The sequence below is a fragment of the Beijerinckia indica subsp. indica ATCC 9039 genome (assembly GCF_000019845.1).
Classification (GTDB): domain Bacteria; phylum Pseudomonadota; class Alphaproteobacteria; order Rhizobiales; family Beijerinckiaceae; genus Beijerinckia; species Beijerinckia indica.
This window is the reverse complement of the sequence record NC_010581.1, coordinates 3761230-3817622: the sequence shown is the minus strand read 5'-3', so window position 1 is coordinate 3817622 and position 56393 is coordinate 3761230. Positions and strand designations below refer to the sequence as shown.

59 protein-coding genes are annotated in these 56393 nt (G+C 57.8%); 22 read left to right on the top strand and 37 right to left on the bottom strand.

Annotation, left to right across the window (positions count from 1 at the left end):
* Positions 1 to 399: 399 nt before the first annotated feature.
* The 7 genes from BIND_RS17060 to BIND_RS17030 form a co-directional block, all read right to left on the bottom strand.
* The gene (locus BIND_RS17060; protein WP_012386268.1) at positions 400 to 801 is read right to left on the bottom strand and encodes a response regulator; all 402 of its coding nucleotides are present in this window, start codon (positions 799 to 801) and stop codon (positions 400 to 402) included.
* A gap of 173 nt (positions 802 to 974) precedes the next feature.
* Positions 975 to 1355, bottom strand: coding sequence for a DUF423 domain-containing protein (locus BIND_RS17055; protein ID WP_041778985.1), 381 nt, complete (start codon positions 1353 to 1355; stop codon positions 975 to 977).
* 90 nt (positions 1356 to 1445) lie between these two features.
* The gene (locus BIND_RS17050; protein ID WP_148210678.1) at positions 1446 to 3086 is read right to left on the bottom strand and encodes an ABC transporter ATP-binding protein; all 1641 of its coding nucleotides are present in this window, start codon (positions 3084 to 3086) and stop codon (positions 1446 to 1448) included.
* A gap of 17 nt (positions 3087 to 3103) precedes the next feature.
* A complete protein-coding gene (locus tag BIND_RS17045) occupies positions 3104 to 4300 on the bottom strand; it encodes an ABC transporter permease (RefSeq protein WP_012386265.1) in 1197 nt (398 codons plus the stop codon).
* A 1-nt stretch (position 4301) separates the two neighbouring features.
* Complete coding sequence (locus BIND_RS17040) at positions 4302 to 5393, bottom strand: microcin C ABC transporter permease YejB (RefSeq protein WP_012386264.1); 1092 nt, start codon at positions 5391 to 5393, stop codon at positions 4302 to 4304.
* A gap of 3 nt (positions 5394 to 5396) precedes the next feature.
* Positions 5397 to 7229 carry an extracellular solute-binding protein gene (locus tag BIND_RS17035; protein ID WP_081433834.1) on the bottom strand — a complete coding sequence of 611 codons (1833 nt, stop codon included), beginning with the start codon at positions 7227 to 7229 and terminating at the stop codon, positions 5397 to 5399.
* Positions 7230 to 7495: 266 nt separating this feature from the next.
* On the bottom strand, positions 7496 to 8035 hold the full coding sequence (locus BIND_RS17030) for a c-type cytochrome (protein ID WP_012386262.1): 540 nt from the start codon (positions 8033 to 8035) through the stop codon (positions 7496 to 7498).
* A 442-nt stretch (positions 8036 to 8477) separates the two neighbouring features.
* On the opposite strand from BIND_RS17030, the gene BIND_RS17025 reads away from it, so the two are divergent.
* Together BIND_RS17025 and BIND_RS17020 are read left to right on the top strand one after the other, a co-directional pair.
* Positions 8478 to 9344 carry a prephenate dehydratase gene (locus BIND_RS17025; RefSeq protein ID WP_012386261.1) on the top strand — a complete coding sequence of 289 codons (867 nt, stop codon included), beginning with the start codon at positions 8478 to 8480 and terminating at the stop codon, positions 9342 to 9344.
* Positions 9345 to 9353: 9 nt separating this feature from the next.
* The gene (locus BIND_RS17020) at positions 9354 to 9590 is read left to right on the top strand and encodes a hypothetical protein (RefSeq protein WP_012386260.1); all 237 of its coding nucleotides are present in this window, start codon (positions 9354 to 9356) and stop codon (positions 9588 to 9590) included.
* 5 nt (positions 9591 to 9595) lie between these two features.
* Here BIND_RS17020 and trmD read toward each other — a convergent pair whose 3' ends face one another.
* The 6 genes from trmD to BIND_RS21695 form a co-directional block, all read right to left on the bottom strand.
* The gene (gene trmD, locus BIND_RS17015) at positions 9596 to 10312 is read right to left on the bottom strand and encodes a tRNA (guanosine(37)-N1)-methyltransferase TrmD (protein ID WP_012386259.1); all 717 of its coding nucleotides are present in this window, start codon (positions 10310 to 10312) and stop codon (positions 9596 to 9598) included.
* Complete coding sequence (gene rimM / locus BIND_RS17010; protein WP_041778202.1) at positions 10309 to 10887, bottom strand: ribosome maturation factor RimM; 579 nt, start codon at positions 10885 to 10887, stop codon at positions 10309 to 10311. Before rimM ends, trmD begins: the two co-directional genes overlap by 4 nt.
* Complete coding sequence (gene rpsP, locus BIND_RS17005; RefSeq protein WP_012386257.1) at positions 10884 to 11246, bottom strand: 30S ribosomal protein S16; 363 nt, start codon at positions 11244 to 11246, stop codon at positions 10884 to 10886. The genes rimM and rpsP overlap by 4 nt, the downstream gene beginning before the upstream one ends.
* A 60-nt stretch (positions 11247 to 11306) precedes the next feature.
* Positions 11307 to 12962, bottom strand: a complete 1656-nt coding sequence (gene ffh, locus BIND_RS17000; RefSeq protein WP_012386256.1) for a signal recognition particle protein — start codon at positions 12960 to 12962, stop codon at positions 11307 to 11309.
* Positions 12963 to 13310: 348 nt separating this feature from the next.
* On the bottom strand, positions 13311 to 13535 hold the full coding sequence (locus BIND_RS16995) for a hypothetical protein (protein WP_244395913.1): 225 nt from the start codon (positions 13533 to 13535) through the stop codon (positions 13311 to 13313).
* 327 nt (positions 13536 to 13862) lie between these two features.
* Positions 13863 to 14144 carry a dihydrodipicolinate synthase family protein gene (locus tag BIND_RS21695; protein ID WP_158304401.1) on the bottom strand — a complete coding sequence of 94 codons (282 nt, stop codon included), beginning with the start codon at positions 14142 to 14144 and terminating at the stop codon, positions 13863 to 13865.
* 216 nt (positions 14145 to 14360) lie between these two features.
* Here BIND_RS21695 and BIND_RS16985 point away from each other — a divergent pair, with 216 nt between their 5' ends.
* Positions 14361 to 15014 carry a MarC family NAAT transporter gene (locus tag BIND_RS16985; RefSeq protein ID WP_012386253.1) on the top strand — a complete coding sequence of 218 codons (654 nt, stop codon included), beginning with the start codon at positions 14361 to 14363 and terminating at the stop codon, positions 15012 to 15014.
* Between the two features lie 127 nt (positions 15015 to 15141).
* The gene (locus BIND_RS16980; RefSeq protein WP_012386252.1) at positions 15142 to 16131 is read left to right on the top strand and encodes an MBL fold metallo-hydrolase; all 990 of its coding nucleotides are present in this window, start codon (positions 15142 to 15144) and stop codon (positions 16129 to 16131) included.
* A 21-nt stretch (positions 16132 to 16152) separates the two neighbouring features.
* Here the strand turns inward: BIND_RS16980 and BIND_RS16975 are convergent, their stop codons facing one another.
* The 3 genes from BIND_RS16975 to BIND_RS16965 all read right to left on the bottom strand — a co-directional run bounded on the left by BIND_RS16975 (position 16153) and on the right by BIND_RS16965 (position 18694).
* Positions 16153 to 16482: a hypothetical protein gene (locus BIND_RS16975; protein WP_012386251.1), complete on the bottom strand. Its 330-nt coding sequence runs from the start codon at positions 16480 to 16482 to the stop codon at positions 16153 to 16155.
* A 113-nt stretch (positions 16483 to 16595) separates the two neighbouring features.
* Positions 16596 to 17636 (bottom strand): peptidoglycan -binding protein, encoded by a 1041-nt coding sequence (locus BIND_RS16970; RefSeq protein WP_041778200.1) that lies wholly within the window; start codon positions 17634 to 17636, stop codon positions 16596 to 16598.
* Complete coding sequence (locus BIND_RS16965) at positions 17633 to 18694, bottom strand: hypothetical protein (RefSeq protein ID WP_012386249.1); 1062 nt, start codon at positions 18692 to 18694, stop codon at positions 17633 to 17635. Before BIND_RS16965 ends, BIND_RS16970 begins: the two co-directional genes overlap by 4 nt.
* 226 nt (positions 18695 to 18920) lie before the next feature.
* Between BIND_RS16965 and BIND_RS16960 the strand changes: the two genes are divergently transcribed.
* The 3 genes from BIND_RS16960 to BIND_RS16950 all read left to right on the top strand — a co-directional run bounded on the left by BIND_RS16960 (position 18921) and on the right by BIND_RS16950 (position 22394).
* Complete coding sequence (locus BIND_RS16960; protein WP_012386248.1) at positions 18921 to 20399, top strand: NAD-dependent succinate-semialdehyde dehydrogenase; 1479 nt, start codon at positions 18921 to 18923, stop codon at positions 20397 to 20399.
* A 52-nt stretch (positions 20400 to 20451) separates the two neighbouring features.
* Positions 20452 to 21204, top strand: coding sequence for a cyclase family protein (locus BIND_RS16955; RefSeq protein ID WP_244395912.1), 753 nt, complete (start codon positions 20452 to 20454; stop codon positions 21202 to 21204).
* Positions 21205 to 21362: 158 nt separating this feature from the next.
* Positions 21363 to 22394, top strand: a complete 1032-nt coding sequence (locus BIND_RS16950; RefSeq protein WP_012386246.1) for an aldo/keto reductase — start codon at positions 21363 to 21365, stop codon at positions 22392 to 22394.
* Between the two features lie 93 nt (positions 22395 to 22487).
* Here the strand turns inward: BIND_RS16950 and BIND_RS16945 are convergent, their stop codons facing one another.
* The 4 genes from BIND_RS16945 to dapE all read right to left on the bottom strand — a co-directional run bounded on the left by BIND_RS16945 (position 22488) and on the right by dapE (position 25265).
* The gene (locus BIND_RS16945) at positions 22488 to 23129 is read right to left on the bottom strand and encodes a peroxiredoxin (protein WP_012386245.1); all 642 of its coding nucleotides are present in this window, start codon (positions 23127 to 23129) and stop codon (positions 22488 to 22490) included.
* Between the two features lie 254 nt (positions 23130 to 23383).
* Positions 23384 to 23677 (bottom strand): type II toxin-antitoxin system death-on-curing family toxin, encoded by a 294-nt coding sequence (locus tag BIND_RS16940; RefSeq protein WP_244395911.1) that lies wholly within the window; start codon positions 23675 to 23677, stop codon positions 23384 to 23386.
* Positions 23678 to 23753: 76 nt separating this feature from the next.
* A complete protein-coding gene (locus BIND_RS16935; protein WP_012386244.1) occupies positions 23754 to 23984 on the bottom strand; it encodes a hypothetical protein in 231 nt (76 codons plus the stop codon).
* Positions 23985 to 24113: 129 nt separating this feature from the next.
* Complete coding sequence (dapE, locus tag BIND_RS16930; RefSeq protein ID WP_012386243.1) at positions 24114 to 25265, bottom strand: succinyl-diaminopimelate desuccinylase; 1152 nt, start codon at positions 25263 to 25265, stop codon at positions 24114 to 24116.
* A 107-nt stretch (positions 25266 to 25372) separates the two neighbouring features.
* On the opposite strand from dapE, the gene BIND_RS16925 reads away from it, so the two are divergent.
* Both BIND_RS16925 and BIND_RS16920 read left to right on the top strand, forming a co-directional pair.
* The gene (locus tag BIND_RS16925; protein WP_012386242.1) at positions 25373 to 26008 is read left to right on the top strand and encodes a UdgX family uracil-DNA binding protein; all 636 of its coding nucleotides are present in this window, start codon (positions 25373 to 25375) and stop codon (positions 26006 to 26008) included.
* Positions 26009 to 26065: 57 nt separating this feature from the next.
* Positions 26066 to 26821: a GNAT family N-acetyltransferase gene (locus BIND_RS16920; RefSeq protein WP_012386241.1), complete on the top strand. Its 756-nt coding sequence runs from the start codon at positions 26066 to 26068 to the stop codon at positions 26819 to 26821.
* 3 nt (positions 26822 to 26824) lie between these two features.
* On the opposite strand, the gene BIND_RS16915 is transcribed toward BIND_RS16920, so the two are convergent.
* The 10 genes from BIND_RS16915 to BIND_RS16870 all read right to left on the bottom strand — a co-directional run bounded on the left by BIND_RS16915 (position 26825) and on the right by BIND_RS16870 (position 36013).
* A complete protein-coding gene (locus BIND_RS16915) occupies positions 26825 to 27307 on the bottom strand; it encodes a hypothetical protein (RefSeq protein WP_012386240.1) in 483 nt (160 codons plus the stop codon).
* Positions 27307 to 28164, bottom strand: coding sequence for a 2,3,4,5-tetrahydropyridine-2,6-dicarboxylate N-succinyltransferase (dapD, locus tag BIND_RS16910; protein ID WP_012386239.1), 858 nt, complete (start codon positions 28162 to 28164; stop codon positions 27307 to 27309). Before dapD ends, BIND_RS16915 begins: the two co-directional genes overlap by 1 nt.
* A gap of 70 nt (positions 28165 to 28234) precedes the next feature.
* Positions 28235 to 28951, bottom strand: coding sequence for a pyrimidine 5'-nucleotidase (locus tag BIND_RS16905; RefSeq protein WP_041778981.1), 717 nt, complete (start codon positions 28949 to 28951; stop codon positions 28235 to 28237).
* Positions 28952 to 29037: 86 nt separating this feature from the next.
* Entirely contained in the window at positions 29038 to 29892 is an 855-nt protein-coding gene (gene argB / locus BIND_RS16900) for an acetylglutamate kinase (RefSeq protein WP_041778980.1), read from the bottom strand.
* Between the two features lie 172 nt (positions 29893 to 30064).
* On the bottom strand, positions 30065 to 30799 hold the full coding sequence (yihA, locus tag BIND_RS16895) for a ribosome biogenesis GTP-binding protein YihA/YsxC (protein ID WP_012386236.1): 735 nt from the start codon (positions 30797 to 30799) through the stop codon (positions 30065 to 30067).
* A gap of 2 nt (positions 30800 to 30801) precedes the next feature.
* Complete coding sequence (gene yidC, locus BIND_RS16890; RefSeq protein ID WP_012386235.1) at positions 30802 to 32616, bottom strand: membrane protein insertase YidC; 1815 nt, start codon at positions 32614 to 32616, stop codon at positions 30802 to 30804.
* Positions 32613 to 33296, bottom strand: coding sequence for a ribonuclease P protein component (locus tag BIND_RS16885; RefSeq protein WP_012386234.1), 684 nt, complete (start codon positions 33294 to 33296; stop codon positions 32613 to 32615). Before BIND_RS16885 ends, yidC begins: the two co-directional genes overlap by 4 nt.
* Before the next feature lie 59 nt (positions 33297 to 33355).
* Positions 33356 to 33490 (bottom strand): 50S ribosomal protein L34, encoded by a 135-nt coding sequence (gene rpmH / locus BIND_RS16880; RefSeq protein ID WP_012386233.1) that lies wholly within the window; start codon positions 33488 to 33490, stop codon positions 33356 to 33358.
* A gap of 263 nt (positions 33491 to 33753) precedes the next feature.
* Positions 33754 to 34320, bottom strand: coding sequence for an ActR/PrrA/RegA family redox response regulator transcription factor (locus BIND_RS16875; protein WP_050764204.1), 567 nt, complete (start codon positions 34318 to 34320; stop codon positions 33754 to 33756).
* 346 nt (positions 34321 to 34666) lie between these two features.
* On the bottom strand, positions 34667 to 36013 hold the full coding sequence (locus BIND_RS16870; RefSeq protein WP_012386231.1) for an ActS/PrrB/RegB family redox-sensitive histidine kinase: 1347 nt from the start codon (positions 36011 to 36013) through the stop codon (positions 34667 to 34669).
* A 975-nt stretch (positions 36014 to 36988) separates the two neighbouring features.
* On the opposite strand from BIND_RS16870, the gene BIND_RS16865 reads away from it, so the two are divergent.
* The 8 genes from BIND_RS16865 to BIND_RS16835 all read left to right on the top strand — a co-directional run bounded on the left by BIND_RS16865 (position 36989) and on the right by BIND_RS16835 (position 43624).
* Entirely contained in the window at positions 36989 to 38272 is a 1284-nt protein-coding gene (locus BIND_RS16865; protein WP_012386230.1) for a polyhydroxyalkanoate depolymerase, read from the top strand.
* Between the two features lie 136 nt (positions 38273 to 38408).
* Positions 38409 to 38486 (top strand): pyrroloquinoline quinone precursor peptide PqqA, encoded by a 78-nt coding sequence (gene pqqA / locus BIND_RS22385; RefSeq protein ID WP_081433833.1) that lies wholly within the window; start codon positions 38409 to 38411, stop codon positions 38484 to 38486.
* 31 nt (positions 38487 to 38517) lie between these two features.
* Positions 38518 to 39417: a pyrroloquinoline quinone biosynthesis protein PqqB gene (pqqB, locus tag BIND_RS16860; protein WP_012386229.1), complete on the top strand. Its 900-nt coding sequence runs from the start codon at positions 38518 to 38520 to the stop codon at positions 39415 to 39417.
* Positions 39414 to 40178: a pyrroloquinoline-quinone synthase PqqC gene (gene pqqC / locus BIND_RS16855; protein ID WP_012386228.1), complete on the top strand. Its 765-nt coding sequence runs from the start codon at positions 39414 to 39416 to the stop codon at positions 40176 to 40178. The genes pqqB and pqqC overlap by 4 nt, the downstream gene beginning before the upstream one ends.
* Before the next feature lie 33 nt (positions 40179 to 40211).
* Positions 40212 to 40499, top strand: a complete 288-nt coding sequence (pqqD, locus tag BIND_RS22060; RefSeq protein ID WP_012386227.1) for a pyrroloquinoline quinone biosynthesis peptide chaperone PqqD — start codon at positions 40212 to 40214, stop codon at positions 40497 to 40499.
* Positions 40496 to 41641 (top strand): pyrroloquinoline quinone biosynthesis protein PqqE, encoded by a 1146-nt coding sequence (pqqE, locus tag BIND_RS16845; RefSeq protein WP_012386226.1) that lies wholly within the window; start codon positions 40496 to 40498, stop codon positions 41639 to 41641. Before pqqD ends, pqqE begins: the two co-directional genes overlap by 4 nt.
* Before the next feature lie 298 nt (positions 41642 to 41939).
* The gene (pdxA, locus tag BIND_RS16840; RefSeq protein ID WP_012386225.1) at positions 41940 to 42953 is read left to right on the top strand and encodes a 4-hydroxythreonine-4-phosphate dehydrogenase PdxA; all 1014 of its coding nucleotides are present in this window, start codon (positions 41940 to 41942) and stop codon (positions 42951 to 42953) included.
* Complete coding sequence (locus BIND_RS16835) at positions 42950 to 43624, top strand: beta/alpha barrel domain-containing protein (RefSeq protein ID WP_012386224.1); 675 nt, start codon at positions 42950 to 42952, stop codon at positions 43622 to 43624. Before pdxA ends, BIND_RS16835 begins: the two co-directional genes overlap by 4 nt.
* 103 nt (positions 43625 to 43727) lie before the next feature.
* On the opposite strand, the gene BIND_RS16830 is transcribed toward BIND_RS16835, so the two are convergent.
* The 6 genes from BIND_RS16830 to BIND_RS16805 form a co-directional block, all read right to left on the bottom strand.
* Complete coding sequence (locus BIND_RS16830; protein WP_012386223.1) at positions 43728 to 45143, bottom strand: sulfotransferase family protein; 1416 nt, start codon at positions 45141 to 45143, stop codon at positions 43728 to 43730.
* Between the two features lie 230 nt (positions 45144 to 45373).
* Entirely contained in the window at positions 45374 to 46249 is an 876-nt protein-coding gene (locus tag BIND_RS16825; protein ID WP_012386222.1) for an SDR family oxidoreductase, read from the bottom strand.
* Complete coding sequence (gene queG, locus BIND_RS16820; protein WP_012386221.1) at positions 46246 to 47424, bottom strand: tRNA epoxyqueuosine(34) reductase QueG; 1179 nt, start codon at positions 47422 to 47424, stop codon at positions 46246 to 46248. The genes BIND_RS16825 and queG overlap by 4 nt, the downstream gene beginning before the upstream one ends.
* Positions 47425 to 47693: 269 nt before the next feature.
* Positions 47694 to 48383 carry a glutathione S-transferase family protein gene (locus BIND_RS16815; protein ID WP_012386220.1) on the bottom strand — a complete coding sequence of 230 codons (690 nt, stop codon included), beginning with the start codon at positions 48381 to 48383 and terminating at the stop codon, positions 47694 to 47696.
* Positions 48384 to 48538: 155 nt separating this feature from the next.
* Positions 48539 to 49471 carry an extensin-like domain-containing protein gene (locus BIND_RS16810; RefSeq protein WP_244395910.1) on the bottom strand — a complete coding sequence of 311 codons (933 nt, stop codon included), beginning with the start codon at positions 49469 to 49471 and terminating at the stop codon, positions 48539 to 48541.
* A gap of 244 nt (positions 49472 to 49715) precedes the next feature.
* Positions 49716 to 50282 (bottom strand): DUF2852 domain-containing protein, encoded by a 567-nt coding sequence (locus BIND_RS16805; protein WP_012386218.1) that lies wholly within the window; start codon positions 50280 to 50282, stop codon positions 49716 to 49718.
* A gap of 356 nt (positions 50283 to 50638) precedes the next feature.
* Between BIND_RS16805 and grxC the strand changes: the two genes are divergently transcribed.
* The 4 genes from grxC to BIND_RS16785 all read left to right on the top strand — a co-directional run bounded on the left by grxC (position 50639) and on the right by BIND_RS16785 (position 53156).
* The gene (gene grxC / locus BIND_RS16800; RefSeq protein WP_012386217.1) at positions 50639 to 50926 is read left to right on the top strand and encodes a glutaredoxin 3; all 288 of its coding nucleotides are present in this window, start codon (positions 50639 to 50641) and stop codon (positions 50924 to 50926) included.
* Between the two features lie 5 nt (positions 50927 to 50931).
* On the top strand, positions 50932 to 51450 hold the full coding sequence (locus BIND_RS16795; protein ID WP_012386216.1) for a DUF1178 family protein: 519 nt from the start codon (positions 50932 to 50934) through the stop codon (positions 51448 to 51450).
* A gap of 76 nt (positions 51451 to 51526) precedes the next feature.
* Entirely contained in the window at positions 51527 to 52339 is an 813-nt protein-coding gene (locus tag BIND_RS16790) for an urease accessory protein UreD (RefSeq protein WP_012386215.1), read from the top strand.
* A 196-nt stretch (positions 52340 to 52535) separates the two neighbouring features.
* Entirely contained in the window at positions 52536 to 53156 is a 621-nt protein-coding gene (locus BIND_RS16785; protein WP_012386214.1) for an urease subunit gamma, read from the top strand.
* A gap of 84 nt (positions 53157 to 53240) precedes the next feature.
* On the opposite strand, the gene BIND_RS16780 is transcribed toward BIND_RS16785, so the two are convergent.
* On the bottom strand, positions 53241 to 53855 hold the full coding sequence (locus tag BIND_RS16780) for a hypothetical protein (RefSeq protein ID WP_012386213.1): 615 nt from the start codon (positions 53853 to 53855) through the stop codon (positions 53241 to 53243).
* Between the two features lie 332 nt (positions 53856 to 54187).
* On the opposite strand from BIND_RS16780, the gene BIND_RS16775 reads away from it, so the two are divergent.
* Positions 54188 to 56251: a TonB-dependent receptor gene (locus BIND_RS16775; RefSeq protein WP_244395909.1), complete on the top strand. Its 2064-nt coding sequence runs from the start codon at positions 54188 to 54190 to the stop codon at positions 56249 to 56251.
* The last annotated feature ends 142 nt before the right edge of the window (positions 56252 to 56393 follow it).

Below are 56393 nucleotides of genomic sequence, written 5' to 3'. Positions count from 1 at the left end.
TGAGAACAATTGGGGCGGATGTGTCTTTGGTCGTCGTGGCGACCTTGTAGCATCGGTCATCAAGAATGACCGCTGAGCCATTCTTGAATGTTCGCTAACGGTCTGAAAAAGCGAACATTCAAAAAGAAACCAAGGGTCACTATCCGGGATCTTGGCATTAAAATGCCAAATCACAGTTGAAAAGTGTAGCACAAAACCGAGGCCTCGTCCCTCAGGCCGGGGACAAGCTGGCAAGGAACAAGCGGGAATAATGATGGCGAGTTCGTCGAACCAGATTTCCTGAATGCGGGCATCCTGGAAGGACTTACCGACAGCACTACCGTTAGCGAGTCCGAAAGTGGCTGACGACTTTGTCGCCATCAAGGCACTTTCAGCTCTCATCGATCCCGGAAAAATCCATCAAGAATCAAGGGTGATGAGGTCGAGTTTGAACTCGGCGCGCAGGATTTTCGCGAGATCGTCCATGCGGAAGGGCTTTTGCAGCACGGGACGCTGATTATGGGTCGGCGGGACACCAGACGGTCCATAACCGGTTGTAAAAATGAAAGGCTGGCCGAGGGCAGCGAGACGATCAGCCACCGGGTCGATCTTTTGATGCCCCAGATTGACGTCGAGCAGGGCCCCGTCGATCGACTCGCGTTCGATAAAATCCAGGGCTTCGCTGACCCGCGTCACCGAGCCGGCGACGGTGCAGCCGAGATCGGACAGCATATCCTCAAGGGTCAGAAGGATGAAAGGCTCATCCTCGACGATTAAAAGACGCGGCTTTTGGATGTTCTGAACAGCGAGGGCGGATGCCATGAGCTTGAACCTGCCGGATCGAGTAAATTTAACTGTGCCTGTCTGATCGTCTCTTGTCCAGCGTGGGACATGACAGAAAACTACGCTGACGAAAGAGTGATGAACAGCAGATGCATCCGCCTGCCCTGAATGGGCTGGAAAGTGGTCCCCGGAGCAGGGGCCATGGCATCATTTTATTTTGTTTGCGGCCGTATCAGCCGCACTAATGCCGCCAAGGCCACGCCAATCCAGCCGATGATCATCAGACTGCCGCCGAGCGGTGCGGCCATGGGGAAGAGCCGCTCGCCGCGCCAGGCGTGGAAGAGGAGATCGCCGGCAAAAAGGTAACAGCCGCCAAGGAGCAGCGAGGCGGCGGCCTTGAGAAACCAATGGCCACGTTCAGGCCCTGCGAACGCGAGAATAGCGATGGTTGCGGCAGCCTGCACCTGCAGGATCGACGCGGCGGTGTTCAGGAACGGGTCCTGGGTGACATGGGCGGCGGACGCGGCGGTGATGAGGCCCGCAGCGCCAGCGAGCCCGGCGAAGAACAGGATCGAAAGGGACCATCTGGACATGATCGACGTGTCTTTCATGGATGGCTAAGCAAGCATTTTCCAGCGAGGAAACGCCACCTGCCTCAAGCCAGCTTAGTGGAATGGATTGCCTTATAAGGTGTTGTTGTTGTGTGACGCCTCGATATCGAAAGCAGCGGCAAACAGCGCTTGCGTATAGGCATCTTTCGGCTGCGTCAGCACTGTATGTGCCGGGCCTTGTTCGACGACCCTGCCCTGGCGCATCACGATGATGTCGTTGGCGAGGGCACGCACCACTTTCAGATCATGACTGATAAACAGATAGGCGAGGCCGCGTTTGGCCTGGAGGTCGCGCAGAAGATCGACGATTTGTGCCTGAACCGACATGTCGAGCGCCGAGGTCGGCTCATCCAGCATCACGAATTTCGGCGCGAGGACCATGGCCCGCGCGATGGCGATGCGCTGGCGTTGGCCGCCGGAAAATTCATGCGGGTAACGATCCATGGTTGCCGGATCAAGGCCCGTATCGGCCAGAGCCCGGGCGACCGTCTCGCGTCGTTCTGTGATTGAAAGACGGTGGTTCTTGAGGCCCAATCCCTCGGCGACAATGTCACCGACCGAAAGACGTGGTGACAAGGAACCATAAGGGTCCTGAAACACGATCTGCATCTCGGCCCGTAAGGGCCGCATGGCAATATTGCGCAAACCATCGATCCGCTGGCCGAGAAAGACGATCGGGCCTTGCGAGGAAATGAGCCGCAAAAGCGCAAGGCCGAGCGTCGTCTTGCCCGAGCCTGATTCCCCGACGACACCGACGGTCTGGCCCTCGCGCAATGTCAGGCTGACGCCATCGACTGCCTTGACATGGCCGATCGTCCGCCGCAGCAGGCCGCGCTTGATGGGAAACCAGACGCGGAGATTGTCGGTCTTAACGAGAACCGGTTTGGATGAATCGTCGGGCGGCGCCGTGCCCTTCGGCTCGGCGGCGAGCAAAGCGCGTGTATAGGAATGGCGCGGCGCCGCGAATAATGCGGCCGCGGGCTTCGCCTCGACGATTTCGCCCTTGCACATCACCGCCACATCATCGGCGATCTTGCGCACGATCCCAAGATCATGGGTGATGAACAGCATGGCCATGCCATGCTTGCGCTGCAGGTTTTGGAGAAGGGTAAGGATTTGGGCCTGGACGGTGACGTCGAGAGCGGTCGTCGGCTCATCGGCGATCAGAAGATCCGGGCGGTTGGCGAGCGCCATCGCGATCATGACACGCTGACGTTGGCCGCCGGAAAGCTGATGCGGATAGGAAGACAATCGGCTTTCCGCGTCGCGAATGCCGACTTCCTCCAAAAGTTCGATCACATGGGCGCGGATCGCTTTCTCTCCACGCATGCCGTGCAAGGAGAGAATTTCGCCGATCTGATGCTCGACCTTATGGAGCGGGTTAAGCGAGGTCATCGGCTCCTGGAACACCATGGTGATCGCGCCGCCGCGTAACTTTCGCAGCTCCGATTCCGTGCAGGCGAAGAGATCTCTGTCCTTGAACAAGGCGCGGCCCTGGATATGGGCATTCGCGCCGAGGAGCCGCACCAGGGAGAGCGCCGTCACCGATTTGCCGGAACCCGATTCCCCGACGAGCGCCAAAGTGCGCCCTGGCGCGAGGGTAAAGGAGACATCCGAAACGACACGCGTCTCGCGCGCCCCTTTTTCGAGGCTCCCTTGGCGAAAAGCGATCGACAGGTTTTCGACGGTGAGCAGCGGAGTCGAGGCACTCATTGGTGTGTTCATAGGCTTCAATCCGAAATCTTGCGCGGATCGAAGGCGTCGCGCACGGCCTCACCGATGAAGACGAGCAGCGAGAGCATGATCGCCATTACGAGAAAGCCGGTCAGGCCCAGCCATGGCGCTTGCAGATTGGATTTGCCTTGCAACAAAAGCTCACCGAGCGAGGGCGAGCCGGGCGGCAGGCCGAACCCTAAAAAATCGAGCGCCGTTAGCGTCGTGATCGAGCTGTTGAGAACGAAGGGCAGGAAGGTGAGCGTCGCGACCGTGGCATTGGGCAGGACATGTTTGACCATAATCGCAGCATCGGTCAGTCCCAGCGCGCGGGCGGCCTTAACATATTCGAGATTGCGGGCGCGCAAAAATTCGGCGCGCACGAGGTGGACCAGCGCGACCCAGGAAAACAAGAGAAGAATGCCGAGCAGGACGAAAAAACCTGGTGTGATGATCGAAGAGACGATGATCAACAGATAAAGATGCGGCAGAGATGACCAGATCTCGATGATCCTTTGCGAGACGAGATCGATCCATCCGCCGAAATAGCCCTGGATCGCGCCCGCCGCTATGCCGACGGCGGAGGAAATCGCCGACAGAATCAGGCCGAACAGAATCGACAGGCGAAAGCCATAGATGAGCCTGGCCAGCACATCGCGGCCCTGATCATCAGTGCCGAGCCAGTTCCATTCGATCGATTGGCAGCCTTGATCCTTCTGCGTGCCACCGAAACGCGCCGCGGCGCTCGCGCATTGCTCTTTGCTCAGCATCCAGGTCGGCGGCGAGGGGGCGGGCGTCGGCAATTGCCGGTTGATGGTCTGGTAGGAATAGCGGATCGGTGGCCAGATCATCCACCCATTGGCCTCGATCTCCTGAGCGATGACCGCATCGCGATAATCGGTCTCGGCCAGAAAGCCGCCGAATTTTTCTTCCGGATAATTGTGGAAGAGCGGCAACAGGATCTCGCCCTTATAGGAAATCACGAGCGGCCGGTCATTGGCGATGACTTCCGCAAAGAGCGAGAGCGTGAAGAGGATGAGAAAGAGGATCAGGGACCAAAAGCCGCGTTTGTTGGCCGTGAAATTGGAAAGGCGCCGCCGCCCGATCGGCCCCAGCCGCAACAGGCCGCGCGGGGGCAGGGGAGGGGCCAGCGGCCGTTGCAGGATGTCTGTTCCTCGATCTTGACCTTGGCCTTGCGCGAGACTCTGATCCATTTCAGACCTCCCGCGTCTCGAAATCGATGCGCGGATCGATCCACATATAAGTGAGATCCGAGAGGAGATTCACCACGAGCCCGAGCAGCGCCATTATATAGAGATTGGCGAAGACGATCGGATAATCGCGGTTGACGATCGATTCGAAGGAGAGAAGGCCGAGGCCATCGAGCGAGAAAATCGTCTCGATGAGCAGGGAGCCGGTAAAGAAGGCCGAGAGGAAGGCGCCGGGAAAGCCAGCGACCACGATCATCATTGCATTGCGAAAGACATGACCATACAGCACCTGGGTCTCGGTCAGGCCCTTCATGCGGGCGGTCTGGACATATTGCTTGCGAATTTCATCAAGGAAGGAATTTTTGGTGAGGAAGGTCGAGGTGGCGAAAGCTCCCAGGCTGAGCGAAAGAACCGGCAAAGTGATGTGCCAGAAATAATCAGCGATGCGAGCCGGCCAGGAGAGATCCGCCCAGTTTTCAGATGTCAGGCCGCGCAGCGGAAAGATCTGCCAGAACGAGCCGCCGCAAAATAAAACGATGAGCAGGATGGCGAAGAGAAAGCTCGGAATCGCATAGCCGATGATGATGACGGCCGAGGTCCACATATCGAAGCGCGAACCATCCGCCACGGCCTTTTTGATGCCAAGCGGAATCGAGATCGCGTAGGAGATCAGCGTCATCCATACGCCGAGCGAGATGGAGACCGGCAATTTTTCGCCGATCAGCTTGATCACCGGCTCGTCGCGGAAATAGGAACGGCCAAAATCGAAGCGCAGATAATTGCGCAGCATCAGGTAGAACCGTTCATAGGCCGGCTTGTCGAAACCGAATTGCTTTTCGAGTTCGGCGATGAATTTCGGATCAAGCCCCTGCGCGCCGCGATATTTCGACGAAAAATCGGCGCTATTGGCGGTGCCCATTGCCGCCCCACCGCCGCCGATATTGGCCGTGGCGCCGGCATCCGTCCCCTGCAATTGCGCAAGGACGCGCTCGACCGGGCCGCCCGGCGCGAATTGCACAATGACGAAGGAAATCAGCAAAATACCGAAGATCGTCGGAATCATGAATAAGAGGCGGCGGAGGATATAGGCGAACATGGGCTAGGGTTTCCGCCAACCGATGCGCTGGGCCTTTTGAGGATCGAACCACCAGGTCGAGGGCACGCCGACATCATAATGGGGCATGCGCTCCGGACGGCCGAACAGATCCCAGAAGGCCAGCAGATGGTTAGGATTGTTCCACATCGGCACCCAGAAATAATGGGCGCGCAAGATGCGGTCGATCGCCCGGCAGATCGTGGTCAGGTTCTCGCGCGTGTCGACGACCAGAGCTTTTGCGATGAGGGCATCGACGCTCGGCAAGGCAATGCCCGCCACATTGCGGGAGCCGGAAAGATTCGCCGTTTCGGAACCGAAAATGAGCCGCATATCCTCGCCTGGCGTCAGGCCGAAACTAAATCGTTCCGTGACAATATCATAGTCGAACTCATCGACCCGGCGTTTATATTGGGCCGCATCGACGACACGATAATCGGCATCGATCCCGAGCAATTTGAGATTTTTGATGAAAGCCGCCGTATGGGGCTGGAACGAGGTTTCAAAGCCAAGAAATTCGATTTCGAAGGGCTTGCCGTCGGGGAGCAGGAGTGTATTGCCCTTGCGGGTGCAGCCGGCCTGCCGCAATTGCTCACTGGCCTCGCGCAGGAGCTTGCGATCCTGGCCGGAGCCGTCTGAGACGGGGGGCACGACAGCCTCGCCAAAAACCTCGGGAGGCAATTGATCTTCGAAAGGCGTGAGCAGAGCGCGTTCCTCGGCCGAGGGCAGGCCTTCGGCGGCCATGGGCGAGTTCTGGAAATAGGAAACCGTACGCTTGTAGAGATTGTACATGATATTGGCGTCGGTCCATTCGAAATCGAAGGCATAGCCGAGCGCCCGGCGGATGCGCGCATCCTTGAATTTGGTTCTCCGCGTATTCAGGAACCAGCCTTGCGTACCGCGCGGATAGGCGTCTGGAACAGTTTCGCGTTTGACCTTGCCTTCCTTGAGCGCGGCGAAATCATAGCCTGTCGCCCAGATGAGTGAGGTATATTCCTCGCGATAGGTGAAGACGCCGGCTTTGAACGCCTCGAAAGCCACTTTGCGATCGTTGAAATATTCGTAGCGCACCACATCGAAATTGCTGCGCCCGCGATTGATCGGGAGGTCCTTGCCCCAATAATTCTCGACCCGCGTGAAAGAGATATAGCGCCCTTGCTCGAACGGGCCGACCTTGTAGGCCGCGGAACCAAGGGGCGGTTCAAGCGTGGTCTCCTCAAAATTATGGGTCGTGTAATAGGCCTGCGAAAAAATCGGCTGACTGGCGACGGTCAGCGGAGATTCGCGGCTATGGCCCGGGCGCATGCGGACGCGTACGATATCCTCGGCCTCGGCTTCGGCGCTTTCGAGATCGCGCAGGCCCTGGCGCAAGACTGGATGGCCCTTGGTTTTGATCAGATTCAAGGAAAACACCACGTCCGACGCCTTGATCTTCGAGCCGTCGTGGAAACGCGCTTCCTTGCGGAGAAAAAATCGATAGAGGGTGCGGTCGGCTGAAACTTCTACCTTGTGAGCGACGAGGCCATAAAGCGCATCGGGTTCATCATTGCTTCCCGTCATCAGGCTGTCGAAGATCAGCCCCATGCCAGCCGCGCCATCCCCCTTGAGGATGAAGACATTCAGCGTGTTGAACGTATTGAAGCCGGCCTGTTCGATGAAGATGCCGCCCTTGGGCGCATCCGGATTCACGTAAGGCAGATGCTTGAAATCAGGCGGTAAGGCGAGATCGCCGAAGATCGAGAGGCCGTGCGCCTCATAAGCTTCGCCTTCAACGGGCTTTTCCGTTGGCTTTTGTTCCTGAGCCTTCGCGCGCTTTGCAAAGAAAAAAGCGGGCGGCATGGCGAGACCGCCAAGGCCGCCGAGGGCGAGCCCCAATGCTTGACGGCGAGTCGAGAAGAGCGGGAATCGTCCAGTCAAGGCGCGCTCCAAGAAAAGGGGATGACAGCAGAGAGATAGGACAAAGAGAGGCGGCGAGTCGAGCCGGTCTACAAGGAGCTTGGGGTCAAAAAACGACTTTGAATCTCAATGCGGAAGAATCCAAGACAAAAACAAAACAAAAAAGCCGGGCCTTGAGCCCGGCTTTTTCAAAAATGAGAGGATGCGCCTTACTTTGTCGGCAGGGGCTTCGGCTCATCCGAGAGCGTATGCAGATAATCGATGAGGTCCGCGCGCTTTTGCGGATCTTTCTCACCGCCGAAGGCCATTTTGGTGCCGCTCACGAAGCTTTTCGGCGAGGTGATGAAGGCATCGAGGTCGTCATAGGTCCATTCGCCACCCTTGGCCTTCAGAGCATCCGAATAAGAGAAGCCCGCGATGGAACCCTTGGCACGGTCAACAATGCCCCAAAGAGGCGGGCCCACTTTGGCGGCGCCACCCTTTTCGAACGTATGGCAGGCCTGGCAGGGCTTGGTATCAGCTTCGCCCTTCTTGACATCGGCCTTGGCCAAGCGCTCCGGCAGCGGCGCGACGGCAGCCTCGGCACCACCACCCGATTCGCCGCCCTCGGCGGCCGCTGGCAGATCATAGCCGGGCTTGGCCAGTGGCGGATGCGCAAAAATAAAATTGGAAATGGTGACGAGCACCATAGCGAAGAGCAGGGCGCCAAAAAAACCGCCAGACAACTTATTGAACTCGAAGGATGACATCCCTTGGTCCCTTTGTTCAGCCCTTCTGCAAGGCCCTATCCATTTCGGTCCAGGTCGAAAGGAGCGACATTCCCGCCCGAATCCGCTCCTTTCCGAATCCTGCCCGTCCGAATACTCGAAACGTCATGAGCAGGAAATGATTCGGGCAGGGCAACAGTCATTTTCATGACCGAAGACTCGTTCCGGGGCTTGCGCCGGCGCGCTCCATGCCGCATCTGGCATAGGCCTGGACAATACGCGCGTTGATTACCTGCTTTGCGGCGATCTTGGCAACTCGGATGAAAGCAGGAGCCTTGCTACCTTTTGCCGCCTTTCCGGGGCGCGGGTTCCACGCTCCCATGACGAAGAGCCTGATGAACGGGGCGGCTCGCCCGGCCGATGAACAAAGACGTGATTGAAACGGATCCCAGCGCCTGACGCCTGGTCCGCAATGGAAAAACAGATGCAGCCTCTCAAAATCGCCTATCAAGGCGAGCCCGGAGCCAATTCTCATATCGCTTGCCAGAGCGTCTATCCCGACTACGAGGCGCTGCCCTGCGCGACCTTCGAGGATGCGCTCGGCGCGATCAGCGATGGCACGGCGGCTTTGGGCATGATCCCGATTGAAAATTCGCTCGCCGGACGTGTCGCCGATATCCACCACCTGCTGCCGACCGCGGGGCTCTATATTGTCGGCGAATATTTTCTGCCGATTCATTTCCAGCTTTTGGGCCTCAAGGGGACAAAGATCGAGGATCTGCGATCAGTCTACAGCCATGTCCATGCGCTCGGCCAATGCCGCAAAATCATCCGGCGGCTGGGGCTAACCTCGCATGTCACGGGCGATACGGCAGGCTCGGCGCGTGAAATCGCCGAATGGGGCGACAAGACCCGCGCCTCGCTCGCGCCACGACTCGCTGCTGAAATCTACGGGCTCGATATCCTGGCCGAGAATGTCGAGGACGCGGCCCATAATACCACGCGTTTCGTCGTGCTCTCAAAGGAACCGGGATGGGCCCCGCTCGGCACTCCCGATCCCATCACGAGTTTCGTGTTTCGGGTCCGCAACGTGCCGGCGGCGCTTTACAAGGCCCTCGGCGGTTTCGCCACCAATGGCGTCAATATGACCAAGCTTGAAAGCTATATGGTGGAAGGTACATTTACCGCGACGCAATTTCTCGCTGATGTCGATGGCCATCCACAAGAGCGGGGCCTTGCGCTGGCGCTGGAGGAACTGGCCTTTTTCTGCAAGGAATTGAAGATTCTCGGCGTCTATCCCGGTCATCCGTTCCGGCGCGAGAATCAGCCCTCGCCGGAGGGTATGTCATAGGGTGAGGATATGGACGAAGAAGAAATCATTTTGTTTCCGCTGATCGGTTTTTCCACCCATACTTTGCCGGGCTCCCTGGTCATGCTAACGCTCGAATTGCCGGTCAATTCCGAGGAGCCCGAGGGTGAAAAAACCTATGTGCGGATTGGCCTGCGCGCCGAGGGCACGCGGCAGCTCGCCGACAGCCTGCGTCGTGCGGCCGATGCGGCGGAAATGGGCCAATCGCCAAGCCGTACGCCGAGTTGAAGAGTTTATTCTTTTACGAGCAGATCCGGGCGCCGCTCTCGCGTAATGCGTTCCGCCTCCGCCTCGCGCCAGGCGCGGATGCGGGCGTGATCGCCGGACAGAAGCACGTCCGGAATGATCCGGCCCTCCCATTCGCGCGGACGCGTGTAATGCGGATATTCCAAGCGATTATTCTCGAAGCTTTCTTCCTCGCCGGAAACCGCCTTGCCCATGATGCCGGGAAGCAGGCGCACGCAGGCATCGAGCACCACCATGGCCGCTAATTCGCCGCCTGAGAGCACATAATCGCCGATCGATATTTCCTCGAGGCCGCGCCCTTCGATCACCCGCTCATCATAGCCTTCGAAACGGCCGCAGATCAGGACGAGCCCTTCGCCCTGGGCCAGGGCACGCGCGCGACTTTGCGTCAGGGGTTTTCCGCGCGGGCTCATGAGAAGGCGCGGACGCGCATCGCCGGGGGGCAGGTTTGCATCGATGCAGGCGCCAAGGACATCAGCGCGCATCACCATGCCGGCACCGCCTCCCGCCGGTGTATCATCGACTGCGCGGTGGCGACCGAGCCCATGCAGACGAATATCATGAACGTCGAGCGACCAACGATCGGCCCGCAAGCCCTCACCCGCCAGAGAGAGCCCGAGAGGACCCGGAAACATGTCCGGAAAAAGCGTGAAGACGGAAGCCGACCATGGTTTTGTCTCGTTGGGCCTTGGCTCTTCGCTCATGGCGATGGCTCGTCTCCGCCTGCATCTTTTTCAGGTGGTTCTTGTGCCTCGACTTCCTCGGGCGGAACCACGAGTACCCGACGGGCGGTGAGATCGATGCGAGGTACGACTTGCCGTGTGAAGGGCAGGAGTCTTGTCTCGCCACCGTCCGAAGGAGCGATTTCCAGAATGTCACCACCGCCGAAATTCAAGACATCAGCAATCCGGCCGAAAAGCACTTCCTTGCCGTCCGCATCCGCGACGAAAGCGTCGAGTCCGATCAGATCGGCGAGATAGAACTCTTCTTCCTCGGGGGGAGGCAGGGCCTCGCGTGAGACATAGAGGGAGAGATTGGTCAAAGCCTCCGCCGCCTCGCGCGTCGTCACCCCCTCGATGCGGGCGACAAATACGGCATTCTTCACCAAACGGAGAGAGGCGATGGAAAAGCTTTTCTTGCCCGAGGCATCGGACAAGGGACCGTAAGCGCTGATCGCTTGCGGCACCTCAGTGAAGGATTGTAGCCGCACCTCGCCGCGCACGCCGTGGGGAGCTCCAAAACGGCCGACGAGAATGCGGTTTTCAACCGGCGCCGTCAGGCGGCGGCCTCAGAGGCTGCTTTTTCAGCCGCAGCGGCGGCAGCGGCCGCGCGCTCCTGCGCCTTCTTCTTCGGCTGACCCTGTTGCGGATTGTTCCTCGACTCGCGCTTGATGATTTCGAGACCATCGAGCAGACGCGCGACGCGATCGGTCGGCTGCGCGCCCTTGGCGAGCCAGTCCTTCGCCTTTTCCGCGTCAAGCACAATGCGGTCGGGGGCGTTCTTCGCCTTCAAGGGATCGAATGTGCCAATACGCTCGATGAAACGGCCATCACGCGGAGCGCGCGCATCAGCGACGACGATACGATAGAAAGGCCGCTTTTTGGCGCCACCGCGCGCCAGCCGGATTTTCAGGGACATTGTTACTTTTTTCCTATGGTTGAGAGGGAGTGTGTTGAAAAGCAAGAAGAAAGGCTGAGTCTATTTCTTCTTGGCGAAAGGATTGAAGCCGCCGAGGCCGGGAAGCTTCATGCCACCCAGACCCGGCAAGCCACCGGATTTTCCACCGGGCTGGGTGGGAGGAGCGCCAAACAGGCTTGAAGGATCGGCGGGCAGTTTCGGCAAACCGGCCGGTGGCGCCGGGGGCAATCCGGGAGCCGGGCCGGGATTTGCGCCCGGCTGCGGAAGCTGGCCAAATTGTTTCTGCAGGGCCGCGAGGTCTTCTGCCGAGGGCATGCCGCCCCCCAAACCTCCGAGCCCGCCTCCAAGAGCGCCAAGTCCGCCTCCAAGGCCCTTGCCGCCGAGCATGGAGGCCATCTTGCCCATTTTCCCCATTTTGCCGCCGCCAAAGGCCTTCATCAGATCGGCCATTTGGCGATGCTGCTTCAAAAGCTTGTTGACATCCTCGACCTTCATGCCTGAGCCCGCCGCGATGCGTTTCTTGCGTGAGGCTTTGATGAGATCGGGATTACGCCGCTCCTGCGGGGTCATGGACAGAATGATCGAACGCTGGCGCTTGATCACCTTGTCGTCGATATTGGCGCTGGCCAATTGATCCTTCAATTTGCCCATGCCGGGCAGCATGCCCATGATCCCGCTGATGCCGCCGAGCTTTTCCGCCTGGGCCAATTGGTCGGATAAATCCTCGAGATCGAATTTGCCCTTACGCAGCTTGGCGGCCATCTTCTCCGCCTTTTCGGCGTCGATGGTTTGTGCCGCCTTTTCGACGAGCGAGACAATATCGCCCATGCCGAGAATGCGATTGGCGATGCGGTCCGGATAAAAATCCTCGAGTGCGTCGATTTTTTCGCCGGTACCGATGAGTTTGATCGGCTTGCCGGTGACGGCGCGCATGGAAAGCGCCGCGCCGCCACGTCCATCGCCGTCGATGCGGGTGAGGACGATGCCGGTAATGCCAACGCGGTCATCGAAATTTTTGGCGAGATTGACCGCGTCCTGGCCCGTGAGGCTATCAACGACCAGCAGGATTTCATGCGGGCTGGAGGCGGCCTTGATCTCGGCCATTTCCGCCATGAGGGCTTCGTCGATATGGGTGCGCCCGGCCGTGTCGAGCAGCACGACGTCGAAACCTTGTAACCGCGCGGCCTGTTCCGCCCGTTGTGCGATCTGCACCGGCGTCTGGCCGGCGATGATCGGCAGCGTCGCCACATTGATCTGCTTGCCAAGCACGGCGAGTTGTTCCTGGGCGGCTGGCCTTTTGACGTCGAGCGAGGCCATCAGCACCTTGCGCTTGAAACGGTCGGTGAGGCGCTTGGCGATCTTGGCCGTCGTGGTGGTCTTGCCGGCGCCCTGCAGGCCGACCATCATGATGCCGACGGGCGGCGCGGCGTCGAGATCGATCGGCTCGACAGTCTTGCCGAGCGTTTCGATCATCACGTCATTGACGATCTTGACGACCATCTGACCGGGCGTGACCGATCGGACGACATTGGAGCCGAGTGCCCGGTTGCGGACCTTGTCGACGAAGGAGCGCACGACATCAAGCGAGACATCGGCTTCGAGCAAGGCGCGGCGGACCTCGCGAAGCGCGATATCCACATCCTCTTCATTCAGGGCGCCGCGCTGGGTCAAGGCATCGAAAATGCCTGAAAGCCTTTCAGAAAGCCCTTCGAACATATGCCTCTCCCGCATGCGCCGGCCGCGAGCGACCGGCATGACCCTGGACCAAATCCCCTTCAAGGGCATTTGATCAATGAAAACCGCTTTTTGCAACGCAAAACGCGCCCGGGGGCGCAACGCGCTGCCGGGCGTGGCCGGGGTTTTCGAAAACCTCCGGCTTGTCGGACGAATGAGATCCTTGACCGAGGGTAAGGGATCTCAAGAAAAAGCATCCTTAAAGAGCGGGATGGCTTCCGTCAAGGATCGGATGCGATCGGTCGCGTGGTCTCATTGCGCTTTTCAGGCGGGGGAAAGACACGAATCGCGCTCTAATACCGAAAACAGGACGATCATAGCCTGATTAAACTACATGCGTTTGGGAATGACAGACGGCGCAGCCGATCGGTTCATTTTGAACAGGGGCTCCAAGCTGATGATTATCGTGTCCGGGACATAAAGCACGGCACCTGGAACATGGTCACTTTCGAACATGGCGAAATGAATCGCTGCGTCCCGGCTGATGAAGAGGCCACCAATCAGTCCTTTCTCATCGCATACGGCCCATTGACCATGCTTATCACGTCCGACCATGAATCGACGCCCCCGCGAGGGAGGTTGGCTGATCTGCCTTGCCTTGCCCATGAGGGATGTCTTTCTGCTGTTGAAACGATGCGTTTTCGTCAGTTGGTCAACCACGTCACGTAAGCCGCTGCGGCATAGACGAGGGCCAGTATTGCGCCGAGCCGCAAGAACATCCTGAAATCTTCTGGATTGGAAGCGACATTCCCTACTTTTACACGAGTGCCCTGTTTGGAGGAGGAAACGCGTAGCGAATGTCGCATAGGCTGAATGCGGTACATACGAGGATGCATCGATCTTGATCCTTCTGTTGTAGGCAGGCCGAGGTTGGTTTCCTTTTTAAGGACTGATGCGGTCTGTACGCGACTCAGATAGGAAAAAGCGCATATGTTTTCGATTAAGGCGAAAATACAAAGGAATAAACGTGAAATAAAATTGGTTGCCAACCTGCTGGGTAAGAGCCGTTGGTCGTGACAAGTCGCTAGTCGCATCCTTGATCTTGATGATCGTAGGGGTGGTTACAAAACGCTCCATCGTCGCAAGGGTTAAATCGACACCCGTTTGTGACGGGACATTGTAAACGATAATGGAAATATCAATACTGTTGGCGATGGCATTCAAAATGCCGGAAGATTCCCTCCTGTATCGGAGGATTGTCATAAGGCGATCGTCGAATGCGTGTCGTTGGTCCCGATCCTGGCAATCACGTGAACCCGGTCGGCAGAGGCAAAGCCCCTTGCCAGATACGCGGGCTTGGCGGACAAAGGAGGGCGCTTTGACCCGTGGGTTCTCGCGCCGCCGATTTCCTTGTGTCATGCCAGCTTGGCCGAGACCTTCATGGACCTGTTCTTTCTCTCCGTAAGATATGTGTTCGTCGTTGCCATCGGCCTCTTGCCGATCATGAATCCGCTCAGCACCATTCCACTCTTTCTCGCCTTGACCCGACGGATGGAGCCGGAGCGCCAGCGGCGGCAGGCTGCCCGTGCATCAATCTATGCCTTTGCAATTCTTGCGGCTTTTCTGCTCGTCGGCAATGGGATCATCGCGCTCTTCGGCATTTCCATGCCGGGCATCCGCGTGGCTGGCGGCCTGATCATCCTCGTCCTTGCCTTTCGCATGCTCTTCGCCGGAGAAACGCCCGCAAAGACGCAGGGCGATGAGGAAGGCTTCGAACAGCACGAGGCTGATTATTCGTTTTCACCTCTTGCCATGCCGAGCCTCGCCGGTCCCGGCTCGATCGCCGTGGTGATGAGCTATGGATCGGAAATCCCAGAAAAATATGAGGTTCTTGGCCATTTCGTCGTGCTGTGCGGGATCGGTATTGTGGTGGCCTGCGCCTATGTGGCACTTGCTGGTGCTGTGAGGATCGCCAAATTCCTTGGCGAGGCGGGCATCCAGTCCGTCACCAAGATCATGGGTTTTCTCCTAGCCTGCGTCGCCGTCCAATTCATCGCCTCCGGCATCAGAGATTTCATCATCTCTTTCAGTTGAATGGGAGTGAGGGCAAATCCTTGCCCTTACAACCTTGGCCTTGCCTTCCTATCTTCATAGATTGCCGCGACCTTTTGGAGGTGACGAGCCCCCTCTTTCAGCCGCCTGGATGTCAAACGGATAAGGCATGCCCCGTAACCCCTATTATGCCGGCCCTCTGTCGGATCATTTCGATGGCACGCGTTTTTTTGTGCCGGGCGAAAGGCCGAAGACGAATCGTTTCTCCGATTTCCTCAAATGGAGATTCGCCAGCCGGCACGGTCCCAAATGGCCGGTGACCTTTCCAAGCCCGGCGCGTGATAAGCCGCCGGCGCGGGTCGAAGGCGCGGATCTGCGTGTATCCTTTATCGGCCATGCGAGTTTTCTACTTCAGACCCAGGGGCTCAACCTTCTTCTGGATCCGGTCTTTTCAGAACGCGTGAGCCCGTTCCGGTCCGTCGGACCGAAACGTGTCAATCCGCCGGGTATCGCTCTTGAGGATCTGCCGGAGATCGATGCGATTCTCGTCACCCATAATCATTATGATCATCTCGATCTGCCGACGCTGTCGCAACTCGCCGGCTGTCGGGTCCTGTCGCCGCTCGGCAATGAAACGATCATGCGCACTCATGATGCACGCATCAGAGCCGAGGCCCATGATTGGGGCGCGCGGATTTCGATTGGCAATGAGGTCTTCATTCATTTCGAGCCCTGCTATCATTGGTCAGCGCGTGGCCTGTCCGATCGCCGCATGGCTCTCTGGGCGGCTTTCGTCATCGAGACGCCGGCCGGCAAAATCTACCATATCGGCGATACAGCCTATGGCAGGGGAGAGATTTTCCGGGCGATGCGGGTGAAGCATGGGCCTTTCCGGCTGGCCCTGGTTCCGATCGGTGCTTATGAGCCGCGCTGGTTCATGCGCGAACATCATGTTGATCCAGAGGAGGCCGTCCGCATCTTTCAGGATTGCGGCGCGGCTTACGGTCTCGCGCATCATTGGGGCACGTTCCACCTGACCGATGAGGCGATCGATGAGCCACCCAAAAGGCTCGCTGTCGCGCTCGAACGAGCAGGCGTTGCGCCGGGGCATTTTCAGGTGAAGCGTCCGGGCGAGGTTTTCAAAGTGCCCCTGGAATGAGGACGGGCGTGGCTAACCGGGCTAGATCGATGATGGCTTTGCGTGTTCCTGAATGAAATGGAGAAGGGACAGCAGCGGGGCAGGGCAATTGGACAGGACGAAAGCGAGGGAATGAGAGCGCCCGTCCGCCATCTCGATGGTTATGTGAGATTTGTGCGGTCCGTCGAAGATTTTGATACCCGGCATGTCATCGTGAAGTTCAAAAAAATGCGCCTCCGCGATCAAAAGATCGATGTGATCGGCATCCGTATCCTTCAGTTCGGCACGCGTCAGTTCGAACCGGTCGATGGTGGGGCTGGCTATGCCCGGGCCCGAAGCGAACAGAAAAACAATGCGGTCAAAAGTGTTCATGATTGTTCCCTTTGAACGGTCGGCATTGTCTTGATGAACAGGGCTCACGGCTTATTGTATGCGGGACATGCGGCGGTGTCATTCTCCCTTCAGAATGTTCCGTGTGAAACGAGCTATTTTTCCGTGATCTTCAACTCGATGCGCCTGTTGCGCTTCAAGGCTTCCTCGCTGTCACCTGGATCGAGCGGCTGGAAGGATCCAAACCCCGCCGCCGCCAGACGGTCCGGGGGCACGCCCTTGTCCGTGAGATAATGCACAACGGCGAGCGCGCGGGCGACGGAGAGTTCCCAATTCGAAGGGAATTGCACGGATTTGATCTGCTTTTTGTCGGTATGGCCGTCGACGCGCATGACCCAGGGAAGATCGGCGGGAATCGTTTTGACGAGATCGTTGAGGGCCGTTGCCAAAGTGTCGAGTTCCTGCCGGCCGATTGGATTCAGGCGGGCCTGACCGGAATCGAAAAGTAGCTCGGATTGGAAGACGAAACGGTCGCCGACGATCCGCAAGTCTGGCCGCTCGCCCAGCACTTGCCGCAGACGGCCAAAGAAATCCGAACGATAATGGGCGAGTTCTTGAACCTTTTGGGCGAGTGCCACATTAAGCCGGCTGCCGAGATCAGCGATTTGCGCGCGGGACTCCTGATCGCGTGTTTCGGAAGCCGAGAGTGTCTCCTGAAGGCTTGAAAGCTGGCCTCGCAAGGCAGCGATCTGTTGATTCAATGTTTCGACCTGGGCCTCAGCCTGTGTGGAGAGCTGCTTTTCCGCATCGAGTGCGCGCAGCGAAAGGCGCGCACGGTCCTCTGCCGATTGGGTGGCCTGATTGCCCGCATCGACCAATTCTTGCAGCCGGGTTGCTTCCGCCTTGGCGGCCGTCTGTGCGGCTTCAAGCGTTGCCTTGAGCTGGCCGGTTTCCTGCTCCGCCTTGTCCTTGGCCGCGTGCTCCAGCGCTAAAAGGGTGGAAAGATCATTGATCTGACGATCGAGCCGCGAGAGTGCTTTATCCTTGCCGGTGACCTCGCGCGCCAAGAAGAATTGCGCCAGCATGAAAACCGACAGCAAGAAAATAATCACGAGCAACATGGTCGAAAGGGCATCGACGAAGCCCGGCCAATAATCGATGGTGCGTTCGCGCCGCCGCGTACGGCTGAGCATCAGGGTCGTTCCTTAAGGAAAAATTGGCCCTGCTCATGGAGGGCGAGCATCCGTTGCAAAAGCGCCTGCGTTTGCCGGCTCTCATCGGCTTGCGCCTCGACCCAATCGCGCAACAATTGGTGTTCCGAGCGCATATGCAGGACGAGGCCCTGAATGCCCTCTGCGAGATTGGCGATGGCAAGCGCCGTCGCCCGGGCCTGGCTTTGGTCGGCGACGGCGGCAATCTTTTCAAGAGCCAGGCGCAGTTCGGCCGGGATTTCGCCGTGTCCTGGCATCGGTGCCTCGACATGTCTTGGAGCCGTGTCCCGGGCCTGGACCGGAATCATCCCCTCTCTCATCTCCGAAACCTCCTGTGTATACACCATCAGAAGGTCTTCGAGTTCGGTGTAGAAACGATTTTGCGCCTGGCCGGCTTGAAGATCGAGAAATCCCAGGATCAGCGAACCGGCGAGACCGAACAGGGAAGACGTGAAAGAAATGCTCATGCCAGCGAGGGGCGCGGCGAGGCCATTTTTCAAATTGTCGAACATGATGGCAGCATCGGCGCCGGTCTGCATCGATTGGATAACGCCACCGATCGAGCCGACGGTTTCGAGAAGGCCCCAGAATGTGCCGAGCAGGCCGAGAAAGATCAGGAGGCCTGTGAGATAACGGGCAATATCGCGGGCCTCGTCGAGCCTCGTGCCGACCGAATCGAGAATCGTCCGCGAAGTCATGGTCGCGATGGGGGCGCCGAAAGGCTGCTCGGCGAGCAGGCTCGCCATGGGTGCCAGCAGAATCGGTGGCTTGACGAGATCCGCAATGCCGCGAGCCCAGGCATTGACGAAGCGAATCTCACGAAACAGCCGCACGACTTGGCGCAGTCCAAGCAGAATGCCAATGGCGAGAACGGCGCCGATGAGTCCGTTGAGCCCAGGATTGGCCATGAAGGCATGAGCGATCTGCTGCTGCAGGACAAAGGCGAGACCGCCCGTGAGCGCCAGAAAGATCAGCATGCGAAGGAGAAACGTATAGGGAGAGGAAAGCGCGAGACTGGAGGGGTTTGGAAGGTCATTCGTCATGAGGGCCATCCGCTGCGCGATAATCCATCCGAGGGAACCTCTATCCCTCGCCGACGTCAAGCAATCATCGTGATTTTCTTGGGCAATCCCCGTAAATCAAGCCTACGGCAAGCCTGTGTGACTATCAAATGTAACTATCGAAGGCAGGGGTGCAAGAAAGCCTGGAAAGACCTTACATATCTTCATCCTCGAACAAGGCTTGTCAAACACGCAAAGGAGCGGATCGATGGCGGACGAGGCTTTTCTGGCCACGCTCAAGGATGCTTCTCTCTTCCGCCAGGCGTGTCTCATTGATGGCCGCTGGCTCAGCGTGGGCGATGGGCCTTCTGTCACGGTTGAGAATCCGGCAACGGGCACTGTGCTCGGCCATGTGCCCGCCTTCGGCGCCAAGGAAACCGCGCTGGCCATTGCTGCCGCGAAAAAGGCGCAGCCGGCCTGGGCCAAAAAAACCGCAAAGGAACGCGCCAAGATCCTGCGGCACCTGTTCGACCTGATGCTCGAAAACCAGGAGGATCTTGCTCGCATCATGACAGCAGAACAGGGCAAGCCCCTGACCGAGAGCCGGGGTGAAATCGCCTATGCGGCGGGCTTCATCGAATGGTTCGCGGAGGAAGGCAAACGCGTCTATGGCGATGTCATTCCCGAACATCTGCCCGGCCGCCGCTTGATCGTCCGCAAGGAGCCGATCGGCGTCTTCGCCGCCATCACGCCCTGGAATTTTCCATCAGCCATGATCACCCGCAAGGCGGGTCCCGGTTGGGCTGCGGGCTGCGCCGGCATTTTGCGCCCGGCGAGCCAGACGCCCTTTTCAGCCCTGGCGCTTGGCGTGCTCGCTGAACGGGCCGGCCTGCCGGCGGGTATCTGCAACATCGTCACGGGGCCTGGAAGCGAGATTGGCGCTGAACTCACCGGCAATCCGGATGTGCGCAAATTCTCCTTTACCGGCAGCACGGAAGTGGGCGCGAAATTGCTCGCCCAATGCGCGCCTACAATCAAGAAGACCAGTATGGAACTTGGCGGCAATGCGCCTTTCATCGTCTTCGACGATGCCGATCTCGATGCCGCCGTCAAAGGGGCCATCGCCTCGAAATATCGTAATGCCGGACAAACCTGTGTCTGTGCCAACCGTCTGCTGGTCCAGGATGGCGTTTATGATGTTTTTGCACAAAAGTTGGTGGAGGCCGTCAAGGCTCTGAAGGTCGGCGACGGGTTCGAGGAGGGCGTCATCATTGGTCCGCTAATCGATCAGGCGGCTCTGACCAAGGTCGACGCGCATGTGGCTGATGCTGTTTCCCTCGGCGCCTCCGTGATCCTCGGCGGCGCGCCGCATCCGCTTGGTGGCACTTTCTATGAGCCGACGATCCTTGCCGATGTCCCGCCCAAGGCGCGGATTTTTCACGAGGAAACTTTTGGGCCGGTCGCGCCCTTGTTTCGCTTCCGCACGGAAGAAGAGGCGGTGACACTGGCCAATGACACACCCTTTGGCCTTGCCTCCTATTTCTATAGCCGCGACATCGGCCGCATCATGCGGGTGGCGGAAGGACTCGAATATGGCATTGTTGGGATCAACGAAGGATTGATCTCGACGGAGGTCGCGCCGTTCGGTGGTGTGAAAAACTCGGGGATCGGGCGGGAAGGGTCGAAATATGGCATCGAGGACTATCTGGAGATCAAATATCTCTGCCTCGGCGGGCTCGAGACCTGAACGGAGGGGTTGCAGGCACGCAAGCCTTTACCTTGGCGCCTTGCTTCTGGTTTTGTCGTCGGCGGTAGCCTCTGCCGAGCCTTCGCTGACGGAAATCCAGGCGGTTCTGGCGCATAAAACCTTTGTCGATTTAACTCATGCCTTCAGTGAGACCACGCCGGTCTGGGAAGGTTTCCCGCAGGCGAAAATGTATCCGGCGATGAAACCGGGAACGGGCGAGCCTTATACGATCAAACAGGACGGGTTCCGATCCACTTTCTTCGCCATGGTCGGCCAATATGGCACCCATGTCGATCCACCGGCGCATTTTGCGGAAAAGGGCGCGACGCTCGATCAGATCCCGCTCAAGGAGATGATCCTGCCGCTCGTCGTCTTCGATATCACGCCATGGCTCGATAAAGAGCCGGCGCATGTCTTTTCACTCGAGGACCTCAAAACCTGGGAGCATGAACACGGACGCGTGCCGGAGGGAGCCTTCGCGGCTTTGCGCACCGATATGGGCAAGGATTTCGAGACGAACCCCCAGTCTTTCAAGCGCCAGCCTTTTCCGGGCTGGTCGCGCGAGGCGGTGCAATTTCTTGTCGAGCAACGCGGGATCAAGGCGATCGGTCACGAATCGCTCGATAGCGATGTGACCGAGACGATGGAGACGGAGACATACATTCTGCAAAGTGGTCATTATCAGATCGAGGTGATGACCAATCTCGATAAAGTGCCGGCGACCGGCGCACTCATTGTCGTCACCTGGCCCAAGGTCGAGAAGGGATTGGGCTTTCCGGCGCGGGCCTTTGCGATCCTGCCTTGAAAGGGAGAGGGTGGGGATTGATGGATGACACTGATGCTAACGCCATCACGTGACCGTGATGCGGCTCGTCTCGCAAATCGGTTAGTGTGATGCTCACGTCAAGGGTGATGCCAAAGGCCTGATTATTGGCGTCGGCTATATAGGAGGAGGAACGGACCATGGATTATCGGCAGCTTGGCCGCTCCGGCTTGAAGGTTCCTGTCCTCAGTTTTGGAACGGCGACATTCGGCGGATCGAATGAATTCTTCAAACGCTGGGGCGATACGGATGTCGCCGAGGCGACGCGGATGATCGATCTCTGTATCGATCATGGCGTCAATTTCTTCGATACGGCCGATGTCTATTCAGAAGGGGCTTCCGAAGAGGTTTTGGGACAGGCGATCAAGGGCAAGCGGGACAAGGTCCTGATTTCGACCAAGGCCACTTTCGCCACCGGCAGCGGTCCCAATGAAGTCGGTTCATCCCGTTTCCATTTGATCCGGGCTTGCGAGGCCAGCCTGAAGCGGCTCGGGACGGATCATATCGATGTCTATTTCATGCATGCTTTCGATGCCCTGACGCCGGTCGAAGAGACATTGCATGCGCTCGATCATCTCATCACTAGCGGCAAGGTTGGCTATATTGGCGCATCGAATTTTTCCGGCTGGCATTTGATGAAATCCCTGGCGGCGTCGGAGCAGCGTGGCTTGGCGCGTTATGTCGCTTATCAGGGCTATTATTCGCTGGTCGGTCGCGATTACGAATGGGAATTGATGCCGCTTGGCCTCGATCAGGGTGTCTCCCTGATGGTCTGGAGCCCACTCGGCTGGGGACGCCTGACGGGCAAGATTCGCCGCGGCGCACCGGTTACCGAAGGCCGCATTGCGACTGGCGGTGCGGAAGGGGGACCGATCGTCGATCAGGACTATCTCTTTACCGTCGTGGATGCGCTCGATCTCGTTGCCAAGGAGACCGGCAAGACCGTTGCTCAGGTCGCCTTGAATTGGTTGCTGCAGCGTCCGACCGTAGCCAATATCGTGATCGGCGCACGCAATGAGGAACAACTCAAACAGAATCTTGGCGCCGTGGGGTGGCAGCTTACGGCCGAGCAGGTCGCGTTGCTCGACAAGGCCAGCCATCGTGTGCCGACCTATCCCTATTGGCATCAGATTCAATTCGGCGAGCGCAATCCAAAGCCGACGGATTGGTAGTCTTTCTGGTAGCAAAGGCCGCCAGTCTTGTTAGCGAGAGCATACGTTCACTGGTGTGTGCCATGCTCTCGCTTCGTGTATAATTGAAGTATGTTATGCGTTCAGTGGCGGTTGCTTGACCGTCCGCAGGTAGGGCTTTTGCTCCGTCCAACCGCCCGGAAAGAGATCCTTGGCCTGTTCATCGGTGACCGACGGCACGATGATCACGTCCTCGCCCTGTTTCCAGTTCACAGGCGTCGCGACTTTATACTTGTCGGTGAGCTGTAAACTGTCGATGACACGCAGGAGTTCATCGAAATTACGCCCGGTTGAAGCTGGATAGGTCAGCGTCAGCCGCACCTTATGGTTCGGATCGATCACGAAGACCGAGCGCACGGTGAACGTGTCCGAGGCATTCGGATGGATCATGCCATAGAGGTCGGAGACCGTGCGGTCATTGTCAGCGATCAGAGGAAAGTTGAGCGTCTGACCCTGCGTCTCCTCGATGTCTTTTGACCAACTGGCATGGCTGTCCGCAGGATCGACCGATAGCCCGATCACCTTGACATTGCGCTTGTCGAATTCCGACTTCAGCTTGGCCACGATGCCAAGCTCAGTGGTGCAGACAGGCGTAAAATCCTTCGGGTGGGAGAACAGCACCACCCAGCTCGACCCAGCCCAATCATAAAAATGCAGGCGGCCTTCGGTGGAATCCTGAGCGAAATCAGGGGCTGTATCGTTGAGTTGGAGGGACATGATAAGCTCCTTGAACGGGCCGTGCTGTATTCGCTGAATGAACGCAATGCGAGGCTGGAAAGCGTGGACAGGCTCGTTCCACGAAAACTGTATTTAAGTGTCCTGGTTCCGTCACATATTGGTGCGGCATGGGTCGAGATGATAGCCAGAAAAGCACGACGCAGGCCGTGCCAGAGCATAGGAAAAGCCGTGGCCGAGGCTCAGGCCTGCCCGCCAACGCACAAGAGGGCTGTGACCTGAGAAAGTCTGTGCCCTCAGCCCTCTTGGCCCTCAAGAGACACGTTCCGGTGCAGCCATGGGTTCAGGTGCTCGAAATCGAAAGTCCCGCTTTCATACAGGCCAAGGATAAAATCCTGTGTCTCGTCCGCGCTCGCTGTGAGCCGCATGCCGTTAATGACAAGAAAGGTGTAGGTCACGGCAAAAGCGGTGCGCTTGTTGCCGTCAATGAATGGATGGTTTTGCGACAGACTTTCCCATAGTGCGGCGGCTTCCTCGATCAGATCGGCATAATAGCCGGTCTGTGGCCGGAAAAGCGCGGCTTCCAGCAAGCCGCAATCCCGCCGCCATAGCGCTCGATCTGATCATCATGGATTGTCAATATCTCAATGACGCTCAGATAATCGGTCATTCAGCCAGCTTCTTGTAGAGCGAGCCGAATTTTTCATGGCTAGCCTGGTAAGCCGCCATGACATTGGTGCGCGGCCGCCCTTGCTTCCGCTTTTCTATCAGATCGGCCAGGGCCTCATCGACGAGGGTCTGAAGTTGGCGCCCTTCGCTTTGGGCGATGCGCCGCACGGCGGAGAGAATTTCCGAATTCACCTCGGTCGCAAATTTCTCGCGGCCTTGCGCAGCCATGATCGGCCTCCCTTCGTTCGGGTGAAGGTAACATGATAAATCGTGAAATATCAAAGATAAAGGTTTGTGCCATGCCACAAGTATAGATGTTATCCTCTATCATTTAAACGGTGCCGGGCATTTTTATATTTACGGGAAATAACCTTCTAAAATAGAAGTGTATATAGTTTCCAATGTAGCAATGTCAGCCACGGACACTCGTTCATCGACCATGTGCATGGTCTGCCCCACGAGCCCGAATTCGACGACTGGGCAATAGGCGGAAATAAACCGCGCGTCCGATGTGCCGCCGGTCGTGGAAAGTTCCGGGCGACGGCCGGTCTGTTTCTCGATCGCGTTTGCGACGAGATCTGTAAATTGATCTGGCTTTGTAATGAAGGCGAGCGCGTTACAGGGCTCGAAAGTGAGTGTGTATGCGGTTCCTTCTGCCACGCTGTCGAGCCGTGCGAGCAGCTCGAGCTCCAATGTCTGCGGTGTCCACAGATCATTGAAACGAATGTTGAAACGCGCCTCCGCTTTCGCCGGAATGACATTATAGGCGTCGGTTCCTGACGAGAGCGCGACCACTTCAAGATTGGAGGCGTCGAAATGATCTGTGCCTTCATCAAGGGGCGTGCCGATCAGTGCCTCAATGAGGCGCATCAGTTTGGGAACAGGATTATCGGCGCGATGCGGATAGGCGACATGGCCCTGTTTGCCGGTGATGCTCAAAATGCCATTCAGCGAACCCCGCCGGCCGATCTTGATCATGTCGCCGAGTACTTGCGGATTGGTCGGCTCGCCAACGATACAATGATCGAAGTGTTCGCCCTGTTCGGCCGCCCATTTCAGAAGCTTGATCGTGCCATTGATCGAGGGGCCTTCTTCATCACCGGTGATGAGGAAGGCGATCGAGCCCTTAAAATCCTTGTGCTGTTCGATAAAGGTAAGAGCCGCCGCCGTGAATGCGGCGATGGCACCCTTCATATCGGCGGCGCCGCGTCCCCAAAGCTGGCCATCCTCGACCTTGGCCGCGAAGGGATCGAACCGCCAATCCGTGGCTGTGCCGACAGGCACGACATCCGTGTGGCCGGCGAAAACGAGACAAGGCGCGCCTGAGCCGAAACGGGCATAGAGATTGTCGATATCGGGCGTGCCTTCTTCGTGGAAGGTTAGGCGATGGGTGCGAAAGCCCGATGCCTTCAACCGGCTTTCGAGGACACCGAGCGTGCCGCCGTCCTGCGGTGTGACGGAAGGACAGGAAATGAGGGCGCGGGCGAGATCGAGCGCGGTTTCGGACATTGTGGCTCCTGACGATGCAAAAGCCTTCCTGAAAGGGAAAGCCCTGCATCGATCCTCTGTCTCATGCGTTGGCTGTGCGACCAGCACCGCAAAGGACATAAAAGAAGATGCGTTCGCAGGCGAGCCCGATCATGCGAGATGGCAATATTCCCTTGCCAAAAAGCCTGGAAGCGTTGCGTGAGGCCGCACGGACATGCCAGCGCTGCCCGCTTTGGAAACATGCGACGCAGACGGTTTTCGGTGAAGGGCCAAAGGACGCGCGGCTCCTGATCGTCGGTGAACAGCCGGGCGACAAGGAAGATCTCCAAGGCCATCCCTTCGTCGGGCCGGCGGGCCTTCTGCTCGACAAGGCCCTGGGGGAGGTGGGGATCGATCGCAGGCGGGTCTATGTCACGAATGCGGTGAAACATTTCAAATTCGAGCCGCGTGGCAAGCGCCGCATGCACAAAACACCCACCACCACGGAGATCAAGGCGTGCCGTTTCTGGCTTGAAGGGGAGTTTGCGCTGCTTGAGCCGAAACTCGTCCTGGCTTTGGGGGCGACGGCTCTCCATGGTCTCCTCGGCCATGTCGCGCGGATCGGCGAGATGCGTGGCGAACCGATTCCTTTTGGGGACAACGCGAAACTACTCGTGACCACGCATCCTTCCGCGATCCTGCGTATGAAAGAGCCGATGCGGGCGCAAAATTACGCGGATTTCTTGAATGATCTCAAGCGGATTCCCGCCTTGCTGGAAGAATAAGGAATCGATTGGGCTGGCGCTTCATGTCATCTATTCTACCGTTTTAGGGTGGTACCGATGACCGTTGAGGATCTTGCATGGACGGTTGAGGAAGCCTGCCAGAATGCCTGCCCGTCTCCGAAACAGATCTTGCTGGATGGCTGGCTGTTGCGCGCATCCGGCGGTGAAACGCGTCGAACGAATTCAGTCAACCCATTGAGGTCCGGGCCACGCGACCCCACAAGCATTATAAAAGCGGCTGAGGTAATCTACCGCTCTCTTGGTCAGGCCGCGATTTTTCGGGTGCCTTCGATCGTCCCGGAAATGGAAGGGCCATTGGAGCGACGAGGCTATAATGCTGAAGGTGAGACATGCACGCTCCTCACCGATTTCACCGATCACCGGTCGGTCGATCTTCAAGACGTTGAACTCTTGGATGATCCGAGCGATGAATGGTATGCGGCATGGGCGGCTTTGAATGGAGCCTCTGCGCTTGTGCGGCGGATCTATAAAGAGAGGATGGACTGCATATTCCTGCCCAAGGCCTTCGTTTCCTGTCGCATTGACGGCGACCTCGTTGCGGTCGCCTATGGGATTATCCACAAGGGGCTTCTCGTCGTGGAATCCGTTGGCACTCATCGGAACTATCGGCGGCGCGGGTATGCGGCGCGCGCACTGAGGCGGTTAATGGATTGGGCAAAACGGCAAGGCGCTCATGGCGGCTGCTTGCAAGTCGAGGCCGAAAATGCTCCCGCCCGCGCTCTTTATCGTTCGCTCAGGTTCGACAGAGAGCTTTACCGCTATCACTACCGCCGCAAGATTATGGCGGGCTGAATGTCATTTTCCGGCTTTGGACGGCAGAAAACCAAGCTCCACAATGTTCCAGGCCAGTATACCGACGAATAAAAGATCGAAGCCGACGACATAATCGCGCGTCATCACCTCGGCGACGCGCGGTTGCAGCCAATGCGCGGCGCCGGCCAGAAGAGCGGCAAATGGCAGGAGGCCAGCAAGGCCTCCGGGCCAAGCGCGGTCGCGCCAGCGCTTGGCGCTGAGATTATAATGGCAAATGCCGATCAGTAGCACCGTGAAGGCATAGAGCACGAGATAGACATAGGTGCCGAAGATCGCCCAGTCGAAGAACGGGGTTTCGCTGAGATCATGCTCCGCGTAAGGCGAGATGACCCACCAGATCACGGTCAGAATGCCGAGCAGGAGGGCCATCAGGAATGAATATTTTCGCCAGGTCGCGCAATCGATCCGGCCCTGATCGGTGCGAAACAGAAAGGTGAAGCCTCCGTTGTCCACGGCCTGGTCCATCAGTCTCTCAACAATTCGTTAATGCCGGTCTTGGACCGTGTCTGTGCATCGACCGTTTTCACAATGACGGCGCAATAGAGCGAGGGGCCGGGCGTGCCGTCGGGCAGATTTTTTCCGGGCAGATTGCCGGAGACAACCACGGAATAGGGTGGGACATAACCGATGTGAATCTTGCCCGTCGCGCGATCGATGATCTTGGTCGAGGAGGAAATGAACACCCCCATCGAGACGACCGAGCCCTGGCCGATGATCACGCCCTCGACGATTTCGGATCTCGCGCCGATGAAACAATCATCCTCGATGATCGTCGGATTGGCTTGCAAGGGTTCGAGCACGCCGCCAATGCCGACGCCCCCCGAGAGATGCACGTTCTTGCCAATCTGCGCGCAAGAGCCAACCGTCGCCCAGGTATCGACCATCGAGCCCGTATCGACATAGGCGCCGAGATTGACGAAGGAGGGCATCAGCACGACGCCTGGTGCGATATAGGCGGAGCGGCGCACCACGCAATTCGGCACGGAGCGGAAGCCGGCCGCCGCATGTTCAGCCGCCGTCCAGCCGGCGAATTTCGAAGGCACCTTGTCCCACCAGGATGAGCCCCCGGGGCCACCCTCGATCGTGCTCATATCGTTGAGGCGGAAGGAGAGAAGCACCGCCTTTTTCAGCCATTGATTGACTTTCCAAGCGTCTGGCCCCGTGGCGCCTGCCTGTTTCTCGGCAACGCGTAGCTTGCCCGAATCGAGTTCCAAAAGCGCGCGTTCGACACCGTCGCGCACATCGCCCTGCGTCGAAGCGTTGATCTGTGCACGGTCCTCGAAGGCAGCCTCGATCAGGCTTTCGAGCTTGTCATTCGCCATGGGTTTTCTTTCATTCCGCTTGAACTTTTGCGGCAGAGGTTTCGGCGCGGGATGGCCGTAAGTCAAGCCCTCACGGCTTGTTCGTGGCGTCCTCAAGAAGCCCGAGCAGAAAGCTTTCGAGGTCATCGGTGACATAGTCGATATGCGGCGGGATCTCGCGACCGGCGATCTCGATCTTGTCGCGATGGTCCAATTGGCCGGGCTTCGGCACGACGAGCACGGTCTTCATGCCGCGCTGATGCGGAATGAGCAGGTTTTTCGTCAGATCCTCAAACATGACGGCACGCGCTGGATCGACGGCATGCTTGTCGAAGAACCGTTCATAGGCCGTGGGATGCGGCTTGGGGACGAAGTCGGCGTCGGCAATATCGAAAACATCCTCGAACAAGGCCTCGAGTCCGAGGGCCTTGGCCGTATTGAGCGCATGATCGCGCGAGCCATTGGTCAGAATCAGCTTGCGGCCCGGCAAACGGGTAATGGCGTCGGCGAGTGTCGGATTGGGCGGCAGCGAGCTGCGGTCTATGTCATGGACGAAAGCTAGAAAGTCTTCTGCACCGACTGCATCTTCCTGCATCAGTCCGCGCAAGGTCGTGCCGTAATGGTGATAATAATGTTTCTGCAAGGCGCGGGAGGACAGGCCGTCGAGCCCCAGGTGATGCATCATATAAAGGGTGATGCGTGCATCGATCTTGGGCCAGAGATCGCAATGGGACGGGTAGAGCGTATTATCGAGATCGAAGACGAAAGTCTCCACATGGGCCAGGACCCGATTCTGGTGCGACGGCAAGGAAGCCTGATTCTCCGCCGCAAACGGCGGAGTTTTTCGCGCAAGGGAACCCAGCGGAGAGGGAGGAGAATTTTTCGTCGTTTGCGTCACCGTGTGATCAAAGTTCCCGCGCCGTGATCGGTCAAAAGTTCGACCAGGACGGCATGCGGGGTTTTGCCATCAAGAATAACGACGCCCTCGACCCCTTGTTCCAGGGCATAAATGCAGGTCTCGACCTTGGGAATCATACCGCCGGTGATGGTCCCGTCGGCGATGAGCGTCCGAATCTCCTCGACCCTCAATTGCTTGATCAGCCTTTTCTGTCGGTCGAGCACCCCCGGTACATCGGTGAGAAAGAGCAGGCGTTTGGCCTGGAGCGCACCGGCAATGGCACCGGCGAATGTATCGGCATTGATATTATAGGTTTCTCCATCGACCCCTTGCGCGACCGGGGCGAGCACGGGAATCAATTCGCGTCCGAGCACCTGATCGAGAACGGTGGTATCGACCTTGGCGGGTTCGCCGACGAAGCCGAGATCGACCGCATCGCCCGGCTGGCCGAGCTTATGGGCGGTGACCATATTGCCATCCTTGCCGCAAAGGCCGATGGCGCGGCCACCTTCCGCATTGATGAAACCGACGATCTGTTTGTTGATGGAACCAGCCAGCACCATTTCGACGATTTCGATCGTCGCGCGATCGGTGATGCGCAGGCCTTGTGAAAAGACCGATTTGATCCCGAGCTTGGCCAGCATGGCGCCGATCTGCGGGCCGCCGCCATGGACGACCACCGGATTGACGCCGGATTGTTCCAGCAACACCATGTCCTTGGCGAAGTTTCGCGCGCTTTCCTCGTCATCCATGGCATGGCCGCCATATTTCACGACGACGATTGCATCGTCATAGCGCAGCATATGCGGCAGAGCCTGCATCAGGATTTCCGCCTGCTCCTGCGCCTTCATTTCTTCCCGTTCTTCATCGAGATCGGGATTGCGCGATTCGTCTTGTTCGTTCGCCGATGTCATCAGGTGTTGTGCCCTAGAGCGCTATGAGTTCAGGTGAAACTCACGAAATTGCTCGATAAAGATTATCTCGATGCGGCGGTCTGGTGCCGCGTGCAATTAAAAGAAGGGATCATGACAGGTTTATTGCGTTTCCAGACGTTTGTTGGGCCAGAAGACGCGCTATGGCCGCGCGCAGATCGGCAATGCCTTCGCCGCTTTGCGAGGAGGTAAAGATCACGTCCGGATAGGCGGCGGGTCGTTTGGCGAGCGCGGCTTTGACGGACGCGATGCGGGCGGCCTGTTCGGATTTCTTGACTTCGTCGCGTTTCGTCAGAACGATCTGGTAGGAAATGGCGGATTGATCCAAGAGGTCGAGCGTCTCGCTGTCAATCGGTTTCAAACCGTGCCTTCCGTCGATCAGGACATAGACCCGCAGCAGAGGCACGCGTCCACGCAGAAAATCGCGGCAAAGCGAGGTCCAGGCGGCAATCTTCTCCTTGGAGGCGGCGGCATAGCCATAACCGGGCATATCGACGAGTCGCATCCGCGCGCTCTCGATGGTTGGACCGAGAGCAAAAAAATTGAGCTCTTGCGTGCGGCCCGGCGTGTGTGATGTGCGCGCCAGTGTTTTGCGGCCCGTGAGCGCGTTGAGAAGCGAGCTTTTGCCGACGTTGGAGCGGCCGGCGAAAGCGATTTCCGGAGCGCCTTCGGGCGGCAATTGGCTGCGCGCCGCAGCGCCCCAAAAAAACGTGCATTCCTGCGCAAAAAGCTTGCGGCCGGCCTCGATCTCTTCCGCATCGGAGATTGGATCGAGCCCGACCTCTGGCCCTTGTGTTTCCGGCACGACGTTCGGCGCAGCGGCCATGATCAGGTCACAGCCTTTTTGCGGAACGTGCTCATCAGATTGTCCCAGAGCTCGACCTTGACGCCAGCGCGCTTCATGATGAGGCTCTGCTGCAGGACGGAAAGCGTGTTGTTCCAGGTCCAATAGATGACGAGACCGGAGGGGAAGGTCCCGAGCATGAAGGTGAAGATCACCGGCATCCAGGAGAACATCTGTTTCTGGACGGGATCGGCGGGTTCGGGGTTCATCTTCATCTGGAAGAACATGGACACGCCCATGATGAGTGGCCAAATGCCGATCGCCAGGAAATGGCCGATCATCGGCAGATGCGTCGGATCGAAGGGCAGCAGGCCGAACAGATTGAAAATATTGGTCGGGTCGGGCGCTGAGAGGTCGCGGATCCAGCCGAAGAAGGGCGCTTGCCGCATTTCGATCGTGACGAAGAGCACTTTGTAGAGCGCGAAGAAAACCGGGATCTGGATCAGCATGGGCAGGCAGCCGGCGACCGGATTGATCTTTTCGCGCTTATAGAGCTCCATCAATTCCTGCTGCTGCTTCACCTTATCGTCGGCATAACGCTCGCGCAGCGCCAGCATTTGCGGCTGGATGGCTTTCATCTTGGCCATCGACAGATAGCTGCGATTGGCGAGCGGAAAGAACACAGCCTTGACGAGGACGGTGATGCAGAGAATGGCGACGCCGAAATTGCCGACGACCTGATAGATCGTGTGGAGAATCCAGAACATCGGCCGGGTAATGAAATAGAAATAGCCCCAGTCGATCAGGAGATCGAATTTCTTGATGCCGAGTTCGTTGCGATAATCGTCAAGCGTCTGGGTTTCCTTGGCGCCGGCGAAGAGCCGGCTCATGTCGCCCCCCGTGCCGCCCGGCGCGATGGTCAAGGCGGGCCCCAAAGCATCGGTCTGATAGAGGGGCGTGGTGGTGCCGCGTTCGGAGAAACGACCCTCGAAGGGCGTCGCTTGATCGGGCGCGATCACCGCCGCCCAATATTTATCGGTAAAGCCGAGCCAGCCGCCGGTGCCCTTGAAGCTTTTGGTGGCGTTTTCTTCCTTATGGATCTTATCGTAGGTGATTTCTTGCAAGCCATTGTCGCCGATGACGCCGACCATGCCTTCATGCAGGACGGCATAGCCAGCCGTCACCGGGCGGCCGTGCCGCGAAACCAGGGAATAGGGATAAAGGGTGACCGGTTTGTCGGTCTTGTTTTCAACCTTGTCGGTCAAGGTGAACATGAAACGGTCATCGACCGAAATGGTGCGATGGAAGATGAGGCCTTGCCCATTGTCATAGGTCAAGGTGACCGGCGCCTCCGGCGTCAGGACCTCGCGATCGGCGCTCCAGAGCGTGTCGGATTTCGGCAGCAGGAGACCGGCCTCGGCCGGCGCGACGAAACCGGCGTCGGCATAATAGGGTGCGGGCGTGCCGCTCGGAGAGAGCAGAACGATATTGGGGCTGTCCTTGGCCACGGTCTCGCGATAGGCCTTCAGCGAGACATCGTCGATCCGAGCGCCTCGTAGATTGATCGAGCCGAACAGATTGGGCGTGTCGAGTTTCACGCGCGGGGAGGCCGCAAGGGCTTCCGGCCGGCTCAATTGCGTTTGCGGGCTCTCACCGGGAAGGCTGCGCTGGCCAGGGACGTTCAAGTCAGAGCGTGCTGTCGTGTCACTCGTGGTTTGTGTTTGCGCCTGCTGTTCCCGCACAATCTGAGCCTGACGCGCTTTTTCCACCTGCGGCCCGGCAAAGAAATAGTTCCAGCCGATGAGGACGAGGAGCGACAGGCCGATTGCCAGATAAAGATTTCGACTGTCCTGCTTCATGGGTTGGATCGGCCCCTTGGGGTTTTGCCATTGGCTGGTTGTTTAGGGCGCGCCGTGGCTTTTTCGCCGCCCTGGGACCGCGTGGTTTCAGGGGCATTCGGCGCGGAAGATTTGTTTTTCCGGGTCTCGGATTTGTGGATCTTGGCTTTGTCGACCTTGATCAGGGCCTGCCGAAGCGTGGCTTGTAAATCGCAGAACGGCATGGCCAAGGCCGCAGGCCGGGCAATGATCACATAATCATGGCCCGGCTTGGCCGGTAGATCGGCGGATGGGTCAGCCAGCGTATCGGCGAGATGACGTAACGCTTCCTTCAGGCGGCGGCGAATCCGGTTGCGCTGAACCGCATGGCCCGTTTTTCGGGTCACCGTGAAGCCGAACCGAGCGGGAAGGCCGGATGGGCCACTGGAAGAGGCCAAAGCCGCCGCATTGGCGGAGGCTTTCGAGGTCGGATTCTCTTTCTCCAGATCTTGCCCGTCTTGACCTTTTGAGGGCAGATCCATCGGCTCACGCGGGATGGATTGCAGGGAGAAGGCCTCGCAATGCACCCTTTTGCCTTTGGCGGCGCGCAGAAAATCCCGCCGCTTGCGGATCCTCGCCACAGGGGGACGAGGAGCAGGCGACGGGGGTGCGGTCAACCTTGGGGAAAGACGCGAATCATCCACCACGACGTCAGAGTTCACGCGTGGCTGAGGATCGACGCGGAGGTCGTCATGGGATTGAGGCGTGGAGCCAGAATTCCTCAAGCCGACAAGCGCTTGCGGCCACGCGCGCGCCGAGCCGCCAGGACCTTGCGACCGCCGACCGTGGCCATGCGGGCGCGGAATCCGTGACGGCGCTTGCGCACGATCTTGCTCGGTTGATAGGTACGCTTCACGACTAAGGCTCCCGTGCGATATCAGGACGGCTGGAGGGCGGCATGCAAATTTTGAAAAATTTGCATTCGAAACGAGGTTCGGCGCGCGGGTCTCCGGCATGGATTGAAGAAAAGGTGGTTAAATTGCCGTCTGGCGGGCCTGCCTGCCGAGGCGGAAAATTGCCTGCATATAGAAGGAGACGGCCGGGAAAGTCAATTTCCGTAGCGCCTTGTCATCATCGAATTGCCGCTACTGAAAATCATACGGATGCCGACAGGCCGTGTCAGCGTGGGGCTCGCTTGGCCAGAATGCGTTGCAGGGTGCGCCGATGCATGTTGAGACGACGCGCTGTCTCTGAAACATTGCGGCCGCAAAGTTCGTAGATGCGCTGAATATGTTCCCAGCGTACGCGATCGGCCGACATCGGATGTTCTGGCACTTCGGCCTTGTCGTGACGCGTCGCGATCAGGGCATGGTAGATTTCATCGGCATCGGCGGGTTTGGCGAGATAATCGAACGCGCCCAGTTTGACCGCGGTGACGGCTGTCACGATATTGCCGTAGCCCGTCAGAATGATGCCGCGCGCATCGGGGCGTTTGGTCTTCAATTCGGAAATGACGTCGAGACCATTGCCATCGCCAAGTCGCATGTCGATGACGGCGAAGGCCGGCGCTTGCTGCGCAATGGCGGCGAGCCCCTCTGCGACGGAGGAGGCCGCCGTGACGGCGAAACCACGCAGTTCCATAGTGCGGACGAGGCGGGTCAAAAACGGCTTGTCGTCATCGACAATGAGCAGGCTACGATCGGCTCCAAGATCATGGTTCGGATCGGTGACGGCCTGCGTTTCCATCGATTCGGGCTGGAGATGTTCGGCTGCATTCATGGGTTTTACCCTGGATCGCTATGCGTCCAGCGGGTGCCGGACGGAACGGAGGAATAAAGCGGCTTCGGGACAAATCCGACGTGTTTACAAAAAGGAGAGCCCCAGGCGCGAGGCCGGTCCACGGCATGGTTGTTTGGATGCGGGGACAGATCCTTCGTTGATGGCTCGCCCGGACAATACGCGCGAGTGACGCGCTCATGCGTAAAACCTAAGCCTGAGCTGAAGCTATTCTAACCATTTTGCGCGCGTTTTGTACAACATTTGCGTGACCGAGGGGGCGACATTTGGGCCGGCCCCTGATGAATGCATCTGTTCAAGAGGTAAAAGCCTTGACCGTATTGGCCTTCGGACCCTGCTCGAAAACCGCCCGATTCCAGGAAATGGCGATAATCGCGCCGCAGTCGGGAATGGGCTTGTTGGCCGTCGTCACCAGGGCGCCCGAACGCTCGAGTAGGGTTTTGGCGATGAACAAGCCAAGGCCGAGACCCGATCCTTCCTCGGATTTGGCACGGCGATCGGCGCGGGTAGTGAGATAGGGTTCACCGAGCCGTCCAATGACATGCGGGGCGAAACCCGGTCCATCGTCCTCGATGACGATCTTGACGGCAGTTTCAGTCCAGCTTGCCCTGATAAGAACTTCAGTGGCGGCGAAATCGATCGCGTTTTCGACGAGATTGCCGAGCCCATACAAAATGCCGGGATTGCGTCGGCACATCGGTTCGCGGCCCTCTCCCTTGGCCTCGACCCGGACATGCATGCCGAAATCGCGTTGCGGACCGACGACTTCCTCCAGGAGGAGACTCAAGGTCATGTGTTGTAGAATATCGCCGCTATCCTCACCGAGGGAGGTCAGTTTGCCGAGGATCGTGCGGCAGCGCGTGACTTCCTGGGCCAGCAAGGCGATATCCTCCTGGAGGGAAACATTATCGCTGGCGAGATTTTTCAATTCCTTCTCGAGGTCGCGCGCGACCAGAGTGATGGTGGCGAGAGGGGTGCCGAGCTCATGGGCCGCTGCCGCGGCAAGCCCATCAAGCTGAATCAGATGTTGTTCGCGGGCGAGCACCAATTCCGTCGCGGCGAGCGCATCGGCGAGTTTGCGCGCCTCCTCGGAAACGCGGGAGGCATAGATCGCCATGAACGAGGCTCCGAGCACGATCGCGATCCAGATTCCGGTCCGGTAAAGAATGGGCAGGCTGATCTGCTCGTTCGCATACCAGGGCAAGGGATAATGCACGAAGATGAGAACCGTCGTCGCGGTGATCATCAGCGTGGTCAGCAGCAAGGTGGCGCGGCCGGAGAGCGAAACGGCGGCGATGACCACGGGCGCGAAGAACAGCATGGAGAACGGATTCTGCAATCCGCCGGTCAGATAGAGAAGGGCAGAAAGTTGAAGAATATCATAGGCAAATGTCGTCGCGGCGGAAATGTCATCCAGCCTGTGCGTTTGAGCGAACCGCAGACGTAATCCTATATTCAGGCAGGCTGATGCGATGATCGCGCATAGACAGGCGAGCAAGGGCAGTTTGAAGCCGAAGCCGTAATGAGTGACGAGCACGGCCACGGTTTGGCCAAGCAGCGCCAGCCAGCGCAATTTGATGAGCGTATCGACGCGCAAACGGCGCGAATGACGACTGAGATCGACATCGGGCAAAGAGGGCATGGCAGGGAAAGCTCAGCTCCGGAGACAGGGCGAGGAAAGCGCGGCGATCGCGCAAGAATGACAGGAAGGGCTTCAGTCGAGAGACGCTAAGCAGCCTTGCGTGGCTAAAGCCACGATTGATTTTGCTTTTTTGAAGCAAAATCAATGCTGCCTACAATTTTAAATGTAAGCAGACTTTGGGAAGTCTGCTTAGTGGCGGTTCCCGATATTGTGTCCGAAAGTCCATTTTTTCAATGATATAGAGAGATGAGGGAGTGGAAATCCGCAGCTGGTCCAACTCTATCCTTATGACCATGGGGGAGGGGATCACAAGAGAAATGGCAAGATAGGTCGGCGCCAACACGAAAATGGGAACGCCGGTGCGAAAATCCGGTCTTGTAAAACAGTGCCGGTGTCTTAAATATACACCTAAGTAATTGAATAGAAGCTGCTTTTTTTCTCTATCTGAATATGCACTGAACGGGCTCTTGAAACTTTGTGCCCGTAACAGATTGGAAGAAAATTATTAAAGCTTTGTGCATGGGAATGGCAAAGCCTACGTCTTTGGAATGATGTTTGAAGATATTTGTAGAGTTTTAATTTCCGGCGCGATAAGATTCATCCCTTGTTCCCGATTGCCGGACTTGCCTTCGCAAGACGGCAATTTGGTCTTTGAGGGGATGAGTTTTCTGGATCCTGGGTCCCGTGTTGAAGAGTCGTCGCGTGCCTCGATGTGGTTCCGGGGTGCGAGTCGGCGACCGATTCATCAGGGCAACCGCGTTCGATCCATTGATACGTGTCGCCAAGCGTAGCGGCGCACAAGCAAGAAAGCGCTCATGGTTGGCGACCCAAAGCGCTCATCAAGGTCAATAACGATATTCAACGACAATAACGGCAAAGAACAAAAAAGACAAAAACATAGAAAGCCTCGTCCGCGCTGAGGGCCTGATCACGGGCGTTTCCAAGGCGAAGGGCGGGGTTATGGGGGAAATAAAGATGAATCCGTTTTCCTATGGCATGCATGAAATGACCCATCTGGCGCTGACGCCGGCCCGTATCGTCACGGATGCAACGCGTCAGTGGTTCAAGAATCCGATCAATCCCTTGTCCTATACGCATGTCGGCCGCAATCTCGCCGCTTCGGCGGAGATTTTCGAACGGCTGACCCGCCATTATGAAAAGCCGGTCTTTGGCTTTGAGGCTACGACCATTGGCGAGGCGCGTGTGCCGATCCGGGAAAAGATCGTTTGGCAGAAGCCTTTCGGCCAGCTTTTGCGCTTCGAGCGTGATACGAGCACCGTGCCGGATCTGGCGCCGACCTTGGCCAGGCAAGCTAAACTGCTCGTCGTCGCACCGATGTCGGGTCATCATGCAACATTGCTGCGGGGAACGGTCGAAGCTTTTCTTCCCTGTTACGATGTCTATATCACCGATTGGGTGAATGCCCGTCTTGTGCCGAAGGAGGTCGCCAGTTTCGGCCTCGACGATTATATCGATTATCTCATCGACATCTGCCGGGTCCTCAATGCCGCCAAGACGAGAGGCGAGCCCGACGTGCCCTTGCATACGATCGGCGTCTGCCAGCCCGCGGTGCCCCTGATCGCCGCCGTTGCCCGTATGGAAGCGCAAAATGATCCTGCCGTGCCCGCCTCCATGACGCTGATGGGCGGACCAATCGACACGCGCCGCAGTCCGACCGCCGTCAATCTTCTTGCGCGGGAACGCGGCATGCCCTGGTTCCGCGAGAACTGCATTCATGTCGTGCCCTATAGCTATCCGGGCTTCGGGCGCAGCGTCTATCCGGGCTTTTTGCAGCTCGCGGGCTTCATGGCGATGAATATCGATCGCCATGTCACCGCCCATATCGACATGTTCAATCATCTTGTCGAGAACGATGGTGATTCCGCCGAGAAACATCGTGAATTCTACGATGAATATCTCGCGGTGATGGACCTCACCGCCGAATTCTATCTCGAGACGGTGGATGCTGTTTTCGTCAAACATGCCTTGCCGCTTGGGCAGATGCGCCATCACGGCGAAAAGGTCGATCTTAGCGCGATTCGCCATGTCGCCATTCTCGCGGTCGAGGGCGAGCGCGACGATATTTCAGGGCTCGGCCAGACCGAGGCCGCGCTCGAATTATGCGACAATGTGCCGGATAAGATGAAGGCCTATCACATGCAGGCAAAGGTCGGTCATTATGGCGTGTTCAATGGTTCGCGCTATCGCCGTGAGGTCGTGCCGCGCATCCGTGATTTCCACGCCGCCAGCGCCGCTTGATCTCATTTTTTGGTGGGGGCTTCGCTCCCACCAAAGAAACTATGGTTTCCAAGGTGCCAGCATGCTAGGCATAAGCTAGGAGCGCCCGCTCCAAGAAAAGAACGACACGGCCCCGGCCGCTTTTGAGGAGGTTCACATGACCTGGACAACCCCCACTGTGATCGAAGTTTGCATCGGCATGGAAGTGACGAGCTACGCTTCTGCTGAAATCTAAGATTTGAGACTGGCCAGGATCTGACCGCCGCATGCGTGTTCTCGTCCTGGGGTCAGCGGCTGGGGGTGGCTTTCCGCAATGGAATTGCCGCTGCCCGGTCTGCCGCCTGGCTTGGGCGGGAGATAAACGCGTGACGCCCCGCACCCAATCGAGCCTCGCGGTCAGCGCCGATGGTGTGCGCTGGCTATTGCTGAACGCTTCTCCAGATCTGCGCCAGCAAATCCTGGCAAATACTGCCGTCCAGCCTCAGGAAGGTAATCGTCATTCGCCGATTGCTGGCGTGTTCCTGACCAATGGCGATATCGATCATTTGGCCGGCCTCCTCACTTTGCGCGAGCAGCAGGCTTTTACTATTTTCGGCACGGGCGCGACTTTGGCGGAAATTGCCGCCGGCAGCGTCTTCGGTGTCTTGAACAAAGACCTCGTCTCTACACAGAAAATCGCTCTCGATGTGCCCTGCGATACGGGCCTTGGCCTGACTGTCACGGCTTTCGCCGTTCCGGGCAAGGTGCCGCTTTATCTCGAAGGCGAAAAAGTGCAAATCGGCGAACTTTCCGAAAGCACCTTGGGGCTTGAGATCACCGATGGTGCCAAGCGCTTTTTCTATATTCCCGGCTGCGCTGCGGTCACGGATCAAGTGATTGCGCGCATCAAGGGCGCTGATCTGCTTTTTTTCGATGGCACGACGTTTACCGACCGGGAAATGGTCGATCTCGGCCTGTCGCAGAAAACCGCCTGGCGCATGGGTCATGTCGCGATGAGCGGCGAGGAAGGCTCGCTGCGGCGTTTGGCCGATTGCGGAATTGGCCGCAAGATCTACATCCATATCAATAATACGAATCCAGTCCTGATCGACGATTCGCCGGAACGGGCATCGGTCGAAAAAGCGGGCTGGCAAGTCGCGTATGACGGCATGGAGGTAGTAGCGTGACGGAAGCTGGCGGTGTTCTCTTGTCAGGGGAAGACTTCGAGGCGCGGCTGCGCCAGATCGGTGCCGAGCGTTACCATAATCTGCACCGGTTCCATCATCGTCTGCATAGTGGCCAATGTTCCTTCACGGAAGTCCAGGCCTGGGCGCTCAACCGCTATTATTATCAGGCAATGATCCCGATCAAGGATGCCACGGTTCTCACTCGCATGTCCGAGGTGGAAGATCGGCGCGAATGGCGCAAGCGCATCGAGGATCATGATGGTTTGCAGCCGGGCGACGGCGGTATCGAGCGTTGGCTGAAGCTCACTGACAGTCTTGGCTTTTCGCGGCCCTATGTCATCTCGACGCAAGGCATTTTGCCGGGCACACGATTTGCCGTGGAAGCCTATGTCGAATTCTGCCGGAGCCGCAGTCTGCTCGAAGCCATTGCGTCCTCGCTGACGGAATTATTCTCGCCGACGATCATCTCCGAACGTGTGGCCGGCATGCTCGCCCATTATGATTTCGTCAGCCGCGAGACGCTTGCCTATTTCTCGCAGCGTCCAGTGCAGGCCAAGCGCGACAGCGATTTTGCCCTGAATTACGTAAAAACTCATGCCAAAACCCGAGCGGAACAGAACCTGGTCCTGGCCGCGCTCGAATTCAAATGTTCCGTGCTCTGGACCCAGCTCGATGCTCTATGGGGCGCTTATGTTGATGGCGCCGTACCGCCAGGCGCCTGGGTGGCGGGGCAAGGTTCTGACAAGGAACAGGCGGCCTGAACATTTGCAGGCCGAGCGAAGGCAAATTGACTAATGGGCGTCGAAACAGCGATTCAGCCGACCACCATTCCACGCCTGCCGCGTGGCGTCCGTCTCAAACATGATGCGACGCGTGACGAATGGCTGCTGCTCGCCCCAGAACGTGTGGTCAAGCCCAATCCGAGTGCGATCGAGGTTTTGAAACGCTGTGATGGCAAGGCGAATGTCGCGGAGATCGTCGCCGGTCTTGCTGCGCAATTTTCCGCCGATCCGGCGCTCATCGAGCGCGATGTCCGCGCGCTGCTTGGCGAATTGGCCAGTAAACGCATGTTGGATCTATGAACGAGACGAGCCCGCAGAACGTTGCGCCGCCGCTTACTCCGCCCGTTGCCCCACCCTTGGGCTTGCTCGCGGAACTGACCCATCGTTGCCCGCTTGCCTGTCCCTATTGCTCGAATCCTTTGGAGCTTGAACCGCTCGCCCATGAACTTGATACGGCGACCTGGAACCGCGTCTTTTCCGAGGCGGCGGCACTGGGTGTTCTGCAGGTGCATCTTTCTGGCGGCGAGCCTGTTGCGCGGCGCGATCTTACCGAGATTGTCACGCATTGTGCGAAGATCGGCCTTTATACCAATCTGATCACTTCCGGCATCGGTCTCACTGAAAGAGGCGTCGAGGCTCTGAGCGAAGCCGGACTCGATCATGTGCAATTGTCAATTCAGGATGCTGAAGCCGCCTCCGCCGACCGGATTGCCGGTTATGAAGGGGCCTATGCTAAAAAGCAGGCGGTTGCTGCTTGGGTCATCAAGGCGGGCCTTCCTTTGACCGTGAATGCGGTCATTCACCATGCCAATGTCAGCCGCGCTGGAAAAATGGTCGAAATGGCGGTCAAGCTCGGTGCGCGCCGGGTCGAGATCGCGCATACACAATATTACGGCTGGGGCCTTGTCAATCGCGCCGCTCTCATGCCGGGACGAACTGAAGCGGAAGCGGCGGTCGCCGAAGTCGAAGCCTTGCGTCAGACCTATGCGGGCACGATTGTCATCGATCATGTGATGCCCGATTACCATGCTCGCTATCCCAAGGCTTGCATGGGTGGCTGGGCGAGACGGACCTTGAACATAACGCCAACCGGTAAGGCGCTTCCCTGTCACGCCGCCGAAACGATTCCAGGTCTTAACTTCGCCAATGTGCGCGATATGTCCCTGGCCGACATTTGGTTTCATTCACCGGCGTTTGAGGCCTTTCGTGGCACCGCCTGGATGCGTGAGCCTTGTGCGTCCTGCGAAAGAAAAGAGATTGATTTTGGAGGCTGCCGCTGTCAGGCGCTTGCTTTGACGGGGGATGCCTCGCGGACCGATCCTGTCTGTATCGCTTCGCCTGACCACGATAAAGTGGCCGCCGTGGCTGGTTTTCGGCAAGAGGGCGCGGCCGAGGTGCCTTATGTTTACCGGCGGCAGAAACAGCCCGTTTCATCTGTGTAAATTTGAGGAAACGTGTGACCTGAGAGGCTTGCCGGTCGAGTGAGCCCACGAATATCGAGAATCATAGATTCTCGATACGTCACTTTTAAAACCGTATCCACTTGCCCTCATTGAACCGCGACGAGTCGCGCTTCGATGAGGGTGGATACGAGTGCCTTGACGCTTTCCGTGACGTTCAGTTTCGTCGGATCGATGAGGGGGTATTCTGTGCCGTCCTCGGAAAACCAGAACGGATCGGATCATTCACCCCGAACGGCGGCATGGACGTCTCCGGCGTTTTTTCAAAGGTCTCCGATCGATGGTAATGCTTGATCATCCTCTCGCCGTCACCATGGGCGACCCCTCCGGCATCGGTCCGGAAATCATCGCAAAAATGTATCTGCGCCGTCCTGATAAACGGAACTGGATCGTCGTCGGCGATCCGCTGGTGATGGAGCATGCTATCGCGAACCTTGGAGTTGCCGTTCAAATACGCAGGATCGCGACGGTCGAGGAGGCGGGATGCGAGGATGGCGTCCTGAACGTACTGGCCTCCTCATCGCTCGCGACCTTGCCAGCGGTCGGGCGTGTTTCCGCGGTCAGTGGTCAGGCGGCCTATGACGCCATTGTCACCGCTATCGGGCTGGCTCGGCAAGGAACGATCCGGGGCATCGTCACGGCGCCAATCCATAAGGAAGCTCTGGCTGCCGCCGGCATCCACTATCCTGGTCATACGGAAATCTTGGCCGAACAGGGCGGCGCGCAGCACGTTGCCATGATGCTGGCCAATGACGAGATCCGTACGGTGCTCGTGACGATCCATTGTTCGCTTGCGGATGCGATCCGCAAAGCGGATTTCCCGGCGCAGATGCAAGCCATCCGTCTGGCGCATGAGGGGGCGCGTGCTCTCGGCATCGTGCAGCCGCGTATCGCGGTGGCGGGTCTGAACCCGCATGCCGGAGAGGGTGGCTTGTTCGGTGACGAGGAAATCCGCATCATCACGCCGGCGATCGCGGCGGCGCGCGCCGAGGGCATCGATGCAACGGGACCGTGGCCTGGCGATACTGTCTTCATGCAGGCGCGCCTCGGCAAGTTCGATGTGGTCGTCGCGCAATATCACGACCAGGGCCTGATCCCGGTGAAGTTCATGGGGTTGGAAAAAGGCGTTAACATCACGCTCGGCTTGCCATTTGTCCGCACCAGCCCGGACCATGGGACCGCTTTCGATATTGCGGGGCGTGGCATTGCTGATTCTTCCAGCCTCGAGACAGCGTTCGATTATGCTACACGGCTGAAGGTTCCGACTCCCTTCTTCTCTGGAGCCATGTCATGAAACAGTGCGATTTCATTTTCATGCTCACACGCAATGATCGAACCGTGCCGGATGCCGCCCGACATGTCGAAACCGCCTGTAAAGCGGGAATTCGCCATATTGGTTTCAAGGATGTTGGGCTGCCTTTCACCGCGCTCCGCGATCTCACCCGGCAGATCCGGGCGGGCTCTGCGTCTATCTATCTCGAGGTTGTCTCTCTCGACCGGGAGAGTGAAATCAGATCTGTGGAGGCGGCGGTTGATCTGGGCGTCGATTACCTGCTCGGCGGCACCCATGTGGAGGATGTCGTCCGGCTTCTGGAAGACTCGAAGATCCGCTATTATCCTTTTCCTGGACGAATTGTCGGCCATCCCAGCATCCTCATGGGATCGACGTCCGATATCGTCGCCAGTGCCCGGACTCTGGCCGCCTATTCAGGCGTACACGGTCTTGATCTGCTCGCCTATCGCTCGGCAAATGACGGACCATCCCTGATAAAAGCGGTCTGCAGCGCCATCGACAAACCGGTCATTATCGCAGGATCGGTGGATCGACCGGAACGGATCGAGGCCATCCGCAAGGGAGGAGCAGCCGGCTTTACGGTCGGCACATCCGCTCTGGATGGGCGCTTTCCAGGAGGGGGCCCCAATCTGGACGATCAGTTGGCGGCAATCGCCGGCTTCGCGGGATAATTTGACGCGGTCACAAAGACGAGCAGCATCGCTCGTGAATGCGACTTTACGAGCGATGCTTCAGAGCAGACGAGTTTGACACCCTTGAGTGGCATTTCTCCGCCTATTGAGTTTTCTGCCATAATTTATGGGGAGCCAGAATCGGCTGAAGCCATTTTGGCTGTCGCGGTACCGCAAGCAGAGCGGCTTCAGCGTTTTCGCGGGCGAGGGTTTGGGCCTGAACGGATTGCTGCAATTCCGCGATAAGTTGCTCATTGGTAGTCAAGGCGGCACGTAGATGATCTCGTTCCGCTATCGTTGCATCCAAAACAGCATGCGTTTCAGCATTCGCGTTCTCGCGAGCGAGGGTTTGTTCGGCATTGGCTTGCTCGGCACTTTTGCGGGCGAGGATTTGTATCTGCAAGGCAGCATGCGCTTCCGCAGTGGCGCGGTCGGCGTTTTCCCAGGCGACGGTTTGTATCTGCAAGGCAGCATGTGCCTCGGCATTGGCTTGCTCAGCGCTTTCACGGGCGAGAGTCTGCGCCTGCAGGGCATGCTGCAACGCGCTATTTTGTTGCATCGATTGATCGTAAAGCGCTTGAACCGAACCGAGTTGGGCGTGTGCGGTATCTTGTATTTGCTGTAACTGAATCTCGAAAGGTGTAAGAAGCTGTCTGAAGGCGATGAACTGATCGGCAAAGTGCCGGACTTTTTCGAAAGCGTCCGGGTTTTTTGAAGATTGCCGGATCAGTTCGTAGACATGACGAACGAGCGGCTGGCGCGCCTTCATGTCATTGCGCCCCTGCCGATTCATCTCTGAATGGACGAGATGGCTCACCGCAATTTGGATATCCTGCTGTGATTGTGCGGTTTCAAGGTCAAGGAAATTTTGTAGACGCTGCGCCGTACCGAATGGATCCTCGAACCAATCCTCGTAATCGATTACCAGAACGTCCTGATCGATCGTATAACGAAAGCATTCAATGAGATAATCGAGGCATCGATATTCGCCGATTGCGGGATCAAGGCCATCTCTGGCTTTCAAGGAGGCCGCGACATGGGCCGGATTGCGGGTGCAAAGGACGTATTTCGGCCTGAGGTGGAGACGGGCCAAAATCCGTTTCCAGGCAGGCATGAGCTTGCAGGTACGGGGATCCTTGAAGCCGAAAGTGTCAGTATGTGCCACTTTATCGGCGATCAATTGTTCCAAACGGGAGAGAACAGGTTGAATGGCCGGCTCGGCCCACCAGGCAGGCGGCAGCGGAAAATCGTGTGTGGGTGAATAAAAAGCTCGATTGAAAAAGGCCAGGATCTCGTCATGGAGGGCGACGAGATCCCAACGCTCCCAATGGCCAAGCTCGTTGCCGAGTCCCTCGCCTTTTTCATCGGCCATATTGATGCCGAGCCCGCTCATGATGCTGGAGCACAAGGACGTGCCGCTCCGATGCATACCGAGGATAATGTAAATCGGTTTCAGCATCGGGCTTGTGGCAGATGGCAATCCAGTCCTTGCCTGGTAAACCTGATCAATCGCGGTCATCGTGACATCCATCCTCCTTCTCACACCCATTTTGCATTTACGGACGAATCGCAAAAAGGATCGCTATTATTAGCAATATATAGCGCTTGGGTGAGGCCGAAGGGGCCAGTGAAAGAACTACTTCATAAAATGACTTTTAATAGGGTGCGCACGAATATGTGAAAATAATTATTTCAACTGTATAATCAATAAGATGTCATCATCATTAACATCTTGTGAGGGAATTCTCCTTAAAGCCGTCCCTCGCCGCCTTCCCATAGAGCGGTCAGGCCCTCGCGATAGGTGGGATAAGCAAGTTCCATCCGCAATTCCTGTTTAAGCTTCAAATTCGAGGCGCGTTTGTTTTCCGCATAGAAGCTACGGGTCAGCGGGCTGATCTCGGCCGCCTCAAGGGTGATTTCCGGCGGCGGCGTCACACCCAAAAGCTCTGCCGCATAGGTGACCACGTCTTGCGGCGGTGCCGGTTCGTCATCGGAGACGTTCCAGACCTCGTTGCGGCCATCATAGGCGAGCGCCCCGGCGATGGCACTGGCGATATCATCGACATGAATGCGGTTGAACACCTGATCCGGCTTGATGATGCGATGGGCCGTGCCAGCGCGCAGATTGACGAGCGCATTACGGCCCGGCCCGTAAATGCCGGCAAGACGCAGCACGTGAACGTTTTTTTCCTTGCTTTTGCCGAGTGCGGCCCAGGATTTTTCCGCTTGAACGCGCGTGCGGGCGCGTTCCGATGTCGGTGTGGCGGGCCGTGATTCATCGACCCATTGGCCTTGGCGATCGCCATAAACGCCTATGGTCGAAAGATAGATGATTGTCTGCGGTCGGTGCAGGCCCGCAATGCGGCGACCGAATCGCGATAGCACCGGATCGACCGAGACACCGGGAGGAATCGAGACGATGACGGCATCGGCTGCGCCGAGCCAGTCGAGAATCGCCGGATCTTCCTTTTCGGGGCCAAACAGAAGGGGCGTAATCTGGTCGCTTGCCAATTGCTGGACTTTTTCTTCCGTGCGCACCGTGCCGCTGATCGTTTCAAATGAGGCGCCGAAACGATCGATGAAATGCAAGGCGCTATAACCGAGGCCGAAGACAAACAGCTTCATGCAAAAACGCCCTTTTCCGTTACGCCCGCTTGCACCCATTCGAGCAGGACACTCATGTCCTTTTCGCGCGGGGCAAGCCGCCCCGCAAGGGTAAGAAATTCCGTTCGCGGCAAAAGTTCCGCTAATGCCCAGATCGCCGCGCCGCGCACGAGCGGTGCTTCATCGTCGAGGAGAGTCCTCACCGACACGATCAACGATCGATCGCCCGAATTGCCAGCAGCGATCAGGACATTGCGCAAGAACCGTACCCGCCCGATCCGTTTGATCGGGCTCCCCGCGAAGAAGCGCCGAAAAGCGGCATCGTTAAGGCCGAGCAGAAGATGGAGCGGCGGGGCGGTCCATTCCGCGCGCGCCAAAAGCTTTGTTTCAGATGCCGCTTTGGCGAATTTATTCCAGGGGCAAACCGCAAGGCAATCGTCGCAGCCATAAATGCGATTGCCGATCTTTTTACGAAACTCTGGAGGGATGGGCCCCTTGTGCTCGATAGTCAGATAGGAAATGCACCGGCGCGCATCGAGTACGTAAGGCTGGGGAAAGGCCGATGTCGGACAAATATCGAGACAGGCGTGGCAGGAGCCGCAATGATCGGATTCTGGCCTGTCGGGAGAGAGAGGCAGAGTCGTGAAGATCGAGCCGAGGAACAGCCAGGAGCCGGCCTCGCGCGAGACGAGATTGCTATGGCGTCCTTGCCAGCCAAGGCCCGCTGCGGCCGCGAGCGGCTTTTCCATTACTGGGGCTGTGTCGATGAACACTTTGAGGGCGGGTTCTTCCGCGACAAGCCGGGTTTTGCGGGCGTGAGCGAGAAGCCAGCCGGCGAGGAGTTTCAAGCGCCCCTTGATGACATCGTGATAGTCGCGCCCGCGCGCATAGACGGAAATATTGCCCCGTTCGGGCTCAAAGAGATGCGCGAGGGGAGGTTCTGCGGGCCCATAATTCATGCCGAGCATGATGATGCTCTGCACCTCCGGCCACAATATGCGGGGATCGGCGCGGCGCGCCTCGGTCTCGCGCATCCAGTCCATGTCGCCGGCAGCACCTTTGTCGAGCCACGCGCGCAAACGCACTGGTGCATCGGGAAGCGCGCCTGGATGCGTCACACGGCAGAGCGTGAAGCCCTGTGCCCTGGCTTCATTGAGGAGCGCTATCTTGAAGGCTTTTTCCTGGGTCTGATCCATGGCCGTGCCGGCAGATCTTCAGGGTTTGATAATCCAGACGGGCTCTCAAGTGCAAGGGAGAGCATCGCGTCGGCATATTGGATCTTGTGGAGTTGGAAGAATCCTGGGTGGAACGATGTCTCATGACGATCGCTCAGCAATTGGAGTCCTTGCCGGCGTATATGCGGTGCTGCCGCCGCCCCTCACGGGAGTGAAGAAAAGGCTCGATCTCTTGTTTGACCTGGTCGTCCTTATCCCCAAAGTGTTCCGCTTTGGGTGTGTGCTTTCTTTTAGAAATCCAGATCGGCGTAAACGGCGGCGGGCGCGAGGCCCGGTAGGCGATCGTTGAGCAAAGACCGGAAAGAGGGGCGTGATTTCACCCGCGCATACCAGAGTTTCGCGGCCTCATCCTCTTCCCAAGGGACATCGCCCAGAAAGTCGATGCAGGAGATCTGCGCCGCCGCGGCGAGGTCGGCATGGGTCATCCTATCTCCCGCCAGCCAGTTCCGGCGTCCCGCGAGATAGCCGATATAACGCAGATGATAACGGATATTGCTGCGTGCCACGCGCACCACTTCCATATCCGGCCCACCGCCGCCCTGGGCGCGCGTCATATAGCGTTTGGTGACCTTCTCGGTAATCAGCCAGTCAGACACTTCCTGGAAAAACTTGCGCGCGAACCAATCATAGAGGCGGCGCACCTCGATCCGTTCGATCGGATCATCCGGCAGCAGCCGATGACGGCCGAGACCGAGACCGCGCGTTTCATCGAGATATTCAGCGATGACTTCGGCGCCGGGCACCACATAATCGGCCTCGATCAGGACGGGCGTGGTGCCGGCCGGATTGAGCGCCAAAAAGTCTGGCCGCCGTTCGAAGGTCTTTTCCTCGATCAGGCGTGGCTCGATCCCATATTCGCCGAGCAGCAACCGGACGAAGCGGGAATGGGGGCAGAGCGGATGGTGAAAAAGCGTGACCATTCGGCGGGCGGGTTCTCGGGGCGGCTTACGGGCGGGCTATTCTAGATGCCTGGGACATCGCCGCGGCACGAGAACGAAGGCGCCGGGCCATCACGAAGCTTCGTTCTATAGGCCGGTCGCGGTCACATCACAAGATCGGGAAGAGGGCTACGTGATTACCGTTTGGGGATCGATGAAGTCGGAAGATCCCAATCCTGCGGCCGTCCTTCTGGCACGAAGGCACCGTCCTCGCGCAGGCTGCCACGCAAAGGCTCTGGCGGGACCTGATTGGAGGCGTAGGGACGGGGCGGGGAGGGCGGCACCGAGGCGTCGAGCCCGGTATGGGTTCCCTCATGCAAAGCCATGGCGACAGGGGGATGGCCTTGCGCCACATCGATCTCGTCGTCGATGGCGGGCGCGGGTGGCAGATTGTCCTTTGGTGTCGTCTGAGGCTGAATCAGAGTCGGGGCTGGCTTGCAGATTCGCCGCGGACCGGTCGATGTATTGCCATGCATCGCGAGATCGAGATGAATGTGATTGTAATGAAAAATATTCGATCCCGGCGCGAGGACAGTGGTGAAGCGCGCGCAGGCGCCGGCCTGGACGCCTATGAGAAAGGCGCGCGTGGCATCGTCGCCGCGCGTCCAATCGCGCTGAACGGAGATCATGCGTCCGTCGGCGAGATGGAAGCCGCCAATATCAATGGCATTGCCGAAGGCATGTTCGGAAATCTGCGCGCCATATTGATTGTTCATGCCGCGACAGGAATAAGCCCCCATGCCGTCGATCCCGGTGACCGGAACGCCGAAGGACGCCTTGGCGAGAGGTTGCACGACCTCGCCGAGCCATGCATCGAGTGTGGCGATCATGGGGCAATCGACCGTATAGGTCGTGTTGAAAGCCACCGTGCCATTTTGCAGGGCGCTGATTTTGAGAGGATAATCGAGACCGCAGGCGCCGGGGCCGTCGATGGCGCGGACGCGCTGAATATAGGCGCTCTGACGCACGAGATTTTGGGAAAGACAGGCGCGCTCGGCCTGACCGCGCCACGCCGCCCGCTGTGGCCGCTGGAAATTCGAACAGCCCTCGGCGAGAAGCAGCGTCGCCAATATGGCTAATGGCGTCAGAGTCGCAGAGGCCCGACGTGCCCGTCGCAGAAGGCCATGGCGGCAAGTTTGCCCGGAAACGGTTTGTCGTTCTTCCGGGCTTTGAGAGAGAGAGGCGAGGAGGCGTGCCATTCCCGCAAAATGCGGGAAATTTATTAAGCAGCGCTAAACCTTCGCAAATTTGAACGCTTTCCCCAAGGAGGCGAACTCCTTGGGGCAGTTTTCGTTTCGCGACGTTTTGATCGGTTCAGGCGGCGGAGGCGCCACCGTTCTGGTTATTACGCTCGCGCATGAAACGCTCGAATTCCTCACGGTCCTTGGCGTGGCGCAATTGTTCCAAGAAGGCGGCGAAATCGCGCTCGGCGGCGGCGAGTTTCCGGCGTTCCTCCTCGAGCCGCGCCAATTCGGCGGAGCGCCACTCATCGAAGGCACGGTTGCCGCTGGAGTTCGAAAAGCCCGAGAAACCCATGCCAAATCCTCTCGTCCGCTGGTTGAAGCCGGTACGGCCGTAGCAGCCGAAACCACTCCATCCGCCGCGACGATCCCACTGCTCGCGCGCGAAACTGAAGAGATCGCCCGAATAACCGCTCTTGCCCTGCCAGAATTTCCACAAGACGATGGCGACGCCAATCGGCCAGAAGAGGATAAACCCCAAAATCATCGCCAGAAATTCGGCAGGTTTCCAATGGGAGCAGCAGCTTTTGGATGCCGACCGATAAGGTCCCCACGGCCCACCATTGCCCGCTTGTCCCCCTGTTCCCCCGGCGGCGCCCATCGCGGGACCGTCCTCCGGCCTTCCCGTATAAAAGCTCATTGCAGCGCTCCCGATTGGCCGCATGCGCCGGCGAAAGCCTCCTGGCGGAGCGGCAAGCCCTGAACAATGTATGGTGGCGTCGGTAAATGTCGAGAGGAAGGCAGTCCGTCAAAGCGGAATTAACCTTCCGGTAAGTCTGCTCCGAAGCTTGCCGCCTATTGACCATGCTTCTCGCCTCCTGGCCGGTCGATGATGGATGCGGCCGCCGGAAGGGCAGGACAGATGATCGATGGCGCTCTGGGTTTTTGCCCTATTCTTGCTTGCCGGAGCCTTGCGGGCACCCGCCACGGGCGCGGCCACCGGCTTGTCGACGGTGGCCCTTTGCTTCATAAAGGTCGCGAGAAAAGGAATTTCGAATGTCCGAACTGCCTGAAATCACCATCTATACGACGCAGACCTGCCCCTATTGCCGGAGGGCCAAGGAGCTCCTCACGAAGAAGAATCTGCCGTTCACGGAAATTTCAGTCGATGGCGACTTTGAAGCCCGGGAACGCATGACCGAGCGGGCCAATGGACGCAGCACCGTGCCGCAGATTTTCTTTGGCGATAAGCATATTGGCGGCTGCGACGATCTTTATGAACTGCATTATGATGGCAAGCTTGATCTGCTTCTGGCCGATCTCGCCCGTACGCCTACCGATTGAGAAATATGATCAAATTCGCTTTGATCTGCGACCAGAAACATCGGTTTGAAAGCTGGTTCCAAAGCGGTGCCGCTTTCGACCGCCAGGTCGAGGATGGTTTGATCACCTGCCCCTATTGTGACAGTGTCCAGGTTGCCAAGGCTATTATGGCGCCAGCGATCGCACGCGGCGCCACGCCGCCGGGGCAAAACGTGCCGTGCCCGGGATCGCAGACCGCGCCGCAGAATCTCGAAACGATAGAAGCGTCCCCCTCTCTGCCCACCGGGCAAGACGATGGTGGTTTGCGTGAAGCTCTCGAGCACCAGAGGGAATTACGGCGCTTGGTGATTCGGCTGCATGAAGAAATCCATGCTCATGCCGAGAATGTCGGTGACCGTTTCGTCGAGGAAGTCCACAAAATCAAGGATGGCGTGCTCGCTCCGCGTCCGATTTACGGGCAGGCGAGCGTCGAGGAAGCGCGTGACCTGATTGATGAAGGAATTGAGATCCTGCCTCTTCCTTCCCTGCCGGATGAATGGAATTAGAGCCTCATTCGCATGGCAATGCGAAGGCTGGCTTCGCCGCATTGGTGGATCGTGAGCAACTGAGAAGCTTCCTCGCATGACCATGAGCTTTGCGGCCAATCGCGCTCGCGGCGAAATTCGCGTCCGCTACGAAAAGCATGGCGGTATCACGCGGCCGTTGCGCCTGTTCGAAACGGGGGGCTTGCGTCTGCGCCATCCCCGCGCGTTTCAGGGATGCGTTGGCATGATCGTGAACAGTGCGGGCGGCATCGCGGGGGGCGACCATCTGCGGCTTGCGATCGAGGCGGAAGAGCAGAGCGAACTTGTCATCGCAACACCTGCCGCCGAAAAAATCTATCGTGCGCGAGACAAAGCGGCAATGCTCGATCTATCGCTGGTGCTGGCCCCAGAGACGAAACTTGCTTTTTTACCGCAGGAAACGATTCTTTTTGATGGAGCCGCGCTCTCGCGCCGTCTCGATGTCACCATGGCGAATGATGCCTCACTCCTGCTCGTCGAAACACTCGTGCTTGGTCGTCTGGCGCATGGTGAGAGTGCGATTAGCTGTGATTTTCGCGATTCCTGGCGTATCCGTCGCGGCGGGCGTTTGGTCTTTGCCGAGGAAAGCCGGATCGAGGGACCCTTGAACAGGACATTCGACCAGCCGAGCCTGGGGCATGGGAGGCGGGCCATGGCATTCCTTCTCGCCGTTGCGCCTGACGCAGAGGCGAGGCTTGAATCCTTGCGGGCACGCCTTGCGCCGTTCGAACCCGCTTGCCCGCATGGTGTCTCCGCCTGGAATGGTATGCTGGTCGCGCGTCTCATGGCGGCTTCGCCCGAGGTCTTGCGGTGTGCGCTTCTGGCGGGCCTTGGCCTTTGGCGCGATGATATCGCGCGCCTCTGGTTATAATACCCAGTCTTAATAAGTGAGACTCAGACTTAGCCCCCGCGACGGCGGGGCGGCGGCTTTCCGCCGAACCTCCTACATCTCGACAGGTCGAGATGTCGAAGGCTTGGTATAAGTGTGATGAAAACAGGATCGCCTTTTGAGAGCGATCCTTTAAGAAGAGAAGGGTCGAGGCCGCAAACCATGCGGAGAAAGCGCCATGAATCTCACCCCACGCGAAAAGGATAAATTGCTGATCGCCATGGCGGCCATAGTCGCGAGGCGGCGTCTCGAACGCGGCGTCAAATTGAACTATCCCGAGGCTGTGGCCTTGATTACGGATTTCGTCGTCGAAGGCGCGCGCGATGGACGCAGTGTCGCGGATTTGATGGAAGCTGGCGCGCATGTGCTGACAGCGGCGCAAGTGATGGACGGCATTGCCGAGATGATCCATGACGTGCAGGTCGAGGCTACTTTTCCGGACGGAACCAAGCTCGTCACCGTGCATCATCCGATCCGCGATGCCGCAAGCACACTCATTCCCGGCGAGATCGTGACCATGCCGGGTGAGATTGTCATGAATGCGGAAGCGGACGTTGTGCGGCTTTCCGTGGCCAATACGGGCGATCGGCCGATTCAGGTCGGTTCGCATTATCATTTCTATGAAGTGAATGCGGCTCTTGCATTCGATCGCGACGCAGCGCGGGGCCGGCGGCTCGATATCGTTGCCGGCACGGCGGTGCGTTTTGAACCCGGCCAGACGCGCGAGGTCCGCTTGATTCCATTGGGCGGCGCGCGCGAGGTTTTTGGATTCCGCCAGGAGATCATGGGGAAACTGTGATCATGGGGAAGCTATAAAGATGTGATGCCCGCAAAGCCATGGAGGTTCGGGCTGAATCAAGCCGATGTCCAGATGTTTGCGCTCTTATGATCTTGGGTGACCATTATCGAAGAGCTTGGCCAGCCACTGGTAGTAAAGCGGTTGTTTGGAGTGCAATTCAGCTCGTGAATAAGGCGGCCGCGGGATATTTCCAGAGAGATAAACGCTCGCCGTTACAGCGAAGAATTCTCTGTTATTGGTGAGGAGATAGGAGCCGGCGGGCCATTCTGCCTTGCCGCTCTCAAAAAAATTCTTGATGTCCTGATTATTGAACCCATCACGCAGGCATCGATCATGAAGGGCATGAAGGAGTTCATGCAGGATGATCGGTTTATGCGGATCGAGAAGCCCGGCATGGATATCCACGCCACTCGATGGCTTATAATGGGCGGGGCTAGAATGGTAGCCTGGGGAACTCGTCACAATTCTTATGGCTCGCATACATTGCAAAATGTCCGGTTTGAGACCGACATGATCGACAATATCGAGTTGACGTTCGATCGCATCGATCATCGTCTGCTTGGGCTTTTGCTCCCATACATGGGTGAGAACCACATTCCATCCGTGGTAAGTGAGGACGAGCGGATCAGCCAATGCGCTCCGCGTAAAGGCGAGATTGAGACTTAACGCAACAAAAAGCGTGAAACGTGTCAAAGCCACTCGGATACCCTCTAATCTATATTTATAACAATACGGCATAAAATAAAAAGTGAGTATTACGCTTTTTGGATCGCTGACACGCTTCTAAAATTTTGAATACGAAGGGAATTGAGCGCGAAGTCGCCGTGCCCGGTTGGACCTCTCCTGATGTTTTCGTCCAGATGGCCTTGTTCCCCCAATATTAATGTTATAACGTAACAATAATGCTGATTTCAGGGGTCGCAAAAGTGGGTCGGGTCGAGCGTAAATCTATTGTTTTCATAATGTTGGGATTTGGTGCGGAAGCGGTGGGTTTTGGGCTTTTGGCTCCAAGAGCCTTTGCTCAGGAGCAATTGCCGACCATCGACGTCGTCGCGGAAGGTCCCACTCTCCCCTCAGCGTCAGAAATTCTTATCCGCGACACCCAGAGAATGGATCGTGCCCGCGATAATCTTTCGCCGCGCGGCGGTGCTACGGCCTATGATCTCGGGCGTCAGGCTATCGAGGGGTTGCCTCAGGGCGATAATGCATCGCTTGACAAAATTGTCCTGCAAATGCCGGGTGTGACGCAGGATTCCGTCGCCAGCGGCGATTTTCATATCCGCAATGAACACGCCAATGTGCAATATCGGATCAATGGCGTTTTGTTGCCGGATGGTGTTTCAGGTTTTGGGCAGATCCTCGATCCGGCCTTTATCGGTAATCTCGCCTTGATCGATGGCGTGCTGCCCTCCCGTTACGGGCTGCGGACCTCTGGTATTCTCGATATCACGACACGCAGTGGTGTTTTTGACAATGGGGGCGATGTTAGCCTCTATGGTGGCAGCTATAGTTCGATCATGCCGCGCCTGAGCTATGGCGGTACGAGTGGCAAGACACAATATTTTGCCGTTGGCCGTTTCTTTTCGAATGGGCTCGGTATGGAGAATCTCACAATCGGCCACCAAGCGTTCCATGATGCAAGTCAGCAGGGGCGTTTCTTCGGCTATGCCTCGACCATGCTGGATGATGCGACACGCTTGAGCGTCATCACCGGCTTCTCGATCAACCGCTATCAGATCCCCAATAATCCTGGTCAATCACCGCAATTCACGGTCTTTGGTATCAATGATTTCAATTCCTTGAATATCAATGAAAATCAGGTCGAACGCAGCTTTTATAATGTGCTTGCGTGGCAGCGCAGTGTTGGCGACATCGATGCGCAAGTCGCTTATTTTTCACGCTATAGTTCCGTGCATTATATCCCTGATCAGCTTGGCGATCTCTTGTTCAATGGTGTGGCTTCCAATGTCTTTCGCGACAGCCTGTTGAATGGCGTGCAGGGCGATGCCGCCCTTCATGCAGGGCCGAATACGGTCCGTTTCGGCTTTCAGGTCAGCGCCGAATATACACGCGCTATCAATTCCAATACAGTGTTGCCTCTTGATGGAGATGGGAATGCGATTGATGCACCCTTCACTTTGGGCGAGGCCGTGCCGAAAACAGGTTTTCTTGGTTCTGTCTACGCGGAGGATGAATGGCGGATCAATGATCAGCTCACGCTCAACGCGGGTCTTCGCTTCGATCAGATGAATCAATATGTTTCCGCCAATCAGTTGAGCCCGCGTTTCAGCCTGGTCTATGTGCCTATGGAGGGAACCGCCTTTCATATAGGCTACGCCCGTTATTTCACGCCGCCATCACAAAGCCTTTCGGCTCCGGTCGATCAGGCGATCTATGCCAACACGACCTTGCAACCGGAAGTGACCACGCAAAGTCCGGTGCGGCCGGAACGGTCACATTATTTCGATGCGGGGGTGACACAGCAATTAACGCCGCAATTGTCGACCGGCATCGATGTCTATTACAAGAATGCCCGTAACCTGCTCGATGATGGCCAATTCGGCCAGGCCTATGTCCTGACGACCTTCAATTACGATCGCGCTTATAATACGGGGGTCGAGTTCAAGGCCAATTATCAGGATGAAAACCTGCGTGCCTATGCCAATTTCGCCTGGGCGCGGCAGCGGGCGACACAAGTCTCGTCGAACCAATATCTCTTCGGCGCCGATGAACTCGCCTATATTGATTCCCATTATATTTATACCGATCATGCCCAGAAAATCTCAGCCTCGGCGGGTTTTTCCTATCTCTGGCAGGGGACGCGGTTCGGCGTCGATCTGATCTATGGCAGCGGCTTGCGTTCGGGTTTCGCGAATACGGAAAGTCTGTCACCTTATGCGCAGGTCAATCTCGGCCTGTCGCATGATTTCAAGCTTTCGGATGCGGGCAAGGGACAGCCTTTGACGGTGCGCTTCGATATCATCAATCTGTTTGACCACGGCTATGCCATTCGCGACGGATCCGGCATCGGTGTCTTCGCGCCGCAATATGCACAGCGCCGCAGTTTCTACGCGGGACTTTCTTATAAGTTTTAATGTCGGTCGCCGAGCGCAAGGTGTTTGGCGCCATTTCCGGACCTTGGATGATCAGCCCTTAATTTCTCAAGTTGGCCGCTTTCGACCCTGAAGAACGTATTAGCGGAAGCTCGAAAAGAATAGCTGCCGTAGGTCGCCTCAT

Coding starts and splice junctions, on each gene's coding strand:
- BIND_RS17060 (WP_012386268.1), bottom strand. CDS start 801: ATGGCATCCGCCCTCGCTGTTCAGAACATCCAAAAGCCGCGTCTTTTA.
- BIND_RS17055 (WP_041778985.1), bottom strand. CDS start 1,355: ATGTCCAGATGGTCCCTTTCGATCCTGTTCTTCGCCGGGCTCGCTGGC.
- BIND_RS17050 (WP_148210678.1), bottom strand. CDS start 3,086: ATGAGTGCCTCGACTCCGCTGCTCACCGTCGAAAACCTGTCGATCGCT.
- BIND_RS17045 (WP_012386265.1), bottom strand. CDS start 4,300: ATGGATCAGAGTCTCGCGCAAGGCCAAGGTCAAGATCGAGGAACAGAC.
- BIND_RS17040 (WP_012386264.1), bottom strand. CDS start 5,393: ATGTTCGCCTATATCCTCCGCCGCCTCTTATTCATGATTCCGACGATC.
- BIND_RS17035 (WP_081433834.1), bottom strand. CDS start 7,229: ATGCCGCCCGCTTTTTTCTTTGCAAAGCGCGCGAAGGCTCAGGAACAA.
- BIND_RS17030 (WP_012386262.1), bottom strand. CDS start 8,035: ATGTCATCCTTCGAGTTCAATAAGTTGTCTGGCGGTTTTTTTGGCGCC.
- BIND_RS17025 (WP_012386261.1), top strand. CDS start 8,478: ATGCAGCCTCTCAAAATCGCCTATCAAGGCGAGCCCGGAGCCAATTCT.
- BIND_RS17020 (WP_012386260.1), top strand. CDS start 9,354: ATGGACGAAGAAGAAATCATTTTGTTTCCGCTGATCGGTTTTTCCACC.
- trmD (WP_012386259.1), bottom strand. CDS start 10,312: ATGAGCGAAGAGCCAAGGCCCAACGAGACAAAACCATGGTCGGCTTCC.
- rpsP (WP_012386257.1), bottom strand. CDS start 11,246: ATGTCCCTGAAAATCCGGCTGGCGCGCGGTGGCGCCAAAAAGCGGCCT.
- ffh (WP_012386256.1), bottom strand. CDS start 12,962: ATGTTCGAAGGGCTTTCTGAAAGGCTTTCAGGCATTTTCGATGCCTTG.
- BIND_RS16995 (WP_244395913.1), bottom strand. CDS start 13,535: ATGGTCGGACGTGATAAGCATGGTCAATGGGCCGTATGCGATGAGAAA.
- BIND_RS16985 (WP_012386253.1), top strand. CDS start 14,361: ATGGACCTGTTCTTTCTCTCCGTAAGATATGTGTTCGTCGTTGCCATC.
- BIND_RS16980 (WP_012386252.1), top strand. CDS start 15,142: ATGCCCCGTAACCCCTATTATGCCGGCCCTCTGTCGGATCATTTCGAT.
- BIND_RS16975 (WP_012386251.1), bottom strand. CDS start 16,482: ATGAACACTTTTGACCGCATTGTTTTTCTGTTCGCTTCGGGCCCGGGC.
- BIND_RS16965 (WP_012386249.1), bottom strand. CDS start 18,694: ATGACGAATGACCTTCCAAACCCCTCCAGTCTCGCGCTTTCCTCTCCC.
- BIND_RS16960 (WP_012386248.1), top strand. CDS start 18,921: ATGGCGGACGAGGCTTTTCTGGCCACGCTCAAGGATGCTTCTCTCTTC.
- BIND_RS16950 (WP_012386246.1), top strand. CDS start 21,363: ATGGATTATCGGCAGCTTGGCCGCTCCGGCTTGAAGGTTCCTGTCCTC.
- BIND_RS16945 (WP_012386245.1), bottom strand. CDS start 23,129: ATGTCCCTCCAACTCAACGATACAGCCCCTGATTTCGCTCAGGATTCC.
- BIND_RS16935 (WP_012386244.1), bottom strand. CDS start 23,984: ATGGCTGCGCAAGGCCGCGAGAAATTTGCGACCGAGGTGAATTCGGAA.
- dapE (WP_012386243.1), bottom strand. CDS start 25,265: ATGTCCGAAACCGCGCTCGATCTCGCCCGCGCCCTCATTTCCTGTCCT.
- BIND_RS16925 (WP_012386242.1), top strand. CDS start 25,373: ATGCGTTCGCAGGCGAGCCCGATCATGCGAGATGGCAATATTCCCTTG.
- BIND_RS16920 (WP_012386241.1), top strand. CDS start 26,066: ATGACCGTTGAGGATCTTGCATGGACGGTTGAGGAAGCCTGCCAGAAT.
- BIND_RS16915 (WP_012386240.1), bottom strand. CDS start 27,307: ATGGACCAGGCCGTGGACAACGGAGGCTTCACCTTTCTGTTTCGCACC.
- dapD (WP_012386239.1), bottom strand. CDS start 28,164: ATGGCGAATGACAAGCTCGAAAGCCTGATCGAGGCTGCCTTCGAGGAC.
- argB (WP_041778980.1), bottom strand. CDS start 29,892: ATGAAGGCGCAGGAGCAGGCGGAAATCCTGATGCAGGCTCTGCCGCAT.
- yihA (WP_012386236.1), bottom strand. CDS start 30,799: ATGGCCGCTGCGCCGAACGTCGTGCCGGAAACACAAGGGCCAGAGGTC.
- yidC (WP_012386235.1), bottom strand. CDS start 32,616: ATGAAGCAGGACAGTCGAAATCTTTATCTGGCAATCGGCCTGTCGCTC.
- BIND_RS16875 (WP_050764204.1), bottom strand. CDS start 34,320: ATGGAAACGCAGGCCGTCACCGATCCGAACCATGATCTTGGAGCCGAT.
- BIND_RS16870 (WP_012386231.1), bottom strand. CDS start 36,013: ATGCCCTCTTTGCCCGATGTCGATCTCAGTCGTCATTCGCGCCGTTTG.
- BIND_RS16865 (WP_012386230.1), top strand. CDS start 36,989: ATGAATCCGTTTTCCTATGGCATGCATGAAATGACCCATCTGGCGCTG.
- pqqA (WP_081433833.1), top strand. CDS start 38,409: ATGACCTGGACAACCCCCACTGTGATCGAAGTTTGCATCGGCATGGAA.
- pqqB (WP_012386229.1), top strand. CDS start 38,518: ATGCGTGTTCTCGTCCTGGGGTCAGCGGCTGGGGGTGGCTTTCCGCAA.
- pqqD (WP_012386227.1), top strand. CDS start 40,212: ATGGGCGTCGAAACAGCGATTCAGCCGACCACCATTCCACGCCTGCCG.
- pqqE (WP_012386226.1), top strand. CDS start 40,496: ATGAACGAGACGAGCCCGCAGAACGTTGCGCCGCCGCTTACTCCGCCC.
- pdxA (WP_012386225.1), top strand. CDS start 41,940: ATGGTAATGCTTGATCATCCTCTCGCCGTCACCATGGGCGACCCCTCC.
- BIND_RS16835 (WP_012386224.1), top strand. CDS start 42,950: ATGAAACAGTGCGATTTCATTTTCATGCTCACACGCAATGATCGAACC.
- BIND_RS16830 (WP_012386223.1), bottom strand. CDS start 45,143: ATGACCGCGATTGATCAGGTTTACCAGGCAAGGACTGGATTGCCATCT.
- BIND_RS16825 (WP_012386222.1), bottom strand. CDS start 46,249: ATGAAGCTGTTTGTCTTCGGCCTCGGTTATAGCGCCTTGCATTTCATC.
- queG (WP_012386221.1), bottom strand. CDS start 47,424: ATGGATCAGACCCAGGAAAAAGCCTTCAAGATAGCGCTCCTCAATGAA.
- BIND_RS16815 (WP_012386220.1), bottom strand. CDS start 48,383: ATGGTCACGCTTTTTCACCATCCGCTCTGCCCCCATTCCCGCTTCGTC.
- BIND_RS16805 (WP_012386218.1), bottom strand. CDS start 50,282: ATGAGCTTTTATACGGGAAGGCCGGAGGACGGTCCCGCGATGGGCGCC.
- grxC (WP_012386217.1), top strand. CDS start 50,639: ATGTCCGAACTGCCTGAAATCACCATCTATACGACGCAGACCTGCCCC.
- BIND_RS16795 (WP_012386216.1), top strand. CDS start 50,932: ATGATCAAATTCGCTTTGATCTGCGACCAGAAACATCGGTTTGAAAGC.
- BIND_RS16790 (WP_012386215.1), top strand. CDS start 51,527: ATGACCATGAGCTTTGCGGCCAATCGCGCTCGCGGCGAAATTCGCGTC.
- BIND_RS16785 (WP_012386214.1), top strand. CDS start 52,536: ATGAATCTCACCCCACGCGAAAAGGATAAATTGCTGATCGCCATGGCG.